The organism is Micromonospora globbae, from assembly GCF_003610785.1.
GTDB classification, from domain to species: Bacteria; Actinomycetota; Actinomycetes; order Mycobacteriales; family Micromonosporaceae; genus Micromonospora; species Micromonospora globbae.
On the sequence record NZ_RAQQ01000007.1, the window covers coordinates 228516 to 285158 of the forward strand.

The following is a 56643-nucleotide window of genomic DNA, read 5'->3' on the forward strand; positions in this document are numbered from 1 at the left end:
GACCGGGCGACGTCGGCGGCACGGCGCCCGCGGCGACGAGCAGCAGCCCGGTGACCAGCGGTGGTACGGCCACCAGCACGGCCGGACCCGGCCCGACGACGGCCAGCAGCACCAGCCCGAGCAGGGTGAGGGCCACCCCGCCCCGGCAGGTGGCCGCGCCCGGACGGTGGTGCGCTCCGGTCAACGCGGTGATCCCGACCGAACCGACCACACCGAGCAGGACCGCCACGGCCAACCGGGCCGGCGCCGGGACGGCCGGGCGCGTCAGCAGGAGCCAGCCGGTGAGGGCCAGGCCGACGGCGGGGCCGGTCGCCTCGGTGAGCCGGCGCAGGCGGGCGCGCAGCGGCGACCCGGAGCGGCCGGGAAGCCGGCGCAGCCCGAGGACGGCGAGGGCCCCGACCACGGCCGTACCGGCGACGACGACCGCCCGGCCTCGGGCCAGCGGCAGGACGGCAGCGGTCGACCCGGCCGCCAGGACGGCGCCGTCGAGCAGCACCACCGCGGCGCGGGTGGCGGGGCGGACGGCCAGCCGGGAGAGGCGTACCACGGCGAACGTGGCGGCCATCGAGGCGGCGAGGGCGACGGCGGCCACGGCCGGCAGGAGGTCCACGGCGGCGGCGAGGACGAGCAGCGCGACCACCACGAGCGCGGCGGCCTCCGGCGCCGTCCGGCGGCGCGCGAGGAGAGGGGCGGCGAGGAGCACGGCGGTCGCCTTCGTGAGGGGGCACGGGGGCGGTGCGGGACGAGCGAGTCCGCTGCCCAATGTCCTGGAACGAGCCGCGGGACCCGGCGGTTACGTCCGCTCCCCTGACAGTGACGTGCGTCACCACCCCGGCCCGGGATCCCTCCAGGCACCGCCCACCGCGCGGTGACCGGCGTACGTCCGACCGTCGTGGCGTGTCCGCCCGGCCGACGTCCGACGAGGTCGAGGTGGGATCATCGGAGGGTGAGTAAGACCGCCACCGTCCGCTTCCGGCACAACCAGGCTCTCCTGGCCGCGGCCATCATCGCGTTCATCGGTGCCCTGCCGCTGGCCAGCGCCCGGACGTACCTGCTGCCGGTGCTGCTCGTCCCGCTCGCCGTCGGCCTCTGGGCGTGGCGGGCCGGCACCGACGCGGACGCCCGGGAGCTGCGCCTGCGGGCGCTGGCCGGGCAGCGCCGGATCACCTGGGACCGGGTCGTCGAACTCGGCACCGACCCGCGCGGCCGGGCCGTGGCGCGGCTCGCCGACGGCGAACAGGTCGTCCTCCCGGCGGTACGCGGCGCCGACCTGCCCCGGCTCGTCTCGGCGACTGGCCAGACGCTTCCCGGGGCGGCCGGCTGACACGGCACGCCCGGACGGCGTGACCGGGCCGCTCAGTAGCCGTCGACCACCGAGTTGATCAGCGGTTCGCCGGCCGCGAACCGTCGCACCTGGTCCCCCACGAGGCGGTAGGCCCGCGGCAGCAGACCGCGCACCGAGCCGGCGACGTGCGGGGTGATGAGCACGTTCGGCATCCCCCACAGCGGATGGTCGGCGGGCAGCGGCTCCGGGTCGGTGACGTCCAGCGCGGCGCTGATACGCCCGGTGGCGAGTTCGGCGACCAGGTCCTCGGTGCGTACGACGGGGCCCCGGGCGGCGTTGACCAGCAGCGCGTTGTCCCGCATGGCGGCCAGGAACCGACCGTCGACCAGGCCACGGGTCTGGTCGGTGAGCGGCACCAGCAGCACCACCACGTCGGCCTCCGGCAGCAGCCGGGGCAGCTCGTCCACGCCGTGCACCCCCTGTTCGGGGCGGGCGGTGCGGGCCACCAGGGTGAAGCTCACGTCGAACGGGGCGAGCCGGTCGCGTACCGCGGTGCCGATCGAGCCGGCCCCCACGATCAGCACCCGCTTGCCGCTCAGCTCGTCGGTCGGGGCCACCCCGTCGTACGCCCACTCCCGGCGGGCCTGCGCCGCCGCGAAGGCGGGGAACGCGCGCAGCTTCGCGAGGATCGCCGTGACGACCCACTCGGCGGTGGACGGGTCGTGCACGCCACGGGCGTCGCAGAGCGTCACGCCGTCGGGGATCCGCCCCACCCAGGCGTCGGCCCCGGCGGAGAGCAGCTGCACGACCTCCAGGTCGGGCAGCTCGCGCAGGAGGGCCGCGCTGTCCGAGGTGGCGAGGAACGGCGGCACCCAGAACCGGACGTCCGCCACCTCGGAGGGGAGCTTGTCGGGCTGTTCGGCGACTTCGACGGTGACCTCCGTGGGCAGCTCACCCAGGAGCGCCAGTCCCGCCTCGTGCGGAATCCATACCTTCACGCCCGCCGACGATAGCCGTCGCCGTGGGCGCCCCGGCCGGCGCACACCCCGTCCGGGCCGCACACACCGGTCCCGCACCCGCGCCGGACGCCCGCACACCGAGCCCCGGACGGCCCGGCGGGATACCCTGGGCCGGGTGAGCGCCCGACCCCCGTACACCCGCGTCCGCCGCGCCCGTGGGGCCCTCGCGGCGTCCTGCGCGGCACTGCTGCTGGCGGCCACCGGATGCAGTTTCGGCGAGCCGGACCCCGACCCGGCGGGCGAGCCGCCGAACTTCCCCACCCCGTCGGTCTCCGCCAGCCCCGGCGGCGCCAACCAGCAGGTGGTCACCACCGTGCTGGCCAAGGGACTGCGGGTGCCGTGGGCCATCGGCTTCCTGCCCGACGGCGGAGCCCTGGTCACCGAACGGGACAGCGGCCGGATCCTCAAGGTCGGCCCGGAGTCGGGGCCCGACGGGTTGCGGGTCAGCGTGGTGCAGACCATCCCCGACGTGGCGGCCTCGGGCGAGGGTGGGCTGCTGGGCCTCGCCGTCTCCCCGGACTACCAGCGGGACCGGACGATCTTCGTCTACTACACGACCGAGCGGGACAACCGGATCGCCCGGCTGCGGCTCGGCGGCGCACCGACCCCCATCCTCACCGGCATCCCGAAGGCGGGGATCCACAACGGGGGTGGGCTGGGCTTCGGCCCGGACGGGCAGCTCTACGCGAGCACCGGTGACGCCGGTGAGCGTCCCCACGCGCAGGACGTGAAGAGCCTCGGCGGCAAGATCCTGCGGATCACCCGGGACGGCAAGCCGGCGGCGGGCAACCCGTTCCCCGGCTCCCCCGTCTGGTCGCTGGGACACCGCAACGTGCAGGGCTTCGCCTGGGACACGGCCAAGCGGATGTACGCCGTGGAGTTCGGCCAGAACACCTGGGACGAGATCAACCAGATCGTCAAGGGCAAGAACTACGGCTGGCCCGAGGTGGAGGGCCGCGGCGACGACAAGCGCTACGTGAACCCGATCACCCAGTGGCCGACCTCCGACGCCTCCTGCTCGGGGTTGGCCGCCGTGGACCGGCTCCTGGTCACCGCCTGCCTGCGGGGCGAACGACTCTGGGTGGTCGAGCTGACCGACGACGGCGGCGTCCTCGGCCAGCCCCGCGAACTGCTCACGAACCGGTACGGCCGGCTGCGGGCGGTGGCCGCGGCGCCCGACGGATCCCTCTGGGTCACCACGTCGAACCACGACGGGCGGGGGAACCCGGCGCCCGAGGACGACCGCATTCTCCGCCTGGTCTTCGCCGACGGCGGCGCGGGCCGGAGCTGACCCGGAAGGTCACCATCGCATGGACGGGCAGCAGAACGAGCAGAACGCTGCCGGCGGGACGACGCCGGCCGGCCGTCGCCGCTGGCCGCTGCGTCGTGGCGCCGTACCACCCGGATGGCGCGGCCCGCTGCGCATGGCCGGGGTGACGGTGGCCGTGCTGGCGGTCACCCTGGCCGGGGTGGTCCTCGGCGTACTCGGCGGCGGCCGGGTCGACACCGACATCGGCCCGTTCCAGGCGACCCTCACCCTCTCCCCCGACACCGACGGGGGGACCCGGGTGGACATCCCGCCGCTGGGTGCCCTGCTGCTCGACAGCCACGACGGGCCGACCCGGCTGACCGTCCGGCTCGGGGCGCTGGACCAGACGCGCACCGAGGCGCTCATCGACGACCCGGCGAGCATCCAGCGCGCCAGTGTCTCCGCCGTGGAGGACGTCCGGTCCGGCGTGATGCGGCTCGGGCTGCGTACCGTCGCGTGCGCGGTGCTGGCGACCCTGCTGCTGGCCGCACTGGTGTTCCGGAACGTCCGCCGCACCGCGGTGGCCGGCGGGCTGGCGCTGGCGGTCACCGCGGGCAGCCTGGGGACGGCGGCCGCGACGCTGCGCCCGCAGGCGATCGAGGAGCCGCGGTACGAGGGGCTGCTGGTCAACGCGCCGGCCATCGTGGGCGACGCGCGGCGGATCGCCAACGACTACACCCGGTACGCCGAGCAGCTCGAACGGCTGGTCGGCAACGTCAGCAAGCTCTACACCACCGTGTCGGGGCTGCCGGTGTTCGAGCCGGCGCCCGACACCACGCGGGTGCTGCACGTCTCGGACATGCACCTCAACCCGACCGGGTGGCAGCTCATCCGCACGGTGGTGGAGCAGTTCGACATCGACGTGGTGATCGACACGGGCGACATCACCGACTGGGGCAGCGAGCCGGAGGCGTCGTACGTCGGCTCGATCGGCCTGCTGCGCAAGCCGTACGTCTACATCCGCGGCAACCACGACTCGGCCCGCACCGCGGCGGCGGTGGCCCGGCAGCCCAACGCGATCGTGTTGAACAACTCGACCACCACGGTCGCCGGCCTGACCATCGCCGGCATCGGCGACCCGCGCTTCACGCCGGACAAGAACACCTCCCCGGCCGGCAGCGGTCTCACCCCGCAGGTGGCCGACCAGGTCATCGGCACCGGCGAACAGCTCGCCGAGACGATCCGCCGGTCACCCCGGCCGGTGGACATCGCGCTGGTGCACGATCCCGCCTCGGCGGGGCCGCTCTCCGGCACCTGCCCGCTGGTGCTGGCCGGGCACACCCACGCCCGCCAGGTCTCCAAACTGCCCCAGCAGCCGGGGCAGCCGACGACCCAGCTCATGGTGGAGGGCTCCACCGGCGGCGCCGGCCTGCGCGGGCTGGAGGGCGAGGAACCCACCCCGCTGTCGATGAGCGTCCTCTACTTCGACAAGGACAAGCTGCTGCAGGCGTACGACGACATCACCGTCGGCGGCACCGGCGAGGCCCAGGTGAACCTGGAGCGGCACGTGATCCGCGACCCGAAGGCCGGCGACCAGGTGCCCGTCACCCCGACCCCGACCCGGGGCGGGCCGGTCTCGCCCGCCCCGAACGGCAGCCCGACGGCGACGCCGAGCCCCACGGGCTGAAGGCAGCCGCGCCGGGCCCCACGGGCCGGCGCCGCGCCCGACGGGCCGCGGCGTCGGCGCCGAGCCCGACGGGTCAGCGCAGCGACAGGGCCGCCAGGGCGGCGTTCACGATGCTGCCAGGGAGCAGGTCGTGCAGCTCGTACAGCTCGGCGACACTGCCGGACTGGCCGAACTCGTCGACGCCGAGCGGCACGGCCGGCACGCCGAGCGCGGAGCCCAGCCACGCCATCGCGTGCGAGGCGGCGTCGTGCACGGTGACCACCGGCGCCCGGTCGTCGAAGGCCGACCGGAGCGCGCCGGGCACGCTCGGCACGGTCGCCGTGCGTACGCCCTGGCGCAGGGTGCGCTGCCACGCCCGGTAGATCCGGTCGAGGCTCGTCACGTCGACCACGTGCGCGGCCACGCCCTCCTCGGCCAGTTCCGCCGCGGCGGCCAGCACCTCGGGCAGCACCGCCCCGGACGCCGCCAGTTGCACCACGGGCGCGTCCGCGAGGTGCGGGTACGCCTGGTGGGCGTCGACCAGCCGGTACGCCCCGGCGACCACCTGCCGGCGCAGCACCGCGTCGCCGAGCCGGGCCCGCGCCGCCTCGAACGGCGCCTGGTCCAGCGGGCGGGTGCTGAGCCGGAAGTAGTACGCCCCGTCCTCGGCCGGCGCCGCCGTCACCGACGGGGCCGCCCCGGACGCGATCTGGGCGAGGGCGTCGCAGAGCAACCAGTCCAGGGTGACCGCGTACGCCGGCTCGACGAACGTCACCCCCGGCAGCTCCAGCCCCACGGAGGCGGTGATGGTCGACTGGTGGGCGCCGCCCTCCGGGGCGAGGGTGACGCCGGACGGGGTGCCGGCGACCACGAACCGGGAGCCGGAGTACGTCCCGTAGAGGAACGCGTCGAGGCCGCGCAGCACGAACGGGTCGTAGACCGTGCCGACCGGCAGCAACGGCTGGCCCGACAGGTCCCAGGCCAGACCGAGCTGACCCAGCAGCAGGAACAGGTTCATCTCCGAGATGCCCAGCTCGATGTGCTGCCCGGCCGGGCTCTCGGTCCACCGCAGCATCCGGTCCTCGGTCCAGGAGCGCCGCGCGGTCGGTGCGAACACCCCGGTCTTGTTGATGAACCCGGCGAGGTTCGTGGAGGTGGCCACGTCCGGTGCGGTGGTGACCAGGTAGCGGCCGACCTCCGGGTGGCGGGCGAGGTCCACGAGGACCCGGCCGAAGACCTCCTGTGTGGAGATCGGCTTGTTGGCGCGTACGTTCGTGGTCTCCGGGACGGTGACCCCCAGCGCACGCTCGCGGGGCCGGCGGGACAGCGCCTCCCGGCGCTCGCCGGCCCGGATGCCGGCCGGCGACGCCGGGTCGAGCCGGTCCCACTCGGTCTCCGGAGTGAGGCCGTGCGCGGCGCGCAGCGCGGCGATCTGCTCCGTGGTCAGCAGCGCCGAGTGGTTGCGCGGGTTGCCGGCGATCGGCAGGCCCCAGCCCTTCACCGTGTACGCGAAGACGACGCTGGGCCGGTCGGTGACCGCGTCGCACTGTGCGTACGCGTCGAGCAGCGCCGCCAGGTCGTGCCCGCCCAGGTCGGTGACGAGGGGACCCAGTTCGTCGTCCGGGATGTCGGCGACGAACGCGGCGACGGCCTCCGGCGCGCCGTCGAGGAACCGCTTGCGCAGCTCCGGCCCGGAGAGCCCGAACAGCGACTGGTACTGCTCGTTCGGCATCACGTCGATCCAGTCGCGGAGCGCGGCGCCGCCCGGCCGCCCGTACGCTGCGGCGAGCCGGCGCCCGTACTTCACCTCGACGACGTGCCAGCCGGCCGCCTCGAACTGGCCCCGCCACTGGTTGATCCGCACCCCGGGGACCACCCGGTCCAGCGACTGCCGGTTGAAGTCGACAAGCCACATCACGTTGCCGAGCCCTGTGGTGGCCGGGTCGGCGACGGCCTCCCAGACGTTCCCCTCGTCCAGCTCGGCGTCACCGATCAGCGCGACGAACCGGGACCGGGGCCGGGGGCCGAAGTGCGCGTCCACGTACCGGCGGGTGGCGGCGGCGAAGAGCGGCGCGGCCGCGCCGAGCCCCACCGAGCCGGTGGAGAAGTCCACGCCGTCCGGGTCCTTGGTGCGCGACGGGTACGACTGGAGGCCGCCCCGCGCCCGGAGCCGGGTCAGGTAGGAGCGGTCCAGGTTGCCGAGCAGGTACTGGATGGCGTGGTAGACCGGGGAGGCGTGCGGCTTCACAGCCACCCGGTCCTCGGCGTCGAGGTGCGCGAACCAGAGCGCGGTCATCGCCGTGACCAGTGAGGCGCTCGACGCCTGGTGGCCGCCCACCTTCACCCCGTCGCCGGTGTCCCGGTCGTGGTTGGCCGAGTCCACGATCCGGGTGGCGAGCCACAGCACCCGCCGCTGGATCTCGTCGAGGACGTCGAGGTCGTGCTGGTTCACGATGGCTCCATCCGGGCGTCGCCGTTGACGCCCTGCCGAGGGGTGCGCGGGTCTCGCGCGTACTGCGGGGTAGGCGGGAGGGGCCGCCGCCGGGTCACGACGTCGGCCCCTCCGCGGGTGGTTCAGCCCTGGACGCCGAGGCGCTCCAGGATCAGCTCGCGGACGCTCTTCGCGTCGGCCTGGCCGCGGGTGCTCTTCATGACGGCGCCGACCAGCGCGCCGGCCGCCGCGACCTTGCCGCTGCGGACCTTCTCGGCGATGTCCGGGTTGGCGGCGATCGCCTCGTCCACCGCGGCGGTGAGCGCGCCGGTGTCCGACACGACCTCCAGGTTCCGGTTCGTCATGACCTCGGTCGGCGAGCCCTCGCCGGCCACCACGCCCTCGAGCACGGTCCGGGCCAGCTTGTCGGTGAGCTTTCCGGCGTCCACCAGCCTCTGCAGCTCGGCCACCTGCGCCGGGGTCGCCCCGATGTCGGCCAGCTCCACGCCCGTCTCGTTGGCCCGGCGGGACAGCTCACCGAGCCACCACTTCCGGGCGGCGGCCGGGCTCGCGCCCGCGGCAACGGTCGCCTCGATCAGCTCGACCGCGCCGGCGTTGACCACCGACTGCATGTCCAGGTCGGACAGGCCCCACTCCTGCTGGAGCCGCCTGCGACGCAGCCGCGGCAGCTCCGGCAGCGCCGCCTTCAGCTCGGCCACCCAGGCGGGGTCCGGCGCGAGCGGCACCAGGTCCGGCTCCGGGAAGTACCGGTAGTCGGTGGCCGTCTCCTTCGAGCGGCCCGGGGTGGTGTCGCCGGTGTCCTCGTGGAAGTGCCGGGTCTCCTGCGTGATCCGGCCGCCCGCGTCGAGCACCGACGCCTGGCGCAGCATCTCCGAGCGGACAGCCCGCTCCACCGACCGCAGCGAGTTGACGTTCTTCGTCTCGGTCCGGGTGCCCCACTCCTCGCCGGGGAGGTTCAGCGACGTGTTCACGTCGCAGCGCAGCGACCCCTCCTCCATCCGGACGTCGGAGACACCCAGCGAGCGGATCACGTCCCGCAGCTCGGTCACGTACGCGCGGGCGACCTCGGGCGCGAGCGCCCCGGCGCCGGGGATCGGCTTGGTGACGATCTCGACGAGCGGGATGCCGGCCCGGTTGTAGTCCACCAGCGACTCGGTCGCACCGTGGATGCGCCCCGTGGCACCGCCCACGTGCAGCGTCTTGCCGGTGTCCTCCTCCAGGTGCACCCGCTCGATGCCGATCCGCACCGTCTCGCCGTTCACCTCGACGTCCAGGTAGCCGTCGACGCAGAGCGGCTCGTCGTACTGGCTGATCTGGAAGTTCTTCGGCATGTCCGGGTAGAAGTAGTTCTTCCGGGCGAACCGGCACCACTGGGCGATCGAGCAGTTCAGCGCGAGGCCGATCCGGATGGTCGCCTCGACGGCCGCCTTGTTCGCCACCGGCAGCGAGCCGGGCAGGCCGAGGCAGACCGGGCAGACCCGGGTGTTCGGCTCGCCGCCGAAGTCGGTCGGGCAGCCGCAGAACATCTTCGTCCGGGTGCCCAGCTCGACGTGGGTCTCCAGGCCGATCACCGGTTCGTAGCGCGCGACGACGTCGTCGTACGAGGGCAGTGTCGTGGTCATCGGAGCTCCTGCCTCACAGTGCCGGTGGGGTGAACGTGCCGACGGCGCTCTCCAGCGCGGCGGCGACCCGGTACATCCGGTCGTCGGCCATCGTCGGGGCCATGACCTGGAGCCCGACCGGGAGCCCGTCGGAGAGCCCGCACGGCACGGAGATGCCGGGCCCGCCGTACAGGTTCGTCGGGATGGTGAACAGGTCGGCCAGGTACATCTGGTACGGGTCGGAGGTGCGCGCGCCGATCGGGAACGCCACGAACGGCGTCGTCGGCGAGATCAGCGCGTCCACCTGCGCGAACGCCGCCGTGAAGTCCCGGCTGATGAGCGTACGCACCTTCTGGGCCTGCCCGTAGTAGGCGTCGTAGTAGCCCGACGACAGCGCGTACGTCCCGATCATGATGCGGCGCTTGACCTCCGGGCCGAAGCCGGCCTCGCGGGTCAGCGACATGACCTCTTCCAGCGACCGGTTCCCGTCGTCGCCGACCCGCAGGCCGAACCGGACGCCGTCGAACCGGGCCAGGTTGGAGGAGCACTCACTCGGCGCGATGAGGTAGTACGCCGGCAGCGCGTACGTGAAGTGCGGACAGGACACCTCGACGATCTCCGCGCCGAGCTTGGTGAGCGCGTCGACCGCCTCCCGGAACACGGCCAGCACGCCCGGCTCGGCGCCCTCGCCGGCGAACTCGGTCACGATGCCGAGCCGCACGCCGGTCAGGTCGCCGGTGGCGCCGAGCTTCGCGGCGGCCACCACGTCCGGCACGGGCTGCGGGATCGAGGTCGAGTCGCGGGGGTCGTGCCCGCCGATCGCCTCGTGCAGCAGCGCGGCGTCCAGCACCGTCCGGGCGCAGGGGCCGGGCGTGTCCAGCGACGAGGAGAAGGCGACCAGCCCGTAGCGGGAGGTGCCGCCGTACGTCGGCTTCGCACCGACGGTGCCGGTCACGGCGCCCGGCTGGCGGATCGAGCCGCCGGTGTCCGAGCCGATGGCCAGCGGCGCCTCGTACGCGGCCAGCGCCGCCGCGCTGCCGCCGCCCGAGCCGCCCGGGATCCGGTCCAGGTCCCACGGGTTGCGGGTCGGCCCGTACGCCGAGTACTCGGTGGAGGAGCCCATGGCGAACTCGTCCATGTTCGTCTTGCCGAGCATCACCGTGCCGGCGGCGCGCAGCCGCTCGACGATCGTCGCGTCGTACGGCGGACGCCAGCCCTCCAGGATCTTCGACCCGACGGTGGTCGGCACGCCCTTCGTGGTGAGCACGTCCTTCACGGCGACCGGCACGCCCGCGAGGGGGCCGAGCGCCTCACCGGCCGCACGACGCTCGTCGACGGCGCGGGCGGCGGCCAGCGCGCCCTCGGCGTCGACGTGCAGGAACGCGTGCACCCGGTCGTCGACCGCCGCGATCCGGTCGAGGTGGGCCTGGGTGACCTCGACGGCGGAGGCCTCCCCGCCGGCCACCAGGGCGGCGATCTCCGCCGCGGTCTTCGTGGTCAGGTCGCTCATGCCGCCGCCTCGCTCCGCTCGGCGTCGCCACGAGGCTCCACCGCGCCATACCCGATGATTCGCTCGCTGCGCTCGCTCATGCCGCCGCCTCGCTCCGCTCGGCGTCGCCACGAGGCTCCACCGCGCCATACCCGATGATTCGCTCGCTGCGCTCGCTCATGCCGCCGCCTCGCTCCGCTCTCCGGCCTCGTGCCGGGCGCTGATGATGCTGGTCCGCCCGCTCACGACGCCAGGTCCTCGTTCAGGATCCGGGGGACGCGGAACCGCTGCTGCTCGGCGTCGGGCGCGCCCGACAGCGCCTCCTCGGGGGTCAGGCACGGCGTCTCGACGTCCTCCCGGAGGACGTTCGTGAGCGGCACCGAGTGCGAGGTCGGCGGGATGTCCGCGGCGGCGACCTTGCCGACCTGGGCGACCGCCTGGAGGATCACGTCGAGCTGGCCGGCGAACGTGTCCAGCTCCTCCTCGGTGACGGCGAGCCGCGACAGGCGCGCGAGGTGCGCGACCTCCTCGCGGGAGATGGCGGCCATCGGTGCCCCCTTCGTGACGGTCCTCGTGTCCGGCCGGTGTGCCGACCGCGCGTCGGATCCGGAGTGACGCGCGGTGACCGGAGCGAGTCTATTGTTCCGCGCCGGCGCGGCGCCCCCGACTCCCCCTCCGCCCCGCGGCGCGTTCCGAACCGTCAGCGGGTGTGCCGACGGCCGGTGTCCGGGCCGGGGCCTCCGGTGGGGCGGACGGGACGGTACCGGGCCAGCCACGCCACCAGTTCCTCCGCCGGCATCGGCCGCGCGTAGAACCAGCCCTGGGCGGCGTCGCAGCCCGCCGCGTACAGCATCCGCCAGGTCCGTTCGTCCTCCACGCCCTCGGCGACCACCCGCAGGCCGAGCGCGCCCGCCAACTCGATCATGGAACGGACGATCGCCGCGTCGTCGGCGTCGTCCGCCATCCCGAGGACGAAGCTGCGGTCCACCTTGACCTCGGAGAGCGGCAGCCGGCGGAGGTGCTGCAACGAGGAGTACCCGGTCCCGAAGTCATCCAGGGCGATGGCCACCCCGATGCGGTGCAGCCGCGAGATGGTGGCGAGCACCCGCCGGGGGTCGGCCATGAGGGCCCCCTCGGTGATCTCCAGTTGCAGCCGTTCCGGCGGTACGCCGTACCGCGCCAGCCGGTCCGCGATCTGGTCGGCGATCTCCCCGGTGTGCAGGTCGCGGACGCTCACGTTGAGGGCCGCCCGCAGCCCGATGCCGGCGGCCGACCACTTGGCGAGCTGCTCCACGACGTCGTCGACCACCCGCCGGGTGAGCAGCCGCATCACCGCGCTCTGCTCGGCGACCCGGATCAGCTCCTCGGGATCGACCATCCCCCGCCGCGGGTGCCGCCAGCGCAGCAGCGCCTCGACGCCCACCACCTCGCCCGTGGCGATGGCGATCTGCGGCTGGTAGTACATGGTGATCTCGCCGACGTCGACGGCCGGATCGGCGTCCACGTCCCGCGCGGCGGACCGGTCCCGCGTCCGGCGGAAGCCCCCGGGCCGGTCGGCCGGCTGCTCGCCGCCGCCGGCCACACGGGCAGGCCGGTCGGGAACGGCGGTCGCGCGGGCCGACCGGTCGGGAACGGCGGTCGCGCCGGCCGACCGGTCGGCCGGCGCGTCGGTCTCCCGCGCCACCCGCTCGTCGGGGCCGGGCGCCACGCCGGCGCCAGTCGGGGCGGCCGGGGCACGCCCGTTCGCCGTCCTGCGCCCGACGACCGGACCACGGTCGACCACGGCCGGGACGGAGCGGCCGGCGCGGCCACGGATCGGGTCGGCGCCGCTCACGATCCGGCTGATCAGTTCGTCGTCGGGCATCACCTCGCGGCGGCTCCCGCGACGGCGCGACCACCACCGCCCGACGGGTCCGCCCGCCACGCCGGAGGCGCGGGCCGTGCCGGCGGCGCCGGAGGCGCGGGCCGCCCCGTCACCGGGTCCGCCGAGAGCCGCGCCGTCGCCGGATTCGCGGAGGGCCGCGCCATTGCCGCTCTCGCCGGGGAACGCGCCGTCGCCAGGGGCGGCGAGGGGCGCGCCGTTGCCACGTTCGGGCAGGGCCGGACCGTCGCCGGGGGCGGCGAGGGCCGCCCCGTCCCCGCCGCGTGCCCCACCCGCAGCGATGTCCGGCTCCCCCGCCTCAGCTCGGGCGGCGCCCGGCGGGAGGTGGTCGTCGACGGTGGCGCCGGCTTCGAGCACCCGGCGCAGATCGGCCAGGAGGCCGAGCCGCTCGGCCGAGTTGTGGTCGGACTCGGCCGTGTAGACGGCCACCGTGTCGTTGCGGTGCTTGGCGTCGTACATGGCGACGTCCGCGTGGCGCATCAGGGTGGCGAAGTCCTCGCCGTGCTCCGGGAAGAGCGCGATGCCGATCGACCCGCCCACGTCCAGGGGCAGGCCGTCCAGCGGCACCGGCTCGGCGAGCGTACGGACCACGCGGTCGGCCAGCTCACGCGCCTCGTCGACGTCGGTCAGGCCGGTCATCACGATGGCGAACTCGTCCCCGCCGAGGCGGGCCACCATGTCGCGGCCGTCGACCAGCGCGGTGAGCCGGTGGCTGACCTCCACCAGGAGCCGGTCCCCCACCGCGTGGCCGAGCGCGTCGTTGACGTTCTTGAACCGGTCCAGGTCGATGAGCAGCAGCGCGAGGTGTCCGTCGGGCTCGCCCCGGGCGGACCGTTCGGCGTGCAGGTGCACCTGCTCGGCGACCTCGGCGAGCAGCGCCTTGCGGTTGGGCAGGCCGGTGAGCGGATCCAGGGACGCCAACTGCTGCTGCTCGACGCTGAGCCGCGCCATCCGGTAGACGGCGAACAACGGCACCAGCACGAGCGGGATCAGCGCGGCGCTGGCGCGGGCCGCGGCGATCAGCACCGGGGCGAGCAGGAGCAGCGACCCGGTGGAGAGCAGCTCGAAGCCGAGCCCCTGCCGGAAGGTCGGCCACCACCGGTCACCGAAACGCAGCCGTACGGCGGCGCTGACCAGCACGTAGTTGACCAGGAACCAGACGACCGTGGCGCCGCCGACGGCCAGCACGTCCGCCCCGTGCAGGGTGCCGCCGGAGAAGACGGTGCCCGGGCCGAGCCGGGTGATCCCGTACGCGGCGGCGAGGGCGCAGGCGTACTGGCCGACGTTGAACGCCGTCCGCCAGGCGGCGTGGCGCAGCCGCCAGCCGGAGACGACGACGGCCACCGCCTGCACGGCCACGGCCGGGCCCAGCCCCCAGCCGAGCAGGATCGCGAAGGTGAAGCAGGTGGACGGGAAGACGGCCGAGGACTGGCGCCGGCCCGGCGGCACGAAGGGGCGGGCGTCGCACACGACGGCGAGCGCCGCCATCGTCCAGAACGCCACCGGCAGCCGTGGCAGCTGATCCGGCAGCGTCGCCAGTGGACCGGCGGCGACGAGCACCGCCAGGGCCAGGACGGTGGCGATGAAGGCGCTGAACGGCGCCACCCGGCCCGGCGGGACGACGTTGCGCGGGTCGGCGACCTCCATCACACCTCCCGGACAACGGTCGGCGTGCGCGTTCACACGCCGTGCACCAATGAAACGCCCTCGGTGCCGGCTTTCCCGGTATGACAGTCACGAATCGGTCGTAGTCGTAATTAACTTGGTATACGCGCCCAGCCCTCCCACACGGGGCCCGCCGGACCTCAGCTCTCGACGCGGGCCACCTCGCGGGCGGCGTCGGGCCCGGCGTCGAGCAGCACGCGGAAGCCGTCCTCGTCGAGGACCGGCACCTTGAGACTGGCCGCCTTGTCGGCCTTGGAGCCCGGGTTCTCGCCCACGACCACGAACGTCGTCTTCTTCGAGACGGAACCGCTGACCTTGCCGCCCCGGCTCTGCACCGCCTCGGCCGCCTGGTCCCGGGAGAACCCGGCCAGGGTGCCGGTGACCACGACCGTGACCCCGTCCAGCGGCCGGGGGCCCTCGTCACCCGCCTCCTCGGCCATGCGTACGCCGGCCTCGGCCCACTTGCGGACCACCTCGCGGTGCCAGTCCACGGCGAACCACTCGCGGATGCTGGCCGCGATGGTCGGGCCGACCCCGTCGACCGAGGACAGCTCCTCCTCGCTGGCCTTGTCGATGGCCTCGATGGAGCGGAAGTGCCGGGCGAGTGCCTGGGCGGCGGTCGGGCCGACGTGCCGGATCGAGAGGGCCACGAGGACGCGCCAGAGGTCGCGCTCCTTGGCGACGGCCAGGTTGTCCAGCAGCTTGACGGCGTTGCTGCCCAGGCTGCCGTCCTTGTTCACGAAGAACGGGGACCGGGACAGCTGCTCGGCGTCGAGCTGGAAGAGGTCGCCCTCGTCCCGGATGATCTCCGCGTCGAGCAGGGCCGCCGCGCCCTTGTAGCCCAGCACCTCGATGTCGAACGCGCCCCGACCGGCGAGGTGGAAGACCCGCTCGCGCAGCTGGGCGGGGCAGCTGCGGGTGTTGGGGCAGCGGATGTCGACGTCGCCCTCCTTGGCGGGGGCGAGCGGGGTGCCGCAGGCGGGGCACGTGGTCGGCATGACGAAGGGCCGGGCGTCGGCGGGGCGCAGGTCGACCACCGGACCGAGCACCTCGGGGATGACGTCGCCGGCCTTGCGGATGACCACCGTGTCGCCGATCAGCACGCCCTTGCGCTCGACCTCCCGGGCGTTGTGCAGCGTGGCCAGGGCGACCGTGGAGCCGGCCACCCGGACCGGTTCGAGCACGGCGAACGGGGTGACCCGCCCCGTCCGCCCGACGTTGACGTCGATGTCGAGCAGCTTGGTGGTCACCTCCTCCGGCGGGTACTTGAAGGCGATGGCCCAGCGGGGCGCGCGGCTCGTGGAGCCGAGGCGGCCCTGGATCGAGACCGGGTCGACCTTGACCACCACGCCGTCGATCTCGTGCTCGACGTCGTGCCGGTGCTCGGCGTAGTAGGCGATGTACTCGGCGACGCCGGCCAGGTCGGGCACGACCCGCCAACGGTCGCTGGTCGGCAGACCCCACGCCTTCAGCGCCGCGTACGACTCGGACTGCGCCGCCGGCTGGAACCCGCGCCGCGCGCCGATGCCGTGCACCACGAGCCGCAGCGGACGCGACGCCGTGATCCGCGGGTCCTTCTGGCGGAGGCTGCCGGCGGCGGCGTTGCGCGGGTTGGCGAACGGGGCCTTGCCCTGCTCGACGAGGCCGGCGTTGAGGTCGGCGAACGCGGCCACCGGGAAGTAGATCTCGCCCCGCACCTCCAGGAACTCCGGCACGTCGGGGAACTCGTCGGAGGGGGTGAGCCGGGCCGGCACGTCCCGGATGCTGCGCACGTTGGCGGTGACGTCCTCCCCGGTGCGCCCGTCGCCACGGGTCGCGGCCCGCACGAGCCGGCCCTTCTCGTAGGTCAGGTTGATGGCCAGGCCGTCGACCTTCAGCTCGCACAGGTAGGGAACGGGCCCGCCGGCGTCGCGCTCGACCCGCTCCGCCCAGGCGGCCAGCTCCTCGTCGGCGAACGCGTTGTCGAGCGAGAGCATCCGCTCCGCGTGCTGCACGGGCGTGAACTCGGTGGAGAACGTGCCGCCGACCCGCTGGGTGGGCGAGTCGGGCGTCCGCAGGGCCGGGAACTCCTCCTCCAGCGCCTCCAACTCGCGCAGCAGCTTGTCGAACTCGGCGTCGGAGATGGTCGGCGCGTCGAGCACGTAGTAGCGGTACTGGTGTTCGGTGAGCTCCTGGCTCAGCGTCGCGTGCCGCTCCCGCGCCTCCGGGGTCGGCTCGGCGCCCGCCGCCGCCTCCTGGGCGGGGCTGACCTCCTGGGGTACCGCTTCCTCCGACACCGCTGTCGACCTCCCGTGATCGTGCTACTCCCGCACCGTAGCGGGCGGGGGTGACAAGCGTCCCGCGCACCCGCCTGACCTGCGTCGCCGCACCAGCATGCGCCCTGTCGGCCGGTACGACCACCCGCCCGTGCCGGCGGGTCGGCGGAACGTCGCGTCGAGCCGGTGCCGGGCGCCCGGTCAGTCGTGGCGGGCGCCGAGGGCGGTGAGCTGGTCGGCGTACTCGATCCGGTCGGACCACCCGTCCGGCCACGCGGACATGCCGTACGCGGCGCCGAGGAAGGCGCCCGCGAGGGCCGCGATGGAGTCGGAGTCGCCGGCCGTGGTGGCGCCGCGGGCCAGCGCGCCGACCGGGTCGTCGGCGTGCCACAGCGCGCAGAGCAGCGCGGTGGCCAGCGCCTCCTCGGCGATCCAGCCCTCACCGGTGAGCCGGCACGGGTCGCCGGCGTCGTCCGGCCCGGCCAGCGCCGCGTCGAGGCGGCCGAGGGCGTCGAGGCACTCGTCCCAGCCCCGGGCGATGAAGTCCTCGGGGCTCGTCGCGCCGGGACGCTGCCACAGGTCGCCCAGCCAGTCGCCCCGGTAGGTGGTGCGCTGCTCGCGGGCCCGGTCGGTGAGCAGCCCGGGCAGGTCGGCCAGGGCCGCGCCGTCGCGCAGGAGCCGGACGGCGTACGCGGTCAGCTCGCTGGCCGCCAGGCCCGTCGGGTGCCCGTGGGTCAGACCCGCCTGGAGCTGGGCCAGCCCGGCGAGCGTGTCGAGGTCGACGTCGAGCAGCCCGACCGGGGTGACCCGCATGTTGGCACCGCAGCCCTTCGAGCCGGCGACCGTCGCCTCCTGCCAACGGGTGCCCCGGGCCAGCTCGGCGCAGGCCCGCAGGCAGGTCACCCCCGGCGCGCGGTCGTTGTCGGGGCTGACCGACCACTCGACGAAGCGCCGGCGCAGCAGTGGCTCGACCGCCCCGGGTGTGTGGTCGGGCGCGTCGCGCAGCGCCCAGGCGACGGCCAGCGCCATCTGCGTGTCGTCGGTGACCAGCGCCGGGTCGCCCGCCAGCTCCCGCGGACCGGCCGGGCCGTACCGCCCGACGATCTCGGCGACGGTGAGGAACTCGGTCGGTTTGCCCAGGGCGTCACCGTAGGCGAGGCCGAAGAGGGAACCGGAGGCACGGCGTGGCGAGGGGTCGGTCACGGCCCCGATCATGCCGGCCCGGCGCACACCACGCCACGCCGCCCGGGTCGGTCCACCACACCCCGGGCGGGCGCACCACGCCGCGCCGGCCGGCGCGCGCCTCGGCCGCCGGGCCGGTCGGCGGAGCCCGCGTCAGTCCCAGCAGAGGCAGAACGGATGGCCGGCCGGGTCGGCGTAGACCCGGAAGCCGTCCCCCTCACCGGGCAGCCGGCGCGCGCCGAGGGCCAGCGCCGCCTTCTCCGCGGCCTCGATGTCGTCCACCGTCACGTCGATGTGGAACTGCTGGGGCCGCTCCGGGTCGGGCCAGTCGGGAGCACGCAGGTCGGGCGCCTTCTGGAAGGCGAGTCGCGGCAGGTGCCCGGGCGGGCCTCCCAGCACCACCCAGTCGTCACCGTCGGAGTTGTCCTCGATCAGCGGGAGGCCGAGCAGCTCCGCGTAGAAGCCGGCGAGCCCGCGTGGATCGGGGCAGTCGATCACCACAGAACGCAGCTGTCCAATCATGCCGGTCATCGTGCCCCCGACGTACGACAGGAAACCTCACTCCTCGGCGAGCCGCCGCCCGGCGTCGCGGCACGCCGCCAGCACGGCCCGGGCGTACTCCGGGGTGGCCCCGGCCAGGCCGCAGGCCGGGGTGACCACGACCTGCTCGGCCAGCCGGGCGCGGGGGAAGCTGAGGCGGTCCCACAGCGTGCGTACCCGGTCGGCCACCTCGGCGGACGTCGGTGCGCGACCGGCCGACGGCGGCCGGGTGGGCGCGGCGCCGGCGAGCAGCCCCAGCCCGGCGTCGAGCACCTCGCCGAGCGGGTCCAGGTCGGTGACGAGCGACAGGTCGAGGGCGACACCGACGGCGCCGGTGGAGCGGATCAACTGCACCGGGACGTCCGGCGCGCAGCAGTGCACCACCGTCGGCACGCCGACCCCCTCGACCAGCGAGCGGAGCAGGGTCGCCACGGTCCCGGACTCCGCGGCCGGGTACGTGCCGAGCCCACTCTCGGTGGGCACGCGCCCGGCGAGCACGGCCGGCAGCGACGGCTCGTCGAGTTGCAGCAGCACCGTCGCCCGGGGCAGCCGCCGGACGACGGCCGCCACGTGGTCGCGCAGCCCCTCGGCGAGGGAGCCGACCAGGTCCCGCACGGCGCCCGGGTCGCGCAGCACCCGGCCGCCGATCGGCAGCTCCAGGGCGGCGGCCAGGGTGAACGGGCCGCCGGCCTGCACCTTGACCGGGCCCGCGTACCCCTCGGCCTGCTCGGCGAGCTGGTCGAGGTCGCGCTCCATGAGGTCCCGGGCCCGGCGCAGGTCGCGCCCCGGGCGGGGCGCGATCCGCCAGCGGGCCGCGTACAGCTCGACGGGGAGCTCGACCAGCAGACCGGCGGTGCGCCCGATCAGGTCGGCGCCCGGACCACGGGCGGGAAGCTCCGGCAGGTGGGGCAGGGCGGGAAGCTCACCGAGGACGATCCGCTGCGCCTCGGCGATGTCGGTGCCGGGCAGCGACCCGATGCCGGTCGCCGCGCCGGCCGGCCACGGCCACGCCTGATCTGTCACGGCCGAAGGGTATCCGGTACGCCGGGCGGCCGCGCCTCAGGCGGTGATCGTGGCGGAGCCGAGCACCACGTCACCGGCCGGGTCCGGCCGGTAGGCGACGATCGCCTGGCCGGCGGCCACGCCCCGCACCGGCCGGCGCAGCTCGGCGTGCAGCGCGTCCCCGTCGATGACGACGGTGGCGGGCACCACGTCGCCGTGCGCGCGCAGCTGCACCTCGCACTCGACCGGCCCGTCCGGCCGCGGACCGCCGGTCCACACCGGTCGCTCGCCCCGGACGCGGGACACCTCCAGCGCCTCGGCCGGCCCGACGGTCACGGTGTTGGTCTTCGGGGTGATGGAGAGCACGTACCGGGGCCGGCCGTCCGGTGCCGGGCGGTCCAGGTGCAGGCCCCGCCGCTGGCCGACCGTGTAGGCGTACGCGCCGCTGTGGCTGCCCACCACCGCGCCGGTGGTCGCGTCGACCACCGCCCCGGGCTGCTCACCGAGCCGCTGGGCGAGGAAGCCGCGGGTGTCGCCGTCGGCGATGAAGCAGATGTCGTGCGAGTCGGGCTTGTCGGCCACCGCCAGGCCGCGCCGGGCGGCCTCGGCCCGGACCTGTGCCTTCGTCGAGTCGCCGAGGGGGAAGATCGACCGGTCCAGCTGCTCGCGGGTCAGCACCGCGAGGACGTACGACTGGTCCTTGGCCACGTCGACGCTGCGCCGCAGCAGGCCGTCGGGGCCGAGCCGGGCGTGGTGGCCGGTGACCACGGCGTCGAAGCCCAGGGCCACGGCGCGGTCGAGCACCGCCGCGAACTTGATCTTCTCGTTGCAGCGCAGGCAGGGATTCGGGGTACGACCGGCCGCGTACTCGGCGACGAAGTCGTCCACCACGTCGGCGTGGAAGCGGTCGGCCATGTCCCAGACGTAGAACGGGATGCCGATGACGTCGGCCGCACGGCGGGCGTCGCGGGAGTCCTCGAGTGTGCAGCAGCCGCGCGCGCCCGTGCGGTACGTCTGCGGGTTGCGCGCCAGCGCGAGGTGCACCCCGGTCACGTCGTGGCCGGCGTCGACCGCCCGCGCCGCCGCGACCGCCGAGTCCACCCCCCCGGACATCGCCGCCAACACCCTCACGACCCGCTCCCTTCCGCCCCTCAACCCTAACCACCCCCACCCCGTACCCCCACGCCCCCGCTCCCTCCTCCGCGATCTTGCACTTCCTGCCCCGGCAAAGGCCGCGAAAGGGGCATACGAGGGGCACAAAGTGCAAGATCGCGGAGGAAGGAGGGGGTTAGCGGGGGGTGCGGTAGGCGGCGGCGCGGCGGGCGCGTTCCACGGCACCGGGAAGGGCGGCCACCAGGGCGTCCACGTCCTCGCGGGTGGAGGTGTGGCCGAGGGTGAAGCGCAGCGACGAACGGGCCCGGTCGTCGTCGGCGCCCATCGCGAGCAGGACGTGTGAGGGTTGGGCCACCCCGGCGGAGCAGGCGGAGCCGGTCGAGCAGGCGATGCCCCGCGCGTCGAGGAGCAGCAGCAGGGCGTCCCCCTCACAGCCGGGGAACGAGAAGTGCGCGTTGCCGGGCAGCCGGTCCACCGGGTCGCCGTTGTAGATCGCCTCGGGCACCGCGTGGCGGACCCGCTCGACCAGGTCGTCGCGGAGCGCGGCGATCCGGGCCGCGTACTCCTGCTGGCCCTTCACGGCGGTCTCCACCGCCACCGCGAAGGCCACGATGCCGGCGGTGTCGAGCGTGCCGGAGCGGACGTCGCGCTCCTGGCCGCCCCCGTGCAGCAACGGGGTCGTCGGCACGTCGCGGCCGAGCAGCAGGGCGCCGACCCCGACCGGGCCGCCGAGCTTGTGCCCGGTGACGGTCAGCGCGGCGACGCCGCTGGCGGCGAAGTCGACGGGCACCTGGCCGACCGCCTGGATCGCGTCGGTGTGGAACGGCACCCCGTACTCGGCGGCGACGGCCGCCAGTTCGCTGACCGGCTGCACGGTGCCGACCTCGTTGTTGGCCCACATGGCGGTGACGAGCGCGACCCGGTCGCCGTGCTCGGCCAGCTCGGCGCGGAGCGCGTCCGGGGCGAGCCGGCCGGCCGCGTCGACCGGCAGCCAACCGACCTCGGCGCCCTCGTGCTGGCCCAGCCAGTCCACGGCGTCGAGCACGGCGTGGTGCTCCACGGCGCTGGAGACCACCCGGCGACGGTCGCCACCGGCCGCGCGGCGGGCCCAGAAGATGCCCTTGACCGCGAGGTTGTCGCTCTCCGTCCCGCCGCCCGTGAAGATCACTTCGGAGGGTCGCGCACCCAGGACCGCGGCCACCCGCTCCCGGGACTCCTCGACCCGGCGGCGAGCCCGCCGACCGGCCGCGTGCAGCGAGGACGCGTTGCCGACCTCACGGGCGGTGGCGACGTACGCCTCCAGTGCCTCGTCGAGCATCGGAGTGGTCGCCGCGTGATCCAGGTATGCCATCACCGCTCAGCCTACGGCCGTACGCCGGGCGGCCGGCGGGGGGAGGCGGGCCTCCGCCTCCGGCGCCGGGACGGGCGGCACGATTCATCAGCGACGTCCCGGGTATCGGGAGGTGTGCGCCGAGTGCCCCGGAATCGGTGCCTCGCACACCACCGGACGGTGCACGTCAGGCATACTCAGGTGTCGACGTCCGCGTCACCGCGGACCGAGCCCAGCCTGCCCGGCACGGCGACCGCACGCCCCGGGCACCTCGACGGGCTGATCGGCGGGCCGGCTCAGCTCCCCGGCCCGCCGATCAGCTCCCCATCCCCCGAGCCCGACCGGCGCATACGGCGAGTGGCCGCCCGGCGTTCCGGACGGCCACTCGTGGTGTCTGTCTCCCGTGGTGGCGCCGGACGGCGGCGCCACCGGCGGTCACTTGCGCTTGCGGATCTCCTCGGCGGCCTGGGGTACGACCTTGAACAGGTCGCCGACCACGCCGAAGTCGGCCAGCTCGAAGATCGGCGCCTCGGCGTCCTTGTTCACCGCGACGATCGTCTTCGAGGTCTGCATGCCGGCCCGGTGCTGGATGGCCCCGGAGATGCCCAGCGCGATGTAGAGCTGCGGGGAGACGGTCTTGCCGGTCTGACCCACCTGGAACTGGTGCGGGTAGAAGCCGGAGTCGACGGCCGCCCGGGACGCGCCGACGGCGCCACCCAGCAGGTCGGCCAGCTCCTCGACGAGCTTGAAGTTGTCCGCGTTGCCGACGCCACGGCCACCGGACACGACCACCGACGCCTCGGTCAGCTCGGGACGCGAGCCCTTCTGCTCGGCGACCCGGTCCACCACCTTGGCCAGCTTGTCGCCCTCGGCCACGGTGACGGTGAGCTGCTCGACGGTCGGGGACGCGGCGGCCGGGGTGGGGTTCACCGAGTTCGGCCGGAGCGTGACCAGCGGCAGCCCCCGGGTGACCTTGGACTTGACGATGGTGGAGCCGGCGAACGCGACCTGGGTGGCGGTGCCGTCCGCGGACAGGTCGACCACGTCGGTCAGGATGCCGTTGTCCAGCTTGACCGCCAGCCGGGCGGCGATCTCCTTGCCCTCCTGCGACGAGGCGAGCAGGACGGCGGCCGGCTGCACGCGCGTGACCAGCTCGGCCAGCACGGTGGCCTTCGGGGCGACCAGGTAGCCGTCGATCTCCTCACCCTCGGCGGCGTAGATCTTCTCCGCCCCGTACTCGCCCAGCTTCGCCGAGAGCGCCTCGGCCGCGCCGGGGCCGCCGAGCACCACCGCGGCGGGGGTGCCCAGGTCGCGGGCGAGGGTGAGCATCTCCAGGGTGACCTTCTTGACGCCGAACTCGCGGGTGGCTTCGACGACGACGAGAACCTCAGACATGTCCAGACCTCTCACACGAACTTCTCGGTGGCGAGGAACTCGACCAGCTTGACGCCGCCGTCGCCCTCGTCGGTGACCTTCACGCCGCCCGAACGCGGCGGACGCTTGCTGTGCTCCAGCACGGCGCTGGTGGCGCCGTCGAAGCCCACCTCGGCCGGTGCGACGCCGAGGTCGCCCAGGGAGAGGGTCTGCACCGGCTTCTTCTTGGCCGCCATGATGCCCTTGAACGACGGGTACCGCGGCTCGTTGATCGTGTCCCACACGGAGACCACGGCCGGGGTCGAGGCGGTGACCACCTCGTAGCCCTCCTCGGTCTGCCGCTCGACGGTCAGCGTGCCGCCGTCCACCGTGAGCTTGCGGGCGCCGGTGAGCGCCGCCACACCCAGCCGCTCGGCGATCATGTGCGGCATCACCTGCACCCGGCCGTCGGTCGACTCGGCGCCGCAGATGACCAGGTCCGCGTTCAGGGTGCGCAGCGCGGCGGCGAGCACCTTCGAGGTCGCGACGGCGCAGGAGCCGCGCAGCGCGTCGTCCACCACGTGGACCGCCTTGTCCGGGCCCATCGACAGCGCCTTGCGGATCGACTCGGTCGCCTGCTCCGGACCCATGGTCAGGATGGTGACCTCACCGCCGTGCGCCTCCTTGATCTTCAACGCCTCCTCGATGGCGTACTCGTCCATCTCGTTGATGACGTTGTTCGCCGAACCGCGGTCGACGGTGTTGTCGTCACTGCGCAGGTTGCGGTCCGCGCCCGAGTCGGGCACCTGCTTGACGAGTACGACGATGTTCATCGCGCTTCGACGACCCTCCTGTGTGGTGTTGCGATCGCTCGCCCGGTCTGGGGCGCAGCCTCCCGCGTGACTTAACGATCGGTCAACCGCGGGCTGCTGTGCAGTTGCCCACGGGCGCCATGTTACCTGTCAGTAGCTTCGGCCTCCCGGGCACTCAGCGTGACACAGCTCACCGGCGCCGCGACATGCCGGGTAGCGGCCGCCCTCCCGCCGTACGCCCGCGCGGCGGGCCCGCCCACCGGGCGTCCCGCCCATGCGGTCACGCCGGCTCGGCCAGCGCCGCCCTGATCCGCTCGATCATCGCCGCCTCCTCCGGGGCGACCCCGGCGTGCGCGCGGGCCACCCGGTCGGCGGCGGCCAGCACCACCTCGCGGAAGACGGCCACGTCCTCCGGCGCCTTCTCGCGCAGGATCCGCACCGCCCGGCCGAGCGCCGGCAGCACCGTCGCCTCCACCTCGAGGATCGAGTCGCGCGGCAGCCGCGGCAGCGGACCGGTCGTGAGCGCCTCCTTGACGACCCCGGAGGCACCGGCGAAGGCCCCGGACGCGGCGAGGCTCTCCTTGAGCACGGCCACCATGCCCGGGTCGACGTTCGACACCAGGAAGACCGCGCCGAACGCGGCGGTCTTGAGCACGAGCCGGTCCTCGTCCGTCAACCCCTCAGCCATGATCACGGAGTGTAGACGTACGGGGTGGTCGTGGTGACGGCGACGAAGCCGAGCCGCTCCAGGATGGGGCGGCTGTCGTCGGAGGCGTCGACCTGGAGCAGCGTCCGGTCCCGCTGCGCGGCCAGCCGGGCTCGATGGACGACCAGCGCCCGGTAGATGCCCCGCCGCCGCCACTCCGGCAGGGTCGAGCCGCCCCAGAGCGAGGCGAAACCGGTGCCCGCCACGTAGCGGATCCAGCCGGCGCTGACGACGGTCTCCCCCGCCTCGGCGACCACCACGGTGATCGAGTGTGGGTCCGAGGCGATCTCCCGCTCCAGGGCGTCCGCGAGGTGGCTGCGGTCGGCCCCCCAGACCGCCTCCTCCATCGCCACGATCCGGTCGAGGTCCGCGCGGCCGGTCACCTCCCGCAGGCGTACGCCGTCGGGCAGCACCGGGAGCGCGGCCGACAGCGGCGCCACCGGCCCGATCACGACGGTCTCCCGGTCCTCGGGGACGAAGCCGGCGGCGCGCAGACGCTCGGGCAGGTCCGCCGGCTCGTCGTGGCCGGCGAGCTTCCACTCGACGGCCTCGCCCCGCTGCCGGAACACCTCGACCTGGCGGGCGATCAACTCGTCCAGCGCCGCGCCGGACAGGCCGCCGAGGTCGCGGTACGTCAGAAAGCCCCGATGGTCGAGACCGAGCACCCGGTACAGCGGTCCGTCCCGCTCGACGGTGACCCCCGGCGGCAGCGGGTCGGGCAGCTCCGGACGTAGCTGGGCGTCGTACGCGGCGCGCAGGGTGCTCGCATCAAGATCCGTCATCGCTTCAGGCTACGACCGCTGGCCAACGGATAATCGGCAACGTGTGGGAGTCGATCAGGCGGTGGTTCGATCCGCGGGAGCTGCGGTCGGTCGGCAGCACCCCCGACTACCGGTTCTCCCTGGCCAACGAGCGGACGTTCCTCGCCTGGCTCCGGACGGGGCTGGCGCTGGTGGCCGGCGGGTTGGCCGCCGCCCAGTTCCTGCCACCGTTGCCGCTGCGCCACCTGCGTGAGGCGATCGCGATCGCGTTGCTGCTGCTCGGCGGCGCCGTCGCGGTCCGCGCCGTCGACCACTGGGCGCGTACCGAACGGGCCATCCGGCTCGGCGAGGAACTGCCCGCCTCCCGCTTCCCCGCCGTGCTGGCCCTCACCGTCGGCCTCGGCGCGCTGCTGCTGGTGGTCGCCGTGCTGCTCAGGGCGCTGGGCGGCCGGTGAGCGGGCCGTCCGCCGCGCCGCGGCCGGCGCGCGACCCCGGCCTCCAGCCGGAGCGGACCCGGCTGGCGTGGCGGCGGACGGCGCTCGCACTGACGGTGGTCACGGTCCTCGCCGTGCGGCTGGCGTTCACCGGTGACCTCGGCGGGGTGCTGCTCGCCGGCGTGACCCTGGTCGTCTGGGGCGCCGTCCTGCCGGTCTGCTGGCGGCGGGGCACCGGTACCGGGCCGGCTCCCACGGGCGGGCGGTCGCTGCCGCTGGCCGCCCTCGGCGCCGCGGCGCTCGCCGTGCTCGGCGTGGCACTGGTGCTGCGCGGGCTGTGGTGAGTCGGCGCGGTGCGCCATGATGGGCGCATGGTCCGGCTCTACGCCCTCCTCTTCGTGGTGCAGATCGTCCTCGCCGTCTGCGCCCTGATCAGCTGTCTCTCCGCGGAGGAGGGCGAGATCCGCGCCCTGCCCCGGATCGGCTGGGTGCTCATCATCCTGTTCTTCCCGCTGGTCGGCTCGATCGCCTGGTTCGTGGCCGGTCGCGAGCCGGCCGCCGGCCGACCCGCCCGCACCCGGTGGCCGGTGGGGAACGGGTTCTCCGAACGCGACCGCCGGCCGGTGGCGCCGGACGACGACCCCGAGTTCCTGAAGTCGATCGCCGAGCGCTCCCGCCAGGACGACCGGGAGCTGTTCCGCCGCTGGGAGGAGGACCTGCGCCGCCGCGAGGACGACCTGCGCCGCCGCCAGGCCGGGCCGCCCGACGGCGCGCCGCCACGGTCCCGCGACGGCGAGCCGCCCCGCGAGGAGGACCGCCCGGAGGTGTAGCCGCACGACGCCGCCCGGCCGCAGGTCGAGGCGCCGCCGCCGTGCGTCCACGGCGGCGGCGCGGCGGCCGTCAGGCGAGGTTCGACGACCGGGGGTACGCGTCGGCCGGGTCGGTGATGACGTTCACGAGGTACGGCACCCCCGCGTCGAAGGCGCGCTGCAGCGCCGGACCGAGGTCGGCGGACTTCGCCACCGTCTCGCCGGCCCCGCCGAGCGCGGTGACCACCTGGTCGTAGCGGAGTTCCGGCTGGAGGTCGGCCGCGACGTCGTAGCCGTACATGGCGCGCATCGGGTGCTTCTCCAGCCCCCAGATGCCGTTGTTGCCGACCACGATGACCACGGGCAGCTTCTGGCGGACCAGCGACTCCACGTCCATCAGCGAGAAGCCGGCCGCGCCGTCGCCCATCAGCACGCAGATCTGCCGGTCCGGGTGGCTGACCCGGGCGCCCATCGCGTAACCCATGCCGGTGCCGAGGCAGCCGTACGGGCCCGGGTCCAGCCAGGTGCCGGGCTGCGCCGGTTCGAGGTAGCGCCCGGCGTACGAGACGAAGTCGCCGCCGTCGCCGATGGTGATGGCGTCCCGGGCCAGCACCTTGCGCAGCTCGCCGTAGACCCGGGCCGGGCGGATCGGGTCGGTCTCGGCGGCCATCTCCTCGGCGTCGCGGGCCTTGGCGGCGTCCTCGGCGGCACGCAGGTCGGCGATCCAGCCCGCGTGGTCGACCCGGTCGCCCGGGTGGTCGGCCAGCGCGGAGAGGATCAGCCGCAGGTCGCCGGCAGGGGCGGCGGCCGGCTGGACGTGCCCGGCCCGCTGGCTCGGGGCGTCGACGACGTGCACCACCTTGGCGTCGCCGAAGTCGCCGAAGTTGAGCCGGAAGTCGAGCGGGGTGCCGACCACCACGACCACGTCGGCGCCGGAGAGCGCGGCCCGGCGGGCCTTCGCGAAGGCCAGCGGGTGCTCCGGCGGCAGCGAGCCCCGGCCCATGCCGTTGGTGAAGACGGGCACCTGCAACGCCTCGGCCGCCTCGCGCAGGGCGGCGGTGGCGTCACCGGCGTACACGTCCGACCCGGCGATGATGACCGGCCGCTCGGCGGCGGCGACCAGGCGGGCCGCGCGGGCGACCTCGTCCGGGTCGGGCTCGACGGGGGCGATGCCGGGCGGGGCCGGCAGGTCGGCGTCGGTGACCGAGAAGACGGTCTCCAGCGGGAAGTCGAGGAACACCGGGCCGCGGTGCGGGGTGAGCGCCGTGGTGAGCGCGGCGTTCACGGCCCGGGGGATGTCGTCGGTGCTGAAGACCGTCTCGGCATGCTTGGTGACCGGGGCGACCAGCGGCAGGTGGTCCATCTCCTGGAGGCTGCCTGAGCCCCAGCGGAACGCCGGCGCCCGGCCGCCCAGCACGAGCACCGGCGAGGCGTTGAAGTACGCGCTGGTCAGGCCGGAGATGCCGTTGGTCACGCCCGGGCCGGCGGTGAGCACGGCGAGGCCCGGACGCCGCTGGAGCTTCGCCACGGCCTCGGCCGCGAAGACCGCGGACTGCTCGTGCCGGACGTCGTAGATCGGGAAGTCGTTCCTGTGGGCGGCGTCGTAGAGCGGGAACACGTGCCCGCCGGAGAGGGTGAACATCTCCCGCACGCCGTACGCGCGTAGCGCCGCGAGCGCCAGCTCCCCACCGTGACCCTCGATCCGCTGCATGGTCGCTCCCCTCGTCCGTGGCCGGGGTCACAGGTTACCCACCGGTCACCAGGCGCCGGCGACCCTGTCCCGTCCGCTCGGGTAGCCCGGCCGGTAAAGGGCCGCGCCCGCCCGGGAGGGGTCGTCCGGGCGGGCGCGGTCGGGGGGTGTCAGCGCAGCGTCATGGCCACCGTGAGCGGCTCGGTCCGGTACGGGGTGTCCGTGTCGAACGCGAGCCGCGCCCGGTACACGCCGTGCCCGGCGACGGCCGGGGCGGCCGCCGTCACCGTGACCGTGACCGACCGTCCCGCCGGGATGGTCACCTCGGTCCGGTCGACCGACAGCCACGACACGTCACTGCCGCGGACGCAGGCGTCGTGACCGGGCAGGTGCTGGGCGTACGGGGTGATCGCGAACGAGCCGAGCGAACCGCCGACCTGGTACAGGCCGCAGGCGGCCCCGCCCCGGTACAGCGCGTTGTTCGCGTTCGGCAGCTCCGTCCACACCCCGGTCTCCGGGTCGAACTCCAGGGCCTCGTTGTTGACCGATCCCGCGGCGATGCCGCCGACGACCTGGAGCTTGCCGCCCGCACCGGCGTACGCCATGCCCCAGCGCGAGATCGGCAGCGGCGTGGTGGGCACCCACGTGTCCGACTCCGCGAAGTACCGGAAGGCCTCGTTCGTCGGGACCCGCCGGCCGGGGTCGATGCCGCCCGCGCAGACCACCCCGTCACCGGCCGGAGCGCAGGCGAGGAACGCGACCGCCAGCGGGTAGTCGGCCAGCCTGCTCCACGTGTCGGTACGCGGGTCGTAGCGGTACGTCCGGTTCGACGCCGGCTCGCAGTCGCCGGTCGTGCAGCCGGCCACCACGTACAGGCGGCCGCCGACCGAGGCCGCCGCGGCGGCCGTCACGCCGCTGGGCAGGTCCGCCCGGCGCGACCACCGGTCGGTCATCGGGTCGTAGGCGTACGTCGTCGTCGCGGCGTTGCTCGCCTCGTCCCACCCGCCGACCGCGTACAGCCGGCCGTCGACGAAACCGCCGACCGCGGCCGCCCGGGGCTCGGGCAGATCGGCGATCCGGCTCCACGACCCGGCCTGCGGGTCGAGGACGTACCCCTCGGCGAGCGAACCGGAGTCCCCGCTGCCGCCGACGGAGTAGACGGTGCCGTCGTTGTCGGCGACCAGGTTGTCCATCACCAGCGTCGGGTAGTCGGGCAGCGTCGTCCACGCCGTGCCGTTCCCCGCCTGCTGCGGCGGGGGCGGGGAGCCGTGCCCCCGACCGCGGGCCGCCACGGACGTCTCCGTCCGGACCCGGACCAGCGGCGCCTCCGGCGCGGTCGCGCGGCGCCCGCCGGCGGCCGGCGAGTAGCCGCGGTCCTGCTCGACGAGGTTCACGCGCAGCGGCCGGTCGCCGTCGTTGGTCAGCCGCACCTTCCGCGTGACGCTGCGGCCCGGACGGACGGCCACCGAGAGGTCCGACTGGCGGACGTCCAGCCGGCCGGCCTCCAGCCGCCAGTCGCGCCGGGTGACGCCGTCGGGGTCGATGCGTACGGTCGCCGTGGCGTCTCCGTAGTGCCGACCGGACACGGTCATCGTGACCGGGCGGGTCCCCGGTGCGAACAGCCAGTAGAAGCCGTCGGCGAGGTTCGCGTCCTCGGGGGTGGCCCGGCTGGTGGCGTCCACCGCGCCACCGGCGGTCACGGTCGCGCCGATGAGCGCCGCGCCGGTGTTGTCGTCGCGGACCTGCCCCGCGACGAGTCCGCCCGGCACGGCGGCGCAGGACCGCCGGCCCACGAACACGTTGTCCAGCTGCCACCAGTCGTCGGTCTCACCCTGGTAGCGGAAGCGGACGAGCACACCGGACTTCCCCGCGGCCTGCGGGACCGGGATCTCCACGTGGCCGTTGACGGCGTCGCCGGCGTAGTGCCGGACGTTCGTCCACGTCGCGCCGTTGTCCAGGCTGAGGTCGACGTCGCCGGTCTGCGTGTCCCAGCTCGAGTAGTCGGTGTCGAAGCCGATCACCGGGTCGGTCACACCGGTCAGGTCGGCCGGCGGGCTGACCAGGCTCGTGTCGATCGGGCCCGGCTGGCTCCAGCCGTCGACCGTGGCGAAGCCGCCGGTGCCGCCGGTCAGGTTGCCCTTGCCGTTGGGGTCGTCGAAGCGCCAGGTCTGCCCGCCACCGGCCTCGTCGGTGGTCCGCCAGCCGTCCTTCGGGGTGTCGCCGGTCCAGCCGGTGAAGTCGGCGTTGGCCCCCTCGTAGCGCGGGGCGTAGCCCGGGGCGGTGCACGACGCGGTGTCGACGCTCAGCCGCACGTCCTGCCGTACGTCGCGGGGCCGGCCCTTCGGCTGCTGGTCCACCCGCACCGTCACGGTGCCGGTGACGTAGCCGGGCAGGTCGACCGGGGACACGCGCAGGGTGTAGCTGTTGTCGACCGGCAGGTCGACCTCGTAGCGGCCGGTGTACGGGTCGGTGAGGACCGCGCCGCCCGGGTAGCCGTCGATGGAGATCCGCGCGTGGATTGGCCAGCCGTGCCCGGAGCCGTCGGTCACCGTACCGGTCAGGGTGCGGCTCGCGAGGGCGGTCAGCGTGACGTCGTGGGTGAGTTCGGCGTCGGCCGCCACGGTGAGCCGGGCCGCCGCGGGGGCGCGGTAGCCGAACTCGGTGACGGCCACGTCGTAGCCGCCGGCGGGCAGCCGCAGGTCGTACCGGCCCTGCGCGTCGGTCGTCGCGCGGAACGCGGCGCCGGTACCGTCCGTCGCGGTGACCGTCGCGCCGGCGACCGCGCCGTTCGTCCGGCCGGTCGTCACGGTGCCGGTGATCCGGCCGGTCGCGCCGAGCGTCAGGGCCGACACCCCGTTGGGCGATCCCAGGCCCGTCGGCCCGTCCCAGCCCGGCCCCGCGTTGCACAGCAGGTCACCGCACCATCCGTTGGAGCCCTCGGTGATGTCGAAGAGCCCGGCCGTCTTGTCCTTGCGGTACGGGTAGGTCACCGGGTACGACCCGGGCAGCGGGTCACCGGCGAGCGCGTACATCCCGGCGACGAGCGGAGCGGCCAGGGACGTGCCGCCCCACTGCGCCCACCCGTCCTGGCCGAGGGTGTTGTAGACGGCCAGCCCGGACTCGGGGTCGGCGACGGCGGAGATGTCCGCGGTGGCCCGCTTGTCCCCGCAGCGGGTGTCGACCCCGGCCTGGTACTCCGGTCGCGGCTCGTAGAGGGAGCAGCCGCTGCCGGCGTTCACCCAGGCGGTCTCCGACCAGCCGCGCGGGGAGGAGTCCCGGGTGAGCCGGGTGCCGCCGACCGCGATCACGTCGGGGTGGGTCGCCGGGTAGCTCTGGAGGTTCCCGATGTCGCCGCTGGCCACCACGACGGCGACGCCGGGGTGGTCGTAGTGGGCGTTGTAGAGCTCCTGGAAGGGGGTCTCGCCGGCGATGCCGTACGAGTTCGAGATGACCGTCGCGCCCAGCCGGGCGGCCGTGTCGACCGCGGCGCCGAGGCTGGCCGGCGAGTTGTCGTCGGCCTGCACGAGGAGGAGGTTGCACTTCGGGCAGGCGGAGGAGACGGCGTCCAGGTCCAGGGCGGCCTCGATCGACCAGTCCGGGTCCTCCGGCGGGTAGTCGGTACCGCCGCGCTGGTCCACCTTCCGGAAGCAGCCGTTGGCGCTGGTGCACGGCGGCAGCCCGTAGTGGGCGCGGAAGACGGCGAGGTCGGCCTCGGCGGCCTCGTAGCCGAAGGCGAGCACGACGGCGACGGTCCTGCCCGCACCTCCGTCGGGCAGCTTGTACGCCGACCGGATGTCGGCCGGTCCGAGCGCGCCCGCCGGCGGCGCGGACTCCTGCTGCACGAGCCGGCCGTCCTCGGTGGCGCGACCGAGCGCGTAGCAGCGGGCCAGCGGCGTGCCCTCGGCGGCGGTGTTGCAGCCGGCGGGCGTGTAGCGCATGGCCTCCCAGCTCGGCGACGAGGCGGTGGGCGGCGCGGACGCGGGAGCCGCCTGCGCCGGGGCGGCGGGCAGCGGGCCGGAGGCGAGCAGCGACAGGGTGAGGGCTGCGATCAGCGCGCCGAGCCGGCCTCTGTGGACCCGTCTCGACCGTATGGGCACGGCCATCCAAGAACTCCTTACCAGTGACGCCACGGACCGGCCTCGCCGTTGAGGCCGTGACGCACCTGCGGGCCAGGTGAAGGGTGATTCCCGGCACGAAATCGGCGCGCATCGACGGGTGATCTTGGCACGGGTGCGAAAGGACGGACAATGTTGCGGGGCGTTCATGTTCCGGACAGCTGGCGGGTTCCCGACGGAGGCGACGGATGTGGCATGTGGTGGGGGTCTCCGAACCCGAGGAGCGCGTCTACGAGGCGCTGACCCGGCGGGGACAGGCCACCGCCACCGACCTCCTCGGCCACGTCGCGCTCTCCCGGGCGCAACTCAGCCGTACGCTCGGGCGCCTCGTCGACCGCGGTCTGGCGACCCGGCTGTCCGGGCGCCCCACCCGGTACGCGGCGACGCCACCGGACCAGGTGGCGACCGTCCTGATCGCCGAGCGGGAACGGGAGCTGCTGCGCCTGCGTACGCACGCCGACCAGTTGGCCAAGGAGATCCGGCGCAGCGGCGGCACCGGCCGCCACCCGGCCGAACTCGTGGAGGTCATCGAGGGCGGGGCGAACCTGCGCGCCACCCTCGTACGCCTCCAGCGTGAGGCGAAGGTGCAGATCCGCGGCATGGACCGGCCGCCCTACCTCGACAACCCGGTGAGCGGCAACTCGGAGGAGACCCAGCAGCTCGCCGACCGGGGCCTCACCTACCGGGTCATCTACGACCGGTCGGCGCTGGCGATCCCGGGGCGGATGGCGGAGATCTGGCGGGGCATCCAGGGCGGCGAACGGGCCCGCGTCGCGAGCAACGTGCCGATGAAGATGATGCTCTGCGACGACCGGCTCGCGCTCATCCCCGTCATGGCGGCCGGTCAACTGGCCGACGCCGCCTACCTCGTGCACCCGTCGTCGCTGCTGAGCGCGGTGAGCGAGCTGTTCGAGGCGATCTGGGAGCGGGCGGTCGCCATCAACCGCACCGGCGTCCGGGGCGGCGCCGCGGCGTCCGCCGCCGACGAACACCCCGACCAGCTCTCCGAGCGGGACGTCGAGCTCATCGGCCTGCTGGCCGGCGGGGCCACCGACGAGCGGATCGCCCGCACGCTCGGCTGGAGCGTACGCACGGTGCACCGGCACGTGCACCGCATCATGACGGCGGTGGGCGCCGAGACCCGCTTCCAGGCGGGCATGGAGGCGGTCCGCCGCGGCTGGGTCTGACGGCGGGACGCGCCGGGCCGGCCGCCGCACGGCGACCGGGCCCGACGTACGCGGTCAGCGGCCGGTGAAGTCCGGCTTCCGCTTCTCCACGAAGGCCGCCATGCCCTCGCGCCGGTCGTCGGTGGCGAAGAGCGCGGCGAAGAGCTGGCTCTCCCAGGCCAGGCCGGAGTTCAGGTCCATGTCCAGTCCGCCGTCGACGGCGAGCTTCGCGGCGCGCAGCGCCTGCGTCGGCCCGGTGACGTAGGGGCGGACCAGCTCGACGGCGGTCGAGTAGACGTCGGCGGCCGGTACGACGCGGTCGGCCAGCCCGATCCGCAGCGCCTCCTGGGCGTCGACCATCCGCCCGGACATGATGAGGTCCTTGGCCCGGGCCGGGCCGACCAGCCGGGCCAGTCGCTGGGTGCCGCCGGCGCCCGGGATGATCCCCAGCTTGATCTCCGGCTGGCCGAGCTTCGCGTCCTCGGCCACCACCCGCCAGTCGCAGGCCAGCGCCAGCTCGCAGCCGCCGCCCAGGGCGTACCCCGTGATGGCGGCGACCACCGGCTTGGGGATCCGGGCGATCGCGCCGAGCGCGCTGGAGAGGTCCGCGGCCCGCGACGCCATGTCCACGTAGGACATGTCGGCCATCTCCTTGATGTCCGCGCCCGCGGCGAAGACCTTCTCCCCGCCGTACACGATCACGGCGCGGACGTCGGTGTCGGCGGACGCCGCCGTGGCGGCGGCCCGCAACTCCTCCTGCACCTGGGTGTTGAGCGCGTTCATCGGCGGGCGCTCCAGCCGGATGGTGCCGATGCCGTCCTTGGTCTCCAGCCGCACGAACTCGCTCACGCCGCCCTCACTTCCTCGTCGAAGTCGCGTGCCAACCATACGGCCCGCCTCGTTGGGGTACGTAGTCTGGTAGCAGCCCCGGGCCCGGGAGTCCAGCCATGGTCACGTACTACGACGACAGGTCGGTGCAGGTCACCTCCACCGCCGTCCGGGTGGACGGCCGCACGTTCCCGCTCGCCGAGATCAGCATGGTCTGGCACCGGCGGGGCAGCCGCTCCTGGCGGGTCCTCGCCGGGCGCGGCGCGATCGGCGCCGCCATGGCCGGGCCACTGGTCGCGGCGGTCCTCGGCATCGCCCTGGCGATCCGGCTGGACCGCTCCCCCACGGTCACCGTGGCGATCGTCGGCGTCTCCGTGCTGGTCGGGCTCGCGGTCGGGCCGGTCGCCGACTTCCTCTTCGAGCACCTGGACCGGTCGTACGCCCGCGGCAGCCGCCAGCGGGAACTCTGGGTGCGCTGGCGCGGCCGGCCCGTCCAGTTGCTGTGCACCGGTGACGCCCTGCGGTTCGGCCAGATCTACCGCGCCGTGCAGCGCGCCGTCGAACAGGGCGGAGGCCGGGCGGCCACGGGCGCCGCCGCCGTGACCGCCCGCCCGTCGCGCGGTCCGGGTCGGCGGGGCTAGAAGCGGATCGGGGTGTCCGGCAGCATGCCGAGGCCGCGCAGCAGGCCGTAGAGGTCCTGCTCGCCCCAGAACTGCACGATCCGCCCGTGCGCCAGGCGGTACATCTTGCAGGCGCTCTGCACCGCCGTCGCGCCGGTCGCGTCCCGGCGGTAGGTCTGCGCCAGCACCACGGTGACCCGGTCCCCCGCCGGAAACACCTCCAGGATCTCCTGGTCGACGACGGTGAGCCCGGGCGAGGCGACGGCCTGCTCCACGAACCGGCGGCCACGTACGGCGGTGCCCGACCCGTAGACGGCCACGTCGTCCGCGACCACCGCACGCAGCTCGGCCAGGTCCTTCGTGACGAAGGTACGCAGGTAGCGCCGCACCACCTCGACGTTGCGCTCCTGCTCGGTGGTCTGCTCACCCATGCCGGCGACGGTACGGGGACCGGCCGCCGCCCGCTGTCCCCACCCCACGCAACGGACACCGCGCCGCGTTTGGCGGGACGTGCTTAGGCTGAGTGATGGCGGTCTATTACCGGGACGACGCGGTGCAGGTGACCTCCGAGTCGATTCGGGCCGGCGGGCGCGTCGTGGCGCTGGCCGACGTGACGTACGTCTGGCACGCCCGGGGGCGCACGACGCTCGCCGTGCGGGGGCGGGTGCTCGGGCGCGGCGTGCTGGTCCTCCTGCTGTCGCTCCCGCCGCTGGTGGCACTGCTCTGCGTCGTGTCGCTGGTCTGGTCCGCGCAGGCCCGCGGCGAGTGGATCCTCGCGCTGGTCATCCTCGCCGCGTGCGTGGTCGGTGCGCTCGCCCTGGCCCCGTTCCTCGAACTGCCGCTCGGCTGGCTGGACCGCTCCTACGAGCGGGGCAACCGGGTGCACGAGCTGTGGGTGCAGCACCACGGCCGGGAGGAACTGTTGTTGAGCACGCCCGACGCGCTGCGGTTCGGCCAGATCTACCGGGCCGTGCAGCGCGCGGTCGAGCAGCACACCGACCGGCACTGACATCCGGGCGGACGCGACGGGACGCGCGCCGGGCCCGCCCGGCCAGGCGGTGCGGGCGCCGGCGACGCACACTGGGTGCCATGGCGATTCCCCTCCCCCGGCCGTCCACCGTCGTCGGCCTCACCCGCGCCGCCCTCGACCACGCCGTCGGCTCGGCCGCCTCGTTCGCGGCCGTGCCCGCCCGCGCGTTCGCCGTGCTGGACGGGGTCGAAGCGCTGCTGACCCGGATCAACGGCCTGGTGGACCGGATCGAGCGGACGCTGGACCGCGCGGACCGGGTGGTCACCGACGCCGAGGCGGCGGTCCGCGAGGTCGGGGTGATCAGCGCCGCGGCGACCAGCGCCGTCGAGAACGCCACCTCCGTGGCGGCGCGGGCGTCCGCGGCCGTCGGCACCGCGGCGGAGTCGGCGGCCACCGCGGCCGAGCTGCTGGCGGCGTACGAGCCGGCGCTGCGCCGGGCCGCGCCGATGGCCACCCGCTTCGTGGAGCAGCTCAGCCACGAGGAGGTGACCGCCGCCATCCGGCTGGTGGACGAGCTGCCGAAGCTGCGCGAGCACCTGACCGCGGACGTCCTGCCGATCCTCGCGACCCTGGACCGCGTCGGCCCGGACCTGCACGACCTGCTCGAGGTCACCCGCGACCTCAAGCTCGCCGTCGCCGGCATCCCCGGGTTGGGCATGCTGCGCCGGCGGGGCGAGAAGCTCACCGACGAGGCCGAGTAGGCGCCTAGCAGTCGCAGCTGACCGTCGACCGGGGCGCGGTCAGGTCATCGACCGGGCGCCGGGTCAGCCCCGCCCCGGTCACCACCGGCAGTCCTTCCCGGACCCAGTACTCGTAGCCGCCGAGCATCTCCTTCACCGGATGACCGAGCCGGGCGAACTCGAGCGCCGCCCGGGTCGCGCCGTTGCAGCCGGGGCCCCAGCAGTAGGTCACGACCGCCGAGCCGGCCGAGACCAGCTCGGCCGCGCGGGTGGCGATCTCGGCGGTCGGCAGGTGCACGGCGCCCGGCAGGTGTCCCTGCGCCCAGGCGTCCGCGCCACGGGAGTCGACCACCACCAGACCCGGCGTCCCGGCGGTCAGGTCCGCGTGTACGTCGCTCACGTCGGTCTCGAAGCTGAGTCGGGCGAAGAAGTGCGCGGCGGCGGTCACGGGGTCGGCCGCCGGGACGGCGAAGGTGTACGTCATGGCACCGATCCTGCGGCCGACCGCGAGGTGCCGGCGAGTGGCGTCGACGCCGTCCTCCGCTAACATCCCGCCATGTCCCGGCTGCTCGACCCGCCCGTGGTCCACCACGCCTCCGGCGCGGCGGTCGATCGTACGGTCGCCGTGCTGGCGTACCCGGGCATGTCGGTCTTCGAGACCGGGATCGTCACCGAGGTGTTCGGCCTGCCCCGGCCGGAGCTGGACGTCACCTGGTACGACCTGAGGGTCTGCGCGGAGCGGCCCGGCCCCGTGCCCGTGGTCGGCGGCGCCAGCCTGCACACCCCGTACGGCCTGGACGTGCTGGCCTCGGCCGGGACCGTGATCGTGCCCGGCGTGCCGGACGTCACCGCCGACCCCTCGCCCCGGGTCGTCGCCGCGCTGCGCCGGGCGCACCGGCGCGGCGCCCGGATCACGTCCATCTGCTCGGGCGCGTTCGCGCTGGCCGCCGCCGGTCTGCTCGACGGGCGGCGGGCGACCACCCACTGGCGGTACGCGGACCTGCTGGCCCGCCGGTACCCGGCCGTCGAGGTGGACCCCGACGTGCTCTACATCGACGACGGCGACGTGCTCACCAGCGCCGGAAGCGCGGCCGGTCTGGACCTCTGCGTCCATCTCGTCCGCCGGGACCACGGCGCGGCGGTCGCCAACGCCGTCGCGCGCCGGCTGGTGATCCCGCCGCACCGCGACGGGGGCCAGGCACAGTTCGTGGAGGCGCCGGTGACCGCCGACCCGGACGACGACCGGATCGCCCGGAGCATCGCCTGGGCGCTGGCCCATCTCGCGGAGCCACTGACCGTCGCCCGACTCGCCCGGCAGGCGCACATGTCGACCCGCACCTACCTGCGGCACTTCAGCCGGGCCACCGGGACGAGCCCGATCCGCTGGCTGGTCGCCCAGCGGGTACGGGCCAGCCTGGCGCTGCTGGAGACGACGGAGGCGTCCGTCGAGGAGGTCGCGGCCGCGGTGGGGTTCGACTCGCCGGTCACGTACCGGCACCACTTCGGCCGGGCCATGCGGACCTCGCCCTCGGCATACCGGCGGGCCTTCCGGACGGGCGCGGCACCGCCGGTGGGCGCGAAGGGCGCCGGTCAGGCCGGCGTGTAGAGCTCGTCGATCTCGGCCCGGAACGGCAGGGCCACGGAGGCACCGAGCCGGCGCGCGCAGGCGGCACCGGCCGCCGCCGCCCAGCGCACCGCGTCCACGAGGTCACGCCCCTCGCCCCAGCCGACGGCGAGCGCCGCCGTGAAGGCGTCACCGGCCGCCGTGGAGTCGACCACGTCGACCTTGACCGGGGGCACGTGCACGGCCGTCCCGTCCCGGTCGCCGTACCAGGCGCCCTCGGCGCCCAGCGTGAGCACCGCCCGGGGCGCCAGGTCGAGCAGGGCCCGCGGATCCTCCCGCCCCCGCCCGGTGAGGGCGTGCGCCTCGCGCTCGTTCACCACGAGCACGTCGACGGCGGCCAGCAGGTCGTCGGGGAGCGGGCGCGCCGGGGCGGCGTTGAGGACGACGCGGGTGCCGGCGTCCCGCGCGGCCACGGCCGCCTCGGTCACCGTCTCCACGGGGATCTCCAGTTGGGCCACCAGCACGTCGGCGGCGCGTACGGCCCCGCACTCCTCCTCCGTGAGGTCGGTGAACGCGCCGTTCGCCCCCGGGGTCACGAGGATCGCGTTCTCCCCCTCGGCGTTGACCATCACGAGCGCCACGCCGGAGATGCCGTACACCACCCGCAGGTGCCCGGTGTCCACCCCGGCCGCCCTGATCCGCGCCTTCAGCGTCACGCCGAACGAGTCGGAACCGATCGCACCGAGGAACGCGCAGGAGGCACCGGCCCGGGCGGCGGCGATGGCCTGGTTGGCGCCCTTGCCGCCGGGCACCATCACGAAGTCCGTGCCGAGCATGGTCTCGCCGGGCCGGGGCAGGGCCGGGGCGGTCGCCACCAGGTCCATGTTCGCGCTGCCCACCACGGCCACCCGGGTCTGCGCCACCGGACACCTCCTGTCTGGTCGGCGGGATGCGGGACGCGCCCCTCAGGCGGCGCGCGCGGTGTAGCGGTCGCCGGCGCGGTCGACGATCAGCGGGAGACCGAACGTCTTGGAGAGATTGTCGCCGGTCAGCGTGTCCCCGAGCAGCCCCTGCGCCACCACGGACCCCTCCCGCAGCAGCATCGCGTGGGTGAAGCCGGGCGGGATCTCCTCGACGTGGTGGGTGACCAGCACCATGGCCGGCGCGTCCGGGTCGTACGCCAGCTCGGAGAGCCGCGCCACGAGGTCCTCCCGGCCACCGAGGTCGAGACCGGCGGCCGGCTCGTCGAGCAGCAGCAGCTCGGGGTCGGTCATCAGGGCGCGGGCGATCTGCACCCGCTTGCGCTCGCCCTCGGACAGGGTGCCGTAGGTGCGGTCGGCGAGCCCGCCGACGCCGAGCTGGCCGAGCAGCGCGCGGGCCCGCGCCTCGTCGGCGCGCTCGTAGCTCTCGCGCCAGCGGCCGACCACGGACCAGGCCGCGGTGACCACCACGTCGCTGACCCGCTCGTCGGCCGGCAGCCGCTCGGCGAGGGCGGCCGTCGTGAGACCGATGCGGGTCCGCAGTTCGTTGACGTCCGTCCGGCCGATCCGTTCGCCGAGCACGTGCGCGGTGCCGGTGGTCGGGAAGAGGCGGCCGGCGGCGAGGTTCAGCAGCGTCGTCTTGCCGGCGCCGTTCGGGCCGAGCACCACCCAGCGCTCGTCCACCTCCACCCGCCAGTGCACGTCGTGCAGCAGCGCGGTGCCGGAGCGGCGTACGCCGACGCCGTCGAGGCTGACCACCAGATCCGGGTCCACGGAGGCGTCGGCGGGTGCGGCGCCGGCGGCGCCGGGGATCAGGTCACCAGTCACCCGTCCATCCAACCACGCACGGGAGTGCCGCCCCCCACGGGCGGCCCGGCGGCCATAGGGTGGGGCGCCGTGTCGTTGGTCACCACACCCGAAGGACGTTCCATGACGGGTCGGAGCACAGGGCCGCGCGGATGACCGCGGCCATCGAGATCGAGGGTCTGCGCAAGACCTTCCACAGCCTGCGGCACGGTCGCAGGGTCGCCGTCGACGGGTTCGACCTGGTGGTCGGCGCGGGGCAGGTGCACGGCTTCCTCGGGCCGAACGGGTCGGGCAAGACGACCACCCTGCGGGCCCTGCTCGGGTTGGTCCGGGCCGACGGCGGGCGGATGAGCGTCCTCGGCGCCCCGTCGCCCACCCACCTGCCGGAGGTGGCCGGGCGGGTCGGGGCCATCGTGGAGAGCCCGCAGTTCTTCGGCAACTTCACCGCCCACCGCACACTGCGCCTGCTCGCCGTGGCGGGCGGCGTGCCGGTGAGCCGGGTGGACGAGGTGCTCGAACAGGTGGGCCTGCGTGACCGGGGGCACGAGCGGGTGAAGGGGTACTCGCTCGGCATGAAGCAGCGACTGGCCGTCGCGTCCGCGTTGCTCAAGGGCCCGGAACTGCTCATCCTCGACGAGCCGGCCAACGGTCTCGACCCGGCCGGCATCCGGGAGATGCGGGACCTCATGCGGTCGCTGGCGGCCGCCGGGGTGACGGTGCTGGTCTCCAGCCACATCCTCGGCGAGATCCAGCTGATCTGCGACCACGTCACGATCATCTCGCGCGGCCGGCGGGTCGCCACGGGCCGCGTCGACGAGGTGCTCGCGGGCTTCGACCAGCACGAGTTCCGGGTGCGGGTGGCCGAGCCGGGACGCGCCGCGGACCTGCTGGGCGCGGCCGGGCTGCCGGTGCGCGCGTACGCCGACCACCTGGTGGTCGGCCAGGTGAGCGACCCCACCACGGTCAGCCGTGTGCTCGGCGAGCAGGGGTTGTGGGTGCAGGAGCTGACGCCGTTGCGGCCGGACCTGGAGAGCGCGTTCCTCGAACTGACCGGCGAGGGCGCCCACCCGGCGCTGCCCCGGCAGGTCGACGGCGCGGAACCGGCGCACGGGGCGTCGGAGGGGCTGATCGACCTGGACGTCCGGGTCGGCCGTGACAGTCGGCCGTGACAGAGGAGGGGACGCGTGAACCTGGTCCGTGCCGAGCTGGAACGGCTGGGCGCCCGCCGGTTCGTCCAGCTCATGCTCGTGCTGCTGGTGCTGGCGTTCGGCGTCACGGCGGCCACCACCCTCGCCGGCTCGCACCGGCCCACCGTGCAGGAGCTGTCCGACGCCCGCGCCAACGCGGCCGAGGCCCGGCGTCACATGGACGAGATGTACCAGCGGTGCGTGGACCGCGTGAACGGGAACCTGCCGCCCGAGGCGGAGGAGGAGTACTTCCCGGTCGACTGCAACGAACTCGACCCGGTACGCCAGGAACGGCTGCCGGTGGCGACCGACTTCCTCCCCGGCGTGTTCGTCTTCGCCCAGCAGGCCCGGCCGCTGCTCTACTTCCTCGTGGCGTTCCTCGTGCTGTTCGGGTTCCTGGTGGGCGCCTCCTACATCGGCGCCGACCTCAACTCCGGCGGCGTGGTGAACCTGCTGCTCTGGCGGCCACGGCGGTTGGCCGTGCTCGGCACGAAACTGGGCACCCTGCTCGGCGCGGTCCTGGGCTGTCGCTGCTCGCCTCGGCGGCGTACCTCGCCGCGTTCTGGCTCATCGGTCAGGCGGCCGGGTTCCCGGGCCGGCTCGACGGGGAGTTCTGGCGCGGGCTCGGCGCCGTCCACGGTCGCGGCCTGGTGCTGGTGCTGCTCGCCACCGCCCTCGGGTTCGCGCTGGCCACGCTGGGCCGCCACACGTCGGCCGCGCTCGGCACGGTGGCCGCGTACGCCGTGGTGTGGGAACTCGGCGCGCGCCTGGTCCTGGAGATCGTCGACGCGCCCCGCCCGGACCGGTTCATGCTCTCCAGCCACGTCGGCGCCTGGCTCACCGGGCGGGCCGAGTTCTGGGACGGGCAGGCCTGCGGGGATTCGGGCGCGGGCTTCTGCGACGGGTTCTACACGCTGACCTGGGGGCCGGCGCTGGCGGTGCTGCTCGCCCTCACGGCGGTGCTGGGCGTGGCGGCGTTCGTCGCGTTCCGCCGGCGGGACCTCATCTGAGCCGCCGCCCGGTCAGGGCAACACCTTGCAGTCGCACAACCCGTCGTGAAGAATTCCTTCACATGACGGAGCCCGGCGCGACCCGATCCTCGGGGGCGGGTCCGCGCCGGGCCCCGGAGCGGCATGCCGACGCACGCCGGCCGCGCTCCGGCGCGGGTCGGCCGCAGCCCGGAGGGCGGCCACCCCAGCCCGGCGCGAGGCGGTTGCAGCCCGGCGTGGCGCGGCCGCCGGGCCGGTCAGCCCACGGTCGAGCCGAAGACCTCGTCGCGGACGGCCTCCAGCGCGATGCGCAGCGCGCCCCGCAGGATCGGCTCCTCGGTCAGCCCGGTCGGCACCACCCGCGGCCGCACCAGCGTGATCGCGGCGACCTCGTGCTGCACCCGCTCCGCGAGCGCCGTACCGCCGGCGTGGCCCACCTCGCCGGCGAGCACGACCAGCGGCGGGTCGAGCACCACGCACGTGCTGGCCACGCCGAGCGCCAGCCGGCGGGCCAGCTCGTCGAGCACCGGCCCACCCGTGGAGCCGGCCTCGATGGCGGCGCGCACGGCGTCGGCGGCGTTCCCGGCCGGGAACCCGTGCTCGGCGGCCAGGGCGCAGACCGCGTCCGCGCCGACCAACTGCTGGAACGCCGGCTTGGCCCGGCGGGACACGTCGCGCGGGATGGGCGCGCCGGGCACCGGCAGGTAGCCGATCTCGCCGGCGGCGCCGCTGCTGCCGTGGTGCAGCCGGCCGCCGAGCATGATCGCCAGACCGACGCCGGCGCCGATCCAGACCAGGACGAAGTCCGACACGCCCTCGGCGGCCCCGGACTGCGCCTCGGCGACCGCGGCGAGGTTCACGTCGTTCTCGAAGACGACCGCCGTGTGCAGGTCGTCCCGGAGGGCGGCGAGCAGGCCGCGGTGCCAGCGGGGCAGGTTGAACGCGAACGTGATGTCGCCCGTGCCCGGGTCGACCAGGCCGGGCGTGCCGAGCACGATCCGGCGGACGCTGGACAGGTGCGCCTGGGCGCTGCTCGCCGCCTGGACCACGGCGTTGTGCACCACGCCCACCGGGTCGTCGGTGTCCCGCGTGGACTGTTCCACCCGGCCGATCACCGCGCCGGTGATGTCCGCGCAGGCGGCCACCACCCGGTCCGGGCCCACGTCCACCCCGACCACATGGGCACTTCCCGGTCGTACGGCGTAGAGCTGGGCGTTCGGCCCCCGTCCGCCGGCCTGCTCGCCGACCCGCGTGACCAGCCCGCGTTCCTCCAGGCGCTCGACCAGCTGCGAGGCGGTCACCTTGGACAGTCCGGTCAGCTCGCCGAGGCGCGCGCGGGTCAGCGGACCCTGCTCGAGGAGGAGTTCCAGCGCCGCACGGTCGTTGAGTGCCCGCAACAGGCGAGGGGTACCGGGCAGCCGGGTCGCACTCATGCCACGTCCTCTAGAATTAGTAAACTTTGCTAACTGTAAACCGACCTGCAAACGGGTAGCCGTAGCGTATCGGCCGCCCGGACCGGGAGTACTCGGTCGACCCGGCAGCGCTACAGGGCCGGGACGGCCGGACAACCGGTACGACGTCCGTGCCGTCCGGCACCGAAGGGGGAGATCACGTGGGGCTGGATCCAGGACTGCGCCGGCTCGCGCTCGGCACGCTGCTGGCCGCGTACCCGGGGCCGGTCCCGCCGGACTGGGCGGTGGAACTGGTCGCCGACGGCCTGGCCGGGCACACCCTGTTCGGCACCAACGTGCACGATCCGGCGCAGCTCGCGGCGAGCACGGCCGCGCTCCGGGAGGGCCGGGCGGACGTCCTCATCGCCATCGACGAGGAGGGCGGGGACGTCACCCGCCTGGCGCACGCCACCGGCAGCCCGTACCCCGGCAACGCGGCCCTCGGCGCGATCGGGGACGTGGCGCTCACCCGGCGCGTCTACGAGGCCATCGGCGCGGAGTTGGCCGGGCTCGGCATCAACGTCGACCTCGCTCCGACCGTCGACGTCAACACCGCCGACGAGAACCCGGTGATCGGTACCCGCTCCTTCGGGGCCGACCCGGTGCGGGTGGCCGCGCACTCCGCCGCCGCGGTGGCCGGCCTCCAGGCCACCGGCGTCGCGGCCTGCGCCAAGCACTTCCCGGGGCACGGCGCGACGGTCGCCGACTCCCACCACGAACTGCCGACCGTCGACGTGCCGGTCGACGTGCTGCGCCGCCGCGACCTGCCGCCGTTCGCCGCGGTGGTCGCCGCGAACGCGCAGGCCGTGATGACGGCGCACATCCGCGTGCCGGCGCTGACCGGTGAGGGGCCCGCCACGTTCAGCCGGAAGGTGCTGGTCGACCTGCTCCGCACCGAGTACGGCTTCACCGGCGCGGTGATCACGGACGCGCTCGAGATGAAGGGCGCCTCGGTCGCCGCCGGTGGCGTCGGGCCGGCCGCCGTCCGCGCCCTCGCCGCCGGGGCGGACCTGCTCTGCATCGGCGCGAAGGTCGACGCCCCGCTCGTGGAGCACGTGGCGGCCACCATCGTCGAGGCGTTGGAGGACGGGCGCCTGGAGCGGGCCCGGGTCGAGGAGGCGGCGGGCCGCGCCGCCACGCTCGCCGCGTGGGCTCGGCTCGCCAGCCGCGTCCCGGCCGGTGGCGGCACCGACCTGGGGTACGCGGCGGCGCGCCGCGCCGTGCGGATCGAGGGCGTGCTCACCGACCTCCGTCGCCCCCTCGTGGTGCAGCTGTACGCCGCCTCGACGATCGCCGAGGGCCGGGTGCCCTGGGGACTCGGTCCGCACCTGGCCGACGCGGAGGAGATCCGGGTGGTCGCCGCCGAGACCGACGCCGCGACGCTGCGCCGGCTCGCCGGGGACCGCCCGATCGTGCTGGTGGGCCGCCACCTGCACCGGCTCCCGGGCGGTCCCGAGCTGGTCACCGCGCTGGCCGCCGAGCATCCCGTGACCGTGGTCGAGATGGGCTGGCCGGCCCAGTGGCGTCCGGCCGGGGTGCGGGCATTCGTGACCACGTACGGGGCGAGTCACGCCAACGGCCGCGCGGCCGCCGAGGCCCTCGGCCTGGCGGGCTGAGTCCGGCGCGGATCCGGCTTCGGGCGGCTCAGGGTGGGTAACCGGACGGCATGACCGCCACCGACCCGTGGCACGCGGCCCTGGCCGACCTGCTGTCCCGGTCCCACCGACTGCCGCCGGACGAGCTCTCGGCCGCGGTCAACGCCGCGCTGCGGCCGGTGGGGGTGTCGGCCGTCGTCTACCTGGTCGACGCGGAGCAGTACGACCTCCGGCCGCTGCCCGAGCCCGGCCGGCCACTGCCCGAGCCGCTGTCGATCGACGCGAGTCTCGCCGGTCACGCCTTCACACACGTCGAGGTGCACGCGAGTCACGGCCCGCCGCCCCGGCTGTGGGTGCCGGTGGTCGACGGCACCGACCGCCTCGGCCTGCTGGAGGTCGTCCCGCCACCCGGCGCGGACCTCGCCGACGGCGCGCTCCAGGACGGCTGCCGGCTGATCGCCGGACTCGTCGGGCACCTGGTGGCCAGCAAGAGCCCGTACGGCGACGTGCTGCACCGGGCCCGGCGGAGCCGGCCGATGGACGTCTCGGCCGAGCTGCTCTGGCAGCTCCTGCCGCCGCTCACGTTCGCCACTCCCGACGCGGCGATCAGCGCCATCCTCGAACCGTGCTACGAGGTGGGCGGCGACGCCTTCGACTACAGCCTGGACGCGGGCACCGTGAAGCTCGCCATCCTCGACGGGGTCGGCCACGGCCTGCCGGCGGTGCTCACCACGTCGGTGGCGCTCGCCGCTCTGCGCGCCGCCCGGCGCGGCGGCGCCGACCTCGGCGCGACGGCGCGGGCGGTCGACGCGGCGATCGCCGCGCAGTGGCAGGACGCCCGCTTCGTCACCGCGGTCCTCGCCGAGTTCGACACGGGCACGGGTCAGCTGCGCTACCTCAACGCGGGGCATCCGCCGCCGTTGGTCCTACGCCGTGGCCGGGCGGTGCGCGCGCTCTCCGGTGGCCGGCGGCTGCCGCTCGGGCTGCCCGACGACCGGCTGGACACCGCGAGCGTCCGGCTGGAGCCGGGTGACCGGCTGCTCCTGCACACCGACGGGGTGGTGGAGGCGCGCGACCCCGCCGGGGACCTGTTCGGCCTGGCACGCCTGGCCGACCTCGCCGAGCGGCACATCGCGGCGGGGCTGCCCAGCCCCGAGACACTGCGGCGGCTCAGCCACGCGGTCGCCGCGCACCAGGGCGGGCCGCTGCGCGACGACGCGACCCTGCTGCTGGTCGAGTGGAACCGGGCGGCGGCGTCCCGCGCGGAGCCGTGAGCCGCCGGGCGCGTCGTCCCGGCTAGTTCAGGCCACGGAAGCTGGCCGCCGGGGACACCGGGACCTCCGCCGGAAGCCCGAGCAACTCGCCGACCGCGGTGATCCGCAGCACCCGCGCCACCACCGGCCGTGGGTCGACCACCCGGAGCGGGACCCCCTCGCGTCGCGCCCGCAGAGCGGCGTCGACCAGGGCGCGCACCCCGGAGGAGTCGAGGAAGGCGACACCGGCCAGGTCGACGACGACGGCGCGGAGCCCGGGCCGGTCGAGCGCGGTGGCGAGGGCCTTCTCCAGCACGTCCACGGTGGCCATGTCGATCTCGCCGACGGGGCGCAGGACCACCTCTCCCACACCCTCGTCGTGCACCTGCACGTCCATCGCCCCGCCCCACCATCGTCTCGTTCACCGGCGGATGGCCGACGCAGTCGACCATACCCCTGGGCGGCCGTCGCGTCGTCCCGAGCGCGTCCGCGCCCTCCGGCGCGGCGCCCGGGGCGCCGCACGCTGCGTCACCCGCCGTACGGGGCGGACGGGAAGGCGTCGTCGCAGGTCAAGTCCAGTATTCGACACGCCGCCGGGGTGGATGGCGTCTTGCCCGGAGCCGATCGGATACGTAGCGTGATCACAGGGAGAGGCGCGGGCATCCGCCCGGTCCGCCGCTCACACGGGGACCTGGGGGGAAGGCTGCGGACCGTGGATCCGGCCCGGGATCCACGGTCCGCACCCTGTGCGCCCGACCGGCCGGGGTCAGGGCGGGTAGACGCCGAAGGAACGCCAGCCCCGGTCCGGGAAGCCCGCGGCCTCGGCGACCCGGGCCGACGCGAGGTTGTCCCGGTTGTGCAGGTACGTCGGCACGGCGCCCTCGTCGAGCACCCGCCGGGCCGCCTGGGCGACCAACCGGCGCGCCAGGCCGCGACCCCGCGCCGCCGGCACCGTCCCGACCGCCAGCTCGTGCCCGTACGCGTCGTGCCGCTTGACACCCACCCCCGCCAGGTAGCGGCCGTCCGGCCCGCGGACGACCAGCACCTCCCGGTCGAAGAGCCGCAGCCACGACGGCAGCCCGCGCGTGCCGGGCGGGATCCACTCGCCGACGTCCGGCAGCGGGGCCGGGGCGAGGGTCCAGCGGAAGACGCTGTCGTGCGTGGGCCACGCGGGCAGGCCGACGGCGGCCGGCAACGCCGGGATCAGGCGGTCCACCGGCAGGTCGGCGGCGAGCGCCCGGACCGCCGCCACCCGGTCGGGCGGTACGGAGAGCACCGTGCTGCGCCCCGTGCCGACGGCCAGCGCGGGCCGGCGGCGGCCGTCCCAGGCGGGGTGGACACGGCGGTGGGAGCCGACCACGTGCAGCCCCGGGCCCGCCGGCCACTGTCCCAGCCAGATGGCGAGGTGCAACCGGAGCCGCCGATCGAACAACGCCGCCACCTCCCGTGTTCCGTCGACCGGGCCCGCACGCGGTCCGGACCGACCGCCCGGGGGTCCGTTCCCGTCCGGTGCCGCACCGGCGGGTCGCCGATCACCGTACGCCGGGCGGAGCGTTCGGGACGGGCGGATCCGGTGGGAGACGGTGACCGGCCCGCGGAGGTTACCGGCGGGGCGGGGCCGGGTAGCGGGAGGGGACGTGCGGGGAACGGAACGGATTCCTTACCGGGAAAGGGAACCGGCCACCACCGCCCCACGTCACATCTATTTTCATACATGTACACCTTTCTTTGGGACGGTATCGTCATGCCGAAGCAGCCGAATGACCGGTACCAGCAGGACACCGAGCGACTCTGGCGCGCGGCGGAGACCGCGGGCCGGTTCCCGGCCCAGCCGCCCTACCGCGGCGCGCGGGCGGCCGGCGGCACGGGCGGGACGCTGGGCTGGGCGGAGCTGAACAAGCTGCCCGCGGGGGTGTCCACCCGGCACGGCCTCAACAGCCGGTGACGCGGCCGGCGACACACCCGGGTCCGTCCACCGCCGGGTGTTCGCACACCTGTCGGGTAACGTCGTCTGGTCCCGAATCCGGCCGACGACAGGAGTAGCTCCGCGCATGGGCAAGAAGACGATCCGCGTCTCCGACTTCAGCGGCACCGTGCTGCAGGACGACGACGAGGTGGTGCGCGTCGTGGTGCTGGAGCATCCGGATCTGGTCGCCGGGCCCGTGCAGTTGGAGGCCACCCCGCTCGAGGTGGAGAGCATCGACGACGCCGCCCTGGACGTGGCGGTCGTGGAGATCCACGACCGGCACGGTGGTGGCGAGCCGCGCCGGGTGGTGCTCACCGCGAGCGAGTTCGACGCCATGGCGACGGACGTGCCGATGGCGCAGCTGCTCAAGACCGCCGAGCGGGTGCGCCCGCCCCGGGCGCGCAAGGGCGCGGAGCGGCTCGACTACGGCACGATTGAGCACGCCGGGAAGCCGCACCGGGGCCGGGTGACCGAGGAGGAGGCCCGGTTGGTGCGGGAGCGGCTCGACGAGGTCAACAAGCGCCTCGCCGACGCCGGGATCCGCCAGATCGACCCGGCCAACCCGGAGCACGCCGCCCGGTACGGCTTCCCCGCCACGTCCTGACCGTCCGCTCAGGACCGCTTCCGGACGACGGCGTCGAGCGCCGCGAGGAGGTCCGCCTCGACAGCGGCCTTGTCGAGACCGAGGTCGGCCAGCACGCCGCCGCCGTTCTCGAGTTCGAGCAGGGCGAGCAGGATGTGCTCGGTGCCGATGTAGTTGTGGCCCAGCCGCAGCGCCTCGCGGAAGGTCAGCTCCATCGCCTTCCTGCTCTGCGCGTCGTACGGGATGAGTTCGGGCGGCTCGGTCGGTGACGGCGCCGGCAGCGCGGCGGTCGCCGCCTCGCGGAGCCGTTCGAACGTGACGCCCCGCGCCGCGATCGCCTTCGCCGCGAGCGCCTCCGGCTCGCTGAGCAGCCCCAGCACGATGTGCTCCGGGCGGATCTCGGCGTGCCCGGTGGCGCGCGCCTCGCTCTGCGAGGCCACCATGACGTTGCGGGCGCGGGTGGTGAAGCGGTTGAAGCCCTGCTGCGGGTCCAGCGGCGTGTCCTTGGGAACGAAGCGCTTCTGCGCCGCCTGCTTGGTGACGCCCATGCTCCTGCCGATGTCCGTCCAGGAGGCGCCGGCCCGCCGGGCCTGGTCGACGAAGTGCCCGATCAGGTGGTCGGCCACCTCGCCGAGGTGGTCGGCCACCAGGACCGCGTCGGAGAGCTGGTCGAGCGGTTCGCTGTGCGCCTTCTTGATCGCCTGGATGAGGTCGTCGAGGCGTACCGGGTTGTCGATGGGAAGAGGATCGGTCATGCCGTCAACTCTAGGTTGACGATATCGGGCCGTCAACCGTCGGTTGACGATTCCGGTCCGGAGGGCGCGGAGAGCTTCGAAGGCTAGGGAAACACCCGATTCCCGCAGGGCCCCGCGTCCGTAGCGTCGATGACGCCACCCTCGGCCGCCGTGCCGGGGCACGCGCCCCGCGACCGCCGGTGGCGATCCGAGCAGGAGAACGGAGGCATACCCGTGCGCCGAATGATCGTCCCCGCGCTCGTCCTGGCCGCCCTCGTACTGGGCGGCTGCGACAGCACCGACACCACCGCCGACCCGGGCACCGACGTCGACGCCCCACTGGACGGCGGCGACCTCGCCGGCGGGGACGACGCTCCTCCCCCGCCCTGCCCGTTCACCGCCGAGCAGGTCGGCGACCTGGTCGGCCAGCCGATGGTCGACAAGGGCAGCTGCAGCTTCGGCGACGGCAACGGCGTCGCCCTGTTCACCATCACGACCGCGTCCCGCACCGCCGGCGAGATGACGTACGACTACAAGCGCCAGCAGGCCGAGCAGATCTACCAGAAGGTCACCGACATCGACCAGGGCGGCAAGGGCTACATCGCCGCGAAGGACATCGAGGGCGAGCTGTACGTCATCGCCGACGCGGGCAGCTTCACGGTGACGTTGAGCAGCTTCCAGCGGCTCGGTGCGCCCGACGCGTACGAGCAGACGCTGCGGCGGGTGCTCGACGCCCTGCCCCTGACCTGAGCCACCCGTCCGGCTCGGCGCCGTCCCCGACGCCCGATCAGCCGAGGACGGCACGCGCGACGGCGCCCGGCTCCGGGCCCGCCGCCACGACCACCCGGCCCTGCGGGCTCCAGATCCGGGACCGCCCGGCGGTGCGGGCGTACCCGCCGCCGGTCGCGCCCGCGAAGCTCGCGATCCCCACCCAGACCCCGTGGTCGGCGGCGATCCGCCGGGCCCGCTCGTCCTGGACACCGGCCTCCTCGGGCCGGTCCACGGCGCCGGCGACGTACGCGTCGGTGCCGAGGGCGGCGGTGTCGGCCGCATGCCGTGGCACGCCCGTGTCCTTGCAGACGGCCAGGCCGAGCCGCCATCCGTCGACCTCGACCACGGCCGGCTCCGGGCCGGGGGCGAAATGCGCGGGCTCGGCGCCGCCCAGCCACATCTTGCGGTACGCGACCCGGGCGGTGGCGCCGTCGACGGCGAGCATCCCGATGTGCCGCCGGTCCCCCGCCCCGGCGACCGGGGCCCCCACCAGGGCCAGGGCGCCCGTGTCGGCGCAGGCCGCCACGACGGGGGCGAGCCGCTCGTCGTCGGTCGCCACCACCGGGGCGTCGAGTTCGTACCCGGTCAGCGACAGCTCCGGGAAGACCACCACCCGCGCGTCCGCGGCACGGATCGCCGCGGCGTGGGCGCGCGCGTTGGCGACCACGTCGTACGGCACACAGGGCGGCTGGGCGACGGCGACCGGCAGCGGTTGCGGCATGGCGCGAGGCTAGCCGTCCGCCCCGCCGGTGGGCACCCCCGGTCAGGGCCCGTGCGGCACCGGCTCGGCGAGCGCCTGGATCTCCGTGGGGAGCTGCGCCAGCGCCTCGCGGAACTCCCGGTGCCCGACCACCCGGTGCAGCGTCTGCAGGACGGCTCCGGCGCCCTGCTCGGCCAGGCGCGGCCCGACCTGGGCGCGCTCGGCGACCCGCCGCAGGAACTCGTCGTACCCGAAGACCTCCGGCTCCTCCGGCGCGGTGAGGGCCAGCGACGGGCGGAGCTCGTGCGCCACGTGGTCGGCCAGCGCCGCGGCCTCGCCGCCGCTGATCCGCTCGGCGAGCGTCCGCAGCGTGGCCTCGGTCAAGGCCCGCGCGGTCTCCTCCGGGACGCCCGCGCGGTCCGCCACCTTGTCGAAGAAACTCAACTCGGCCATGGCCCGTCCTTCCGCTTCCGGAGAAGCGTGGCTACCCGCGGTGACCGGCGGCAAACGGACGGGCCCGCCGGCCGTTGCCGGCGACCGCTACTGCCGCACCAGCCGGGCGCCGAACCGCCGGCACGCCTCCCGGAAGGCGGCGGGTTCGTGGACGGTGAAGTCGGCGTCGAGGACGGCGAGGTTCAGCAGCAGCCACTGCCAGGTGTCGAGCACGAGGACGGCCCGCGTCCGGTCCGGCGCGACGGGGGTGAGCTCGACGTCCTGGTAGATGAAGGCGTCCGCCACGGCGGCCGTCGGCGCGTCGATCGTCAGCACGACCCGTTGTCCGTGCCGGTGCAGGCCCTGGCGGAGGTAGTCGACGCCCGTGTCGGCGGGCAGGGGCCGGGGCGTGAAGGTCGCGCCGCCGGCCCGGAGGTCGGTGATGCGGTCCAGCCGGAAGACACGCCAGTCGTCCCGGTCGACGTCCCAGCCGAGCAGGTACCAGCGCAGGCGCTCGTGGATCTGACGGTGGGGCTCGACCCGGCGTACGCTCGCGCGCCCCGTCGCGTCGGCGTAGCCGAACGTCACGGTGCGCCGGTGGTGGATCGCGTCGGCGAGTGTGCTCAGCGTCTCGGCGCGGGTGCTGGGGGCGGGCGCCGGCCCGGTCTCCAGGCTGGCGCGGAGGGCCGCCGCGCGGGGGCGCAGGCGCCGGGGCAGGTACTGGTCGACCTTGCCGTAGGCACGGGTGGCCGCGTCGTCGAGGCTCCCCTCGCTGGCGCTGCCGGTGGACGCGAGGGTGGCCAGCCCCAGGAGGGTGGCGATGGCCTCGTCGTCCTCGAGCAGCAGCGGGGGCATGGCGGTTCCGGACGAGAGCCGGTAGTAGCCGCCCGGCCCGGGCTGGGTCCGCACGGGGTACCCGTACCCGCGGAGCCGGTCGACGTCGCGCCGGAGCGTACGCGGGCTCACGTCGAGGCGGGCCGCCAGTTCGTCGCCGGTGAACGCCCTGCCCGTCTGCAACACCGCCAGCAGGGCGAGGACCCGTTGGGTGACGTCGGCCATGAACCCCATTCTCCGCGAAACGCGGCCAGGTTCCGGCCACATCTGGTCGTAGCGTCGGGCCATGGCCACCCGACACATCCGGATCCGGGGAGCCCGGACCAACAACCTGAGGTCGCTCGACGTCGACGTGCCGCGCGGACGGCTGGTCGTGTTCGTGGGCGTGTCCGGCTCGGGCAAGTCGTCGCTGGTGTTCGACACGATCGCCGCCGAGGCCGGGTACCAGCTCAACGAGACCTTCCCGCCGTTCGCCCGCAACCGCCTGCCGAAGTGGACCCGACCCGAGGTCGGCCAGATCGACGGTCTCTCGCCGGTGGTCGTGATCGACCAGCGGCGCCTCGGCGGCAACGCCCGCTCCACCGTCGGCACGATCACGGACGCGTGGACGTACCTCCGGCTCCTGTTCTCCCGCCTGAGCACGCCGCACGTCGGCGAGTCCCACCACTTCTCCTTCAACGACCCCGCCGGGATGTGCCCCACGTGCTCGGGGCTCGGTGAGCGCATCGTGAGCGCCGTCGACCGTTTCCTCGACCTGGACCGGTCGCTGCGCGACGGTGCCATCCTGTTGCCGGGCTTCGGCAACGGCGGCTACTGGTACTCGCAGTACGCCGACATCGGGACCTTCGACGCCGACACCCCGTTGCGGGACTGGACGCAGGCCGAGCGGGACGCGCTCCTGTTCGGCGGGGAGCACGCCGCGCGTCTCGGCACCCGGCTCCCGAAGGACTACGAGGGTGTCGTCGAGCGGTTCGAGCGCATCCACCTGCGGACCTCGGACGACCTGTCCGACCGCAAGCGGGAGACGATCGCCCGGTTCACCCGTTCCGCCGTCTGCCCGGACTGCCACGGCGACCGGCTCAACGCGGCCAGCCGGAGTGCCACCCTCCTCGGCCACACCATCGGCGAGATGGCGCGGATGGAGATCAGCGAGCTCGCCGACCTCGTCACGAAGGTGGACGAGCGGCCGGTGGCTCCCGTCGTGGCCGCGCTGAAGGCCCGGCTGGACGCTCTCGTCACGATCGGGCTCGGCTACCTCCACCTGGGACGGGCCACCACGACCCTCTCCGGCGGCGAGTCCCAGCGGATCAAGACCGTCAAGCACCTGGGCAGCAGCCTCGTCGAGATGGTCTACATCTTCGACGAACCGACCGTGGGCCTCCACCCCCACGACGTGTCCGCCATGACCGCCCTGCTGCGACGGCTGCGCGACAAGGGCAACACCGTCCTCGTCGTGGAGCACGACCCCGCGGTCATGGCGGTCGCCGACCAGATCGTCGAGGTCGGGCCGGGCGCCGGCGACCAGGGCGGCCGGCTCGTCTTCCAGGGCGCCTTCGCCGACCTCCGCCGCGCCGGCACGCCCACCGCCGCCGCCCTGGCGCGGCACGCACCCGTCAAGGACCGCCCCCGGGCACCGCACGGCCACGTCACGGTCGCCGACGCCACCCGCAACAACCTCCGCAACGTGACCGTCGACATCCCGACCGGCGTCCTGACCGTGCTCACCGGCGTCGCCGGCTCCGGGAAGTCCAGCCTCGCCGCCGAACTCGTCGCCCAGCACGACGCCGTCGTGATCGACCAGCGGCCGGTCAGCCCCAACCGCCGGTCGAGCCCCATCACCTACACGGGCATCGCGGCGCCCATCCGCAAACTGTTCGCGCGCCACAACGGCGTCCCCGCCAGCCTGTTCAGCGCCAACTCCGACGGCGCGTGCCCGGACTGCGACGGCCTCGGCGTCGTCCACACCGATCTGGCCTTCATGGACGGCCAGGAGACGGTCTGCGAGACCTGCCAGGGCCGCCGCTTCACCCCCGAGGTGCTGCGCCACACCGTCGACGGCCTGTCCATCGCCGACGTCGACGGCCTCACCATCGCCGAGGCCATCCAGCGACTACCCGACCCGGCGATCACGCGGGCGCTCCGCCACCTCGACGACGTCGGCCTCGGCTACCTGCGGCTCGGCCAGCCGCTGACCACCCTCTCCGGCGGCGAGTCCCAGCGCGTCAAGATCGCGAAGGAGCTCCGCGACACCACCGGCCCGACCCTCTACGTGCTCGACGAGCCCACCACGGGGCTCCACCTCCGCGACGTCGACACGCTGCTCGGCATCCTCGACGCCCTGGTCGACCGCGGCCACACCGTCGTGGTCATCGAGCACAACCTCCACGTCATCCGGCAGGCCGACTGGCTCATCGACCTCGGCCCCGGCCCCGGGAAGCACGGCGGACGGATCCTCTACCAGGGCCCGGTCGCGGGCGTCACCGGCACCGCCACCGCCGCGGCCCTCGCCGAGCCCGATCCGTCCGGAGGCCGCCCCGGCCTCACCCGCCGCGACTGATCCGCAGGGTCAACACATCGGTACGCACGGTGATGTGCCCGTGGAATAGCGGCGCGCCGTTCGCTCCGTAGCCGATCTGGGTGGCGGTGACCAGCGGATGCCCCACCGCGACGCCGAGCCGGGCGTTGGCCTCCTCGTCGGCGAGCACGGCGGCGAGTTCGATCTCCGCGCGCCGGACCGGCATGCCGGTCGCGCTCGCCAGGAACTCGAACATGTCGAGGTCGATGCTGACCAGCCCGGACGGGTCGAGGTCGTGCCCGTCGAAGCGCAACGGCAGGTGGTCCCGGATCCAGGCCGCCGCCACCCCGTCCACGGCGAAGAGCCGGTCGACGCGCCACACCGGCGAGTCCGGCTCCAGGCCGAGCACCTTCGCGCAGTCAGCCGGGCACTTCGCCCGGCTGACCGCCGCGTCCTGGAGGGTCGGGCGGTGGCCCGAGGCGGTGATCCGGTCCCGCAGCGCGGTGACGTCGCCGATCGACACGGGCACCCGCTCGACGCCGTCGTGCACGAAGGTGCCGATGCCCCACGTACGGGTCACCACTCCCTCGCTGGCGAGCTGGCCGAGTACCTCGCGCACCGTGGCCCGGCTGACCTCCAGCCGTTCGGCCAGTTCCCGCTCGTTGGGCAGTTTGTCCCCGGATCGGAACTCACTGGCGATGAGCTCCCGAAGCCGACCGCGCGCGGTCTGCAGCGCGGTCTCGCGCCGAGCCATCCACTCCCACCTCATCGCTCCTGCCGCCGCCGTTGGCGGCGTACGGAGTGTAGTTTGTCGGTCCCCCACCGGTGTATCGGCCGGAGGGAGCTACCAGACTCGCTCCCGCACCCTGCGGGTGCTACCAGACCTGTTCGAGCACCCGCAGGGTGTTGCCGCCGACGACCTTGGCGATCTCGTCGTCGGAGTAGCCGTGCTTCACCAGCCAGCCGACGATGTTCCCGAACGCCTCGCCGGGGTTCTCCACACCGGAGACGTACTCCACCCGCGGGTGCTCCGGCCGCTCGCCGGAGTCGTGCGCGTAGTTCCCGGCGTAGGTGTTGTGCACCCCCACGTGGTCGCCGAACATCGTGTCCGGCCCGAACGTGACGTGGTCGATGCCGACCAGGTCCACGCAGTACGTGAAGTGGTCCATCACCGACTCGATCGAGTGGTGCGGGTGGTCGGCCGAGAGGGTGGTGTGGGGCGCGGCCTCGATGCCGATCACGCCACCCCGCTCGGCGCAGGCCCGGATCACCTCGTCCGGCTTCATCCGAGGGGTGTTCCAGACCGAACGGGCACCGGCATGGGTGATGAACACCGGAACCCGACTGGCCTCGATCACGTCCAGCGAGGTCCGATCGCCGGAGTGCGAGATGTCGATGGCGATACCGAGCTTGTTCATCCGGTCCACCGCACGCCGACCGAAGTGGGTCAGCCCACCGTCGCTGCGCTCCGACAGGCCACCGCCGAGCATGTTCGCCTGGCTGTACGCGATCCCGAGCTGGCGGACGCCGAAGCCGTAGAGGATGTCG

Annotated in this window: 52 protein-coding genes (2 of these 52 running past the window's edge); 19 read left to right on the forward strand and 33 right to left on the reverse strand. The window is 74.6% G+C overall.

The window, feature by feature from the left end:
* On the reverse strand, positions 1-703 hold the 5' portion of the coding sequence (locus D7I43_RS12270; RefSeq protein ID WP_240032923.1) for an EAL domain-containing protein. 1622 nt of this gene lie to the left of the window's left edge; 703 of the gene's 2325 nt are visible here — the first part of the coding sequence; its start codon is at positions 701-703; the stop codon falls past the left edge of the window.
* 243 nt (positions 704-946) lie between these two features.
* Between D7I43_RS12270 and D7I43_RS12275 the strand changes: the two genes are divergently transcribed.
* On the forward strand, positions 947-1324 hold the full coding sequence (locus D7I43_RS12275; protein ID WP_120328584.1) for a PH domain-containing protein: 378 nt from the start codon (positions 947-949) through the stop codon (positions 1322-1324).
* Positions 1325-1356: 32 nt separating this feature from the next.
* Here D7I43_RS12275 and D7I43_RS12280 read toward each other — a convergent pair whose 3' ends face one another.
* Complete coding sequence (locus D7I43_RS12280) at positions 1357-2283, reverse strand: 2-hydroxyacid dehydrogenase (RefSeq protein ID WP_120328585.1); 927 nt, start codon at positions 2281-2283, stop codon at positions 1357-1359.
* Between the two features lie 136 nt (positions 2284-2419).
* Between D7I43_RS12280 and D7I43_RS12285 the strand changes: the two genes are divergently transcribed.
* Together D7I43_RS12285 and D7I43_RS12290 are read left to right on the forward strand one after the other, a co-directional pair.
* Positions 2420-3595, forward strand: coding sequence for a PQQ-dependent sugar dehydrogenase (locus tag D7I43_RS12285; RefSeq protein ID WP_120328586.1), 1176 nt, complete (start codon positions 2420-2422; stop codon positions 3593-3595).
* Positions 3596-3614: 19 nt separating this feature from the next.
* Positions 3615-5240, forward strand: a complete 1626-nt coding sequence (locus tag D7I43_RS12290; RefSeq protein WP_120328587.1) for a metallophosphoesterase — start codon at positions 3615-3617, stop codon at positions 5238-5240.
* Positions 5241-5313: 73 nt separating this feature from the next.
* Here the strand turns inward: D7I43_RS12290 and D7I43_RS12295 are convergent, their stop codons facing one another.
* The 15 genes from D7I43_RS12295 to D7I43_RS12365 all read right to left on the reverse strand — a co-directional run bounded on the left by D7I43_RS12295 (position 5314) and on the right by D7I43_RS12365 (position 25383).
* Positions 5314-7671 (reverse strand): transketolase-like TK C-terminal-containing protein, encoded by a 2358-nt coding sequence (locus D7I43_RS12295; RefSeq protein ID WP_120328588.1) that lies wholly within the window; start codon positions 7669-7671, stop codon positions 5314-5316.
* A gap of 122 nt (positions 7672-7793) precedes the next feature.
* Entirely contained in the window at positions 7794-9293 is a 1500-nt protein-coding gene (gatB, locus tag D7I43_RS12300; protein ID WP_120328589.1) for an Asp-tRNA(Asn)/Glu-tRNA(Gln) amidotransferase subunit GatB, read from the reverse strand.
* Positions 9294-9306: 13 nt separating this feature from the next.
* Positions 9307-10782, reverse strand: a complete 1476-nt coding sequence (gene gatA / locus D7I43_RS12305; protein WP_120328590.1) for an Asp-tRNA(Asn)/Glu-tRNA(Gln) amidotransferase subunit GatA — start codon at positions 10780-10782, stop codon at positions 9307-9309.
* A gap of 221 nt (positions 10783-11003) precedes the next feature.
* A complete protein-coding gene (gatC, locus tag D7I43_RS12310) occupies positions 11004-11309 on the reverse strand; it encodes an Asp-tRNA(Asn)/Glu-tRNA(Gln) amidotransferase subunit GatC (RefSeq protein WP_120328591.1) in 306 nt (101 codons plus the stop codon).
* 152 nt (positions 11310-11461) lie between these two features.
* A complete protein-coding gene (locus tag D7I43_RS12315) occupies positions 11462-14290 on the reverse strand; it encodes an EAL domain-containing protein (RefSeq protein WP_120328592.1) in 2829 nt (942 codons plus the stop codon).
* 158 nt (positions 14291-14448) lie between these two features.
* A complete protein-coding gene (ligA, locus tag D7I43_RS12320; RefSeq protein WP_120328593.1) occupies positions 14449-16584 on the reverse strand; it encodes an NAD-dependent DNA ligase LigA in 2136 nt (711 codons plus the stop codon).
* 180 nt (positions 16585-16764) lie between these two features.
* Positions 16765-17778, reverse strand: coding sequence for an ADP-ribosylglycohydrolase family protein (locus D7I43_RS12325; protein WP_120328657.1), 1014 nt, complete (start codon positions 17776-17778; stop codon positions 16765-16767).
* 120 nt (positions 17779-17898) lie between these two features.
* Positions 17899-18267, reverse strand: a complete 369-nt coding sequence (locus tag D7I43_RS12330; protein ID WP_192902127.1) for a VOC family protein — start codon at positions 18265-18267, stop codon at positions 17899-17901.
* A gap of 36 nt (positions 18268-18303) precedes the next feature.
* The gene (locus tag D7I43_RS12335; RefSeq protein ID WP_120328595.1) at positions 18304-19308 is read right to left on the reverse strand and encodes a methionine synthase; all 1005 of its coding nucleotides are present in this window, start codon (positions 19306-19308) and stop codon (positions 18304-18306) included.
* A gap of 36 nt (positions 19309-19344) precedes the next feature.
* Complete coding sequence (gene mnmA / locus D7I43_RS12340; RefSeq protein ID WP_120328596.1) at positions 19345-20418, reverse strand: tRNA 2-thiouridine(34) synthase MnmA; 1074 nt, start codon at positions 20416-20418, stop codon at positions 19345-19347.
* Positions 20419-20575: 157 nt separating this feature from the next.
* Positions 20576-21751: a cysteine desulfurase family protein gene (locus D7I43_RS12345; RefSeq protein ID WP_120328597.1), complete on the reverse strand. Its 1176-nt coding sequence runs from the start codon at positions 21749-21751 to the stop codon at positions 20576-20578.
* Between the two features lie 414 nt (positions 21752-22165).
* Positions 22166-23125: an electron transfer flavoprotein subunit alpha/FixB family protein gene (locus tag D7I43_RS12350; RefSeq protein WP_120328598.1), complete on the reverse strand. Its 960-nt coding sequence runs from the start codon at positions 23123-23125 to the stop codon at positions 22166-22168.
* Between the two features lie 11 nt (positions 23126-23136).
* Positions 23137-23916, reverse strand: a complete 780-nt coding sequence (locus tag D7I43_RS12355; RefSeq protein WP_120328599.1) for an electron transfer flavoprotein subunit beta/FixA family protein — start codon at positions 23914-23916, stop codon at positions 23137-23139.
* A 259-nt stretch (positions 23917-24175) separates the two neighbouring features.
* A complete protein-coding gene (locus tag D7I43_RS12360; protein ID WP_120328658.1) occupies positions 24176-24583 on the reverse strand; it encodes a hypothetical protein in 408 nt (135 codons plus the stop codon).
* Between the two features lie 2 nt (positions 24584-24585).
* On the reverse strand, positions 24586-25383 hold the full coding sequence (locus D7I43_RS12365; RefSeq protein ID WP_120328600.1) for a GNAT family N-acetyltransferase: 798 nt from the start codon (positions 25381-25383) through the stop codon (positions 24586-24588).
* Positions 25384-25424: 41 nt separating this feature from the next.
* On the opposite strand from D7I43_RS12365, the gene D7I43_RS12370 reads away from it, so the two are divergent.
* Genes D7I43_RS12370 through D7I43_RS12380 form a run of 3 tightly spaced genes read left to right on the forward strand, consistent with a single transcriptional unit; the run spans position 25425 to position 26626 of the window.
* Entirely contained in the window at positions 25425-25817 is a 393-nt protein-coding gene (locus D7I43_RS12370; RefSeq protein WP_120328601.1) for a YidH family protein, read from the forward strand.
* Complete coding sequence (locus D7I43_RS12375) at positions 25814-26140, forward strand: DUF202 domain-containing protein (protein ID WP_120328602.1); 327 nt, start codon at positions 25814-25816, stop codon at positions 26138-26140. The genes D7I43_RS12370 and D7I43_RS12375 overlap by 4 nt, the downstream gene beginning before the upstream one ends.
* A gap of 27 nt (positions 26141-26167) precedes the next feature.
* A complete protein-coding gene (locus tag D7I43_RS12380; RefSeq protein ID WP_120328603.1) occupies positions 26168-26626 on the forward strand; it encodes a PLD nuclease N-terminal domain-containing protein in 459 nt (152 codons plus the stop codon).
* 70 nt (positions 26627-26696) lie between these two features.
* Here the strand turns inward: D7I43_RS12380 and D7I43_RS12385 are convergent, their stop codons facing one another.
* Together D7I43_RS12385 and D7I43_RS12390 are read right to left on the reverse strand one after the other, a co-directional pair.
* Positions 26697-28316 (reverse strand): acetolactate synthase, encoded by a 1620-nt coding sequence (locus D7I43_RS12385; protein ID WP_120328604.1) that lies wholly within the window; start codon positions 28314-28316, stop codon positions 26697-26699.
* Positions 28317-28465: 149 nt separating this feature from the next.
* Positions 28466-32398 carry a carboxypeptidase regulatory-like domain-containing protein gene (locus D7I43_RS12390; protein ID WP_120328605.1) on the reverse strand — a complete coding sequence of 1311 codons (3933 nt, stop codon included), beginning with the start codon at positions 32396-32398 and terminating at the stop codon, positions 28466-28468.
* 200 nt (positions 32399-32598) lie between these two features.
* Between D7I43_RS12390 and D7I43_RS12395 the strand changes: the two genes are divergently transcribed.
* Positions 32599-33597 (forward strand): helix-turn-helix domain-containing protein, encoded by a 999-nt coding sequence (locus D7I43_RS12395; protein ID WP_120328606.1) that lies wholly within the window; start codon positions 32599-32601, stop codon positions 33595-33597.
* 54 nt (positions 33598-33651) lie between these two features.
* On the opposite strand, the gene D7I43_RS12400 is transcribed toward D7I43_RS12395, so the two are convergent.
* Positions 33652-34425: an enoyl-CoA hydratase/isomerase family protein gene (locus D7I43_RS12400; RefSeq protein WP_120328607.1), complete on the reverse strand. Its 774-nt coding sequence runs from the start codon at positions 34423-34425 to the stop codon at positions 33652-33654.
* A 98-nt stretch (positions 34426-34523) separates the two neighbouring features.
* Here D7I43_RS12400 and D7I43_RS12405 point away from each other — a divergent pair, with 98 nt between their 5' ends.
* Entirely contained in the window at positions 34524-35045 is a 522-nt protein-coding gene (locus D7I43_RS12405) for a DUF6232 family protein (protein WP_120328608.1), read from the forward strand.
* On the opposite strand, the gene D7I43_RS12410 is transcribed toward D7I43_RS12405, so the two are convergent.
* Positions 35042-35455 carry a nuclear transport factor 2 family protein gene (locus D7I43_RS12410; RefSeq protein ID WP_120328609.1) on the reverse strand — a complete coding sequence of 138 codons (414 nt, stop codon included), beginning with the start codon at positions 35453-35455 and terminating at the stop codon, positions 35042-35044. The genes D7I43_RS12405 and D7I43_RS12410 overlap by 4 nt on opposite strands.
* Positions 35456-35550: 95 nt before the next feature.
* Here D7I43_RS12410 and D7I43_RS12415 point away from each other — a divergent pair, with 95 nt between their 5' ends.
* Positions 35551-36033 (forward strand): DUF6232 family protein, encoded by a 483-nt coding sequence (locus tag D7I43_RS12415; protein WP_120328610.1) that lies wholly within the window; start codon positions 35551-35553, stop codon positions 36031-36033.
* Positions 36034-36113: 80 nt separating this feature from the next.
* On the forward strand, positions 36114-36755 hold the full coding sequence (locus tag D7I43_RS12420) for a hypothetical protein (protein WP_120328611.1): 642 nt from the start codon (positions 36114-36116) through the stop codon (positions 36753-36755).
* A gap of 4 nt (positions 36756-36759) precedes the next feature.
* Here the strand turns inward: D7I43_RS12420 and D7I43_RS12425 are convergent, their stop codons facing one another.
* On the reverse strand, positions 36760-37218 hold the full coding sequence (locus tag D7I43_RS12425) for a rhodanese-like domain-containing protein (protein WP_120328612.1): 459 nt from the start codon (positions 37216-37218) through the stop codon (positions 36760-36762).
* 72 nt (positions 37219-37290) lie between these two features.
* On the opposite strand from D7I43_RS12425, the gene ftrA reads away from it, so the two are divergent.
* Complete coding sequence (gene ftrA / locus D7I43_RS12430; protein ID WP_120328613.1) at positions 37291-38340, forward strand: transcriptional regulator FtrA; 1050 nt, start codon at positions 37291-37293, stop codon at positions 38338-38340.
* Here the strand turns inward: ftrA and D7I43_RS12435 are convergent.
* Together D7I43_RS12435 and D7I43_RS12440 are read right to left on the reverse strand one after the other, a co-directional pair.
* Positions 38325-39221 (reverse strand): ribokinase, encoded by an 897-nt coding sequence (locus D7I43_RS12435; RefSeq protein ID WP_120328614.1) that lies wholly within the window; start codon positions 39219-39221, stop codon positions 38325-38327. The genes ftrA and D7I43_RS12435 overlap by 16 nt on opposite strands.
* 42 nt (positions 39222-39263) lie before the next feature.
* Positions 39264-40106, reverse strand: a complete 843-nt coding sequence (locus D7I43_RS12440; RefSeq protein WP_120328615.1) for an ABC transporter ATP-binding protein — start codon at positions 40104-40106, stop codon at positions 39264-39266.
* Between the two features lie 131 nt (positions 40107-40237).
* On the opposite strand from D7I43_RS12440, the gene D7I43_RS12445 reads away from it, so the two are divergent.
* Positions 40238-41254 (forward strand): ABC transporter ATP-binding protein, encoded by a 1017-nt coding sequence (locus D7I43_RS12445; protein WP_120328616.1) that lies wholly within the window; start codon positions 40238-40240, stop codon positions 41252-41254.
* A 668-nt stretch (positions 41255-41922) separates the two neighbouring features.
* A complete protein-coding gene (locus D7I43_RS33585) occupies positions 41923-42282 on the forward strand; it encodes a hypothetical protein (RefSeq protein WP_240032924.1) in 360 nt (119 codons plus the stop codon).
* A gap of 236 nt (positions 42283-42518) precedes the next feature.
* Here the strand turns inward: D7I43_RS33585 and D7I43_RS12455 are convergent, their stop codons facing one another.
* The gene (locus tag D7I43_RS12455) at positions 42519-43694 is read right to left on the reverse strand and encodes an ROK family transcriptional regulator (RefSeq protein ID WP_120328617.1); all 1176 of its coding nucleotides are present in this window, start codon (positions 43692-43694) and stop codon (positions 42519-42521) included.
* Between the two features lie 179 nt (positions 43695-43873).
* Between D7I43_RS12455 and D7I43_RS12460 the strand changes: the two genes are divergently transcribed.
* Both D7I43_RS12460 and D7I43_RS12465 read left to right on the forward strand, forming a co-directional pair.
* The gene (locus tag D7I43_RS12460) at positions 43874-45328 is read left to right on the forward strand and encodes a glycoside hydrolase family 3 N-terminal domain-containing protein (RefSeq protein WP_120328618.1); all 1455 of its coding nucleotides are present in this window, start codon (positions 43874-43876) and stop codon (positions 45326-45328) included.
* A gap of 50 nt (positions 45329-45378) precedes the next feature.
* Entirely contained in the window at positions 45379-46581 is a 1203-nt protein-coding gene (locus D7I43_RS12465) for a PP2C family protein-serine/threonine phosphatase (protein WP_120328619.1), read from the forward strand.
* Positions 46582-46603: 22 nt separating this feature from the next.
* On the opposite strand, the gene D7I43_RS12470 is transcribed toward D7I43_RS12465, so the two are convergent.
* The gene (locus D7I43_RS12470; RefSeq protein WP_120328620.1) at positions 46604-46957 is read right to left on the reverse strand and encodes an STAS domain-containing protein; all 354 of its coding nucleotides are present in this window, start codon (positions 46955-46957) and stop codon (positions 46604-46606) included.
* 369 nt (positions 46958-47326) lie between these two features.
* A complete protein-coding gene (locus D7I43_RS12475) occupies positions 47327-47992 on the reverse strand; it encodes a GNAT family N-acetyltransferase (RefSeq protein ID WP_120328659.1) in 666 nt (221 codons plus the stop codon).
* Between the two features lie 312 nt (positions 47993-48304).
* On the opposite strand from D7I43_RS12475, the gene D7I43_RS12480 reads away from it, so the two are divergent.
* Together D7I43_RS12480 and D7I43_RS12485 are read left to right on the forward strand one after the other, a co-directional pair.
* Complete coding sequence (locus tag D7I43_RS12480) at positions 48305-48505, forward strand: DNA repair protein (RefSeq protein ID WP_120328621.1); 201 nt, start codon at positions 48305-48307, stop codon at positions 48503-48505.
* 106 nt (positions 48506-48611) lie between these two features.
* Positions 48612-49130, forward strand: coding sequence for a hypothetical protein (locus D7I43_RS12485; RefSeq protein ID WP_120328622.1), 519 nt, complete (start codon positions 48612-48614; stop codon positions 49128-49130).
* A gap of 8 nt (positions 49131-49138) precedes the next feature.
* Here the strand turns inward: D7I43_RS12485 and D7I43_RS12490 are convergent, their stop codons facing one another.
* Positions 49139-49864 carry a Clp protease N-terminal domain-containing protein gene (locus D7I43_RS12490; protein WP_120328623.1) on the reverse strand — a complete coding sequence of 242 codons (726 nt, stop codon included), beginning with the start codon at positions 49862-49864 and terminating at the stop codon, positions 49139-49141.
* 213 nt (positions 49865-50077) lie between these two features.
* Here D7I43_RS12490 and D7I43_RS12495 point away from each other — a divergent pair, with 213 nt between their 5' ends.
* Positions 50078-50593 carry a hypothetical protein gene (locus D7I43_RS12495; protein WP_396843477.1) on the forward strand — a complete coding sequence of 172 codons (516 nt, stop codon included), beginning with the start codon at positions 50078-50080 and terminating at the stop codon, positions 50591-50593.
* A 37-nt stretch (positions 50594-50630) separates the two neighbouring features.
* On the opposite strand, the gene D7I43_RS12500 is transcribed toward D7I43_RS12495, so the two are convergent.
* The 3 genes from D7I43_RS12500 to D7I43_RS12510 all read right to left on the reverse strand — a co-directional run bounded on the left by D7I43_RS12500 (position 50631) and on the right by D7I43_RS12510 (position 52805).
* Complete coding sequence (locus D7I43_RS12500; RefSeq protein ID WP_120328625.1) at positions 50631-51335, reverse strand: carbon-nitrogen hydrolase family protein; 705 nt, start codon at positions 51333-51335, stop codon at positions 50631-50633.
* Between the two features lie 42 nt (positions 51336-51377).
* Positions 51378-51767: a DUF2267 domain-containing protein gene (locus tag D7I43_RS12505; RefSeq protein ID WP_120328626.1), complete on the reverse strand. Its 390-nt coding sequence runs from the start codon at positions 51765-51767 to the stop codon at positions 51378-51380.
* 87 nt (positions 51768-51854) lie between these two features.
* Entirely contained in the window at positions 51855-52805 is a 951-nt protein-coding gene (locus tag D7I43_RS12510; protein WP_120328660.1) for a helix-turn-helix transcriptional regulator, read from the reverse strand.
* Between the two features lie 61 nt (positions 52806-52866).
* On the opposite strand from D7I43_RS12510, the gene D7I43_RS12515 reads away from it, so the two are divergent.
* Positions 52867-55137 (forward strand): ATP-binding cassette domain-containing protein, encoded by a 2271-nt coding sequence (locus D7I43_RS12515; protein ID WP_120328627.1) that lies wholly within the window; start codon positions 52867-52869, stop codon positions 55135-55137.
* On the opposite strand, the gene D7I43_RS12520 is transcribed toward D7I43_RS12515, so the two are convergent.
* Both D7I43_RS12520 and D7I43_RS12525 read right to left on the reverse strand, forming a co-directional pair.
* Complete coding sequence (locus D7I43_RS12520) at positions 55121-55849, reverse strand: GntR family transcriptional regulator (protein WP_158610094.1); 729 nt, start codon at positions 55847-55849, stop codon at positions 55121-55123. The genes D7I43_RS12515 and D7I43_RS12520 overlap by 17 nt on opposite strands.
* 121 nt (positions 55850-55970) lie before the next feature.
* Positions 55971-56643: the 3' portion of a dipeptidase gene (locus D7I43_RS12525; RefSeq protein WP_204985184.1), read on the reverse strand. It continues 530 nt past the right edge of the window; only the last 673 of its 1203 coding nucleotides appear in the window; its start codon lies beyond the right edge, outside the window; its stop codon occupies positions 55971-55973.

Coding starts and splice junctions, on each gene's coding strand:
- D7I43_RS12290 (WP_120328587.1), top strand. CDS start 3,615: ATGGACGGGCAGCAGAACGAGCAGAACGCTGCCGGCGGGACGACGCCG.
- gatB (WP_120328589.1), bottom strand. CDS start 9,293: ATGACCACGACACTGCCCTCGTACGACGACGTCGTCGCGCGCTACGAA.
- gatA (WP_120328590.1), bottom strand. CDS start 10,782: ATGAGCGACCTGACCACGAAGACCGCGGCGGAGATCGCCGCCCTGGTG.
- gatC (WP_120328591.1), bottom strand. CDS start 11,309: ATGGCCGCCATCTCCCGCGAGGAGGTCGCGCACCTCGCGCGCCTGTCG.
- D7I43_RS12315 (WP_120328592.1), bottom strand. CDS start 14,290: ATGGAGGTCGCCGACCCGCGCAACGTCGTCCCGCCGGGCCGGGTGGCG.
- D7I43_RS12325 (WP_120328657.1), bottom strand. CDS start 17,778: ATGATCGGGGCCGTGACCGACCCCTCGCCACGCCGTGCCTCCGGTTCC.
- D7I43_RS12330 (WP_192902127.1), bottom strand. CDS start 18,267: ATGATTGGACAGCTGCGTTCTGTGGTGATCGACTGCCCCGATCCACGC.
- D7I43_RS12345 (WP_120328597.1), bottom strand. CDS start 21,751: ATGGCATACCTGGATCACGCGGCGACCACTCCGATGCTCGACGAGGCA.
- D7I43_RS12350 (WP_120328598.1), bottom strand. CDS start 23,125: ATGTCTGAGGTTCTCGTCGTCGTCGAAGCCACCCGCGAGTTCGGCGTC.
- D7I43_RS12355 (WP_120328599.1), bottom strand. CDS start 23,916: ATGAACATCGTCGTACTCGTCAAGCAGGTGCCCGACTCGGGCGCGGAC.
- D7I43_RS12360 (WP_120328658.1), bottom strand. CDS start 24,583: ATGGCTGAGGGGTTGACGGACGAGGACCGGCTCGTGCTCAAGACCGCC.
- D7I43_RS12365 (WP_120328600.1), bottom strand. CDS start 25,383: ATGACGGATCTTGATGCGAGCACCCTGCGCGCCGCGTACGACGCCCAG.
- D7I43_RS12380 (WP_120328603.1), top strand. CDS start 26,168: ATGGTCCGGCTCTACGCCCTCCTCTTCGTGGTGCAGATCGTCCTCGCC.
- D7I43_RS12385 (WP_120328604.1), bottom strand. CDS start 28,316: ATGCAGCGGATCGAGGGTCACGGTGGGGAGCTGGCGCTCGCGGCGCTA.
- D7I43_RS12390 (WP_120328605.1), bottom strand. CDS start 32,398: ATGGCCGTGCCCATACGGTCGAGACGGGTCCACAGAGGCCGGCTCGGC.
- D7I43_RS12395 (WP_120328606.1), top strand. CDS start 32,599: ATGTGGCATGTGGTGGGGGTCTCCGAACCCGAGGAGCGCGTCTACGAG.
- D7I43_RS12405 (WP_120328608.1), top strand. CDS start 34,524: ATGGTCACGTACTACGACGACAGGTCGGTGCAGGTCACCTCCACCGCC.
- D7I43_RS12410 (WP_120328609.1), bottom strand. CDS start 35,455: ATGGGTGAGCAGACCACCGAGCAGGAGCGCAACGTCGAGGTGGTGCGG.
- D7I43_RS12415 (WP_120328610.1), top strand. CDS start 35,551: ATGGCGGTCTATTACCGGGACGACGCGGTGCAGGTGACCTCCGAGTCG.
- D7I43_RS12420 (WP_120328611.1), top strand. CDS start 36,114: ATGGCGATTCCCCTCCCCCGGCCGTCCACCGTCGTCGGCCTCACCCGC.
- D7I43_RS12425 (WP_120328612.1), bottom strand. CDS start 37,218: ATGACGTACACCTTCGCCGTCCCGGCGGCCGACCCCGTGACCGCCGCC.
- ftrA (WP_120328613.1), top strand. CDS start 37,291: ATGTCCCGGCTGCTCGACCCGCCCGTGGTCCACCACGCCTCCGGCGCG.
- D7I43_RS12445 (WP_120328616.1), top strand. CDS start 40,238: ATGACCGCGGCCATCGAGATCGAGGGTCTGCGCAAGACCTTCCACAGC.
- D7I43_RS12455 (WP_120328617.1), bottom strand. CDS start 43,694: ATGAGTGCGACCCGGCTGCCCGGTACCCCTCGCCTGTTGCGGGCACTC.
- D7I43_RS12465 (WP_120328619.1), top strand. CDS start 45,379: ATGACCGCCACCGACCCGTGGCACGCGGCCCTGGCCGACCTGCTGTCC.
- D7I43_RS12470 (WP_120328620.1), bottom strand. CDS start 46,957: ATGGACGTGCAGGTGCACGACGAGGGTGTGGGAGAGGTGGTCCTGCGC.
- D7I43_RS12480 (WP_120328621.1), top strand. CDS start 48,305: ATGCCGAAGCAGCCGAATGACCGGTACCAGCAGGACACCGAGCGACTC.
- D7I43_RS12485 (WP_120328622.1), top strand. CDS start 48,612: ATGGGCAAGAAGACGATCCGCGTCTCCGACTTCAGCGGCACCGTGCTG.
- D7I43_RS12490 (WP_120328623.1), bottom strand. CDS start 49,864: ATGACCGATCCTCTTCCCATCGACAACCCGGTACGCCTCGACGACCTC.
- D7I43_RS12500 (WP_120328625.1), bottom strand. CDS start 51,335: ATGCCGCAACCGCTGCCGGTCGCCGTCGCCCAGCCGCCCTGTGTGCCG.
- D7I43_RS12505 (WP_120328626.1), bottom strand. CDS start 51,767: ATGGCCGAGTTGAGTTTCTTCGACAAGGTGGCGGACCGCGCGGGCGTC.
- D7I43_RS12510 (WP_120328660.1), bottom strand. CDS start 52,805: ATGGCCGACGTCACCCAACGGGTCCTCGCCCTGCTGGCGGTGTTGCAG.
- D7I43_RS12515 (WP_120328627.1), top strand. CDS start 52,867: ATGGCCACCCGACACATCCGGATCCGGGGAGCCCGGACCAACAACCTG.
- D7I43_RS12520 (WP_158610094.1), bottom strand. CDS start 55,849: ATGGCTCGGCGCGAGACCGCGCTGCAGACCGCGCGCGGTCGGCTTCGG.